Annotated in this window: 53 protein-coding genes and 1 pseudogene (2 of these 54 cut by a window edge); 24 read left to right on the top strand and 30 right to left on the bottom strand. The window is 62.0% G+C overall.

Annotated elements, in window-relative coordinates:
- On the bottom strand, positions 1-3,076 hold the 5' portion of the coding sequence (locus G7009_RS00805; RefSeq protein WP_181128076.1) for a DEAD/DEAH box helicase. Its footprint begins 200 nt before the window's first position; only the first 3,076 of its 3,276 coding nucleotides appear in the window; its start codon is at positions 3,074-3,076; its stop codon lies off the left edge, out of view.
- A 303-nt stretch (positions 3,077-3,379) separates the two neighbouring features.
- Here G7009_RS00805 and G7009_RS00800 point away from each other — a divergent pair, with 303 nt between their 5' ends.
- On the top strand, positions 3,380-4,267 hold the full coding sequence (locus G7009_RS00800) for an AEC family transporter (RefSeq protein WP_181128075.1): 888 nt from the start codon (positions 3,380-3,382) through the stop codon (positions 4,265-4,267).
- Positions 4,268-4,388: 121 nt separating this feature from the next.
- Here the strand turns inward: G7009_RS00800 and G7009_RS00795 are convergent, their stop codons facing one another.
- Positions 4,389-4,952 carry an ankyrin repeat domain-containing protein gene (locus G7009_RS00795; protein ID WP_181128370.1) on the bottom strand — a complete coding sequence of 188 codons (564 nt, stop codon included), beginning with the start codon at positions 4,950-4,952 and terminating at the stop codon, positions 4,389-4,391.
- Positions 4,953-5,029: 77 nt separating this feature from the next.
- Positions 5,030-6,508: a catalase KatB gene (gene katB, locus G7009_RS00790; RefSeq protein WP_375139523.1), complete on the bottom strand. Its 1,479-nt coding sequence runs from the start codon at positions 6,506-6,508 to the stop codon at positions 5,030-5,032.
- Positions 6,509-6,961: 453 nt separating this feature from the next.
- Here katB and G7009_RS00785 point away from each other — a divergent pair, with 453 nt between their 5' ends.
- Positions 6,962-7,708 (top strand): sulfite exporter TauE/SafE family protein, encoded by a 747-nt coding sequence (locus G7009_RS00785; RefSeq protein ID WP_181128073.1) that lies wholly within the window; start codon positions 6,962-6,964, stop codon positions 7,706-7,708.
- Positions 7,709-7,736: 28 nt separating this feature from the next.
- On the opposite strand, the gene G7009_RS27975 is transcribed toward G7009_RS00785, so the two are convergent.
- Positions 7,737-8,441 carry a CPBP family intramembrane glutamic endopeptidase gene (locus G7009_RS27975; RefSeq protein WP_181128072.1) on the bottom strand — a complete coding sequence of 235 codons (705 nt, stop codon included), beginning with the start codon at positions 8,439-8,441 and terminating at the stop codon, positions 7,737-7,739.
- A gap of 512 nt (positions 8,442-8,953) precedes the next feature.
- Between G7009_RS27975 and G7009_RS00775 the strand changes: the two genes are divergently transcribed.
- On the top strand, positions 8,954-9,793 hold the full coding sequence (locus G7009_RS00775) for a sugar phosphate isomerase/epimerase family protein (protein ID WP_181128071.1): 840 nt from the start codon (positions 8,954-8,956) through the stop codon (positions 9,791-9,793).
- Positions 9,794-9,865: 72 nt separating this feature from the next.
- On the opposite strand, the gene G7009_RS00770 is transcribed toward G7009_RS00775, so the two are convergent.
- From G7009_RS00770 to G7009_RS00750, 5 genes are all read right to left on the bottom strand, one after another.
- The gene (locus G7009_RS00770) at positions 9,866-11,110 is read right to left on the bottom strand and encodes a DUF3618 domain-containing protein (RefSeq protein ID WP_181128070.1); all 1,245 of its coding nucleotides are present in this window, start codon (positions 11,108-11,110) and stop codon (positions 9,866-9,868) included.
- Positions 11,107-11,541 (bottom strand): phage holin family protein, encoded by a 435-nt coding sequence (locus tag G7009_RS00765; protein WP_181128069.1) that lies wholly within the window; start codon positions 11,539-11,541, stop codon positions 11,107-11,109. Before G7009_RS00765 ends, G7009_RS00770 begins: the two co-directional genes overlap by 4 nt.
- Positions 11,541-12,191 carry a hypothetical protein gene (locus tag G7009_RS00760; protein WP_181128068.1) on the bottom strand — a complete coding sequence of 217 codons (651 nt, stop codon included), beginning with the start codon at positions 12,189-12,191 and terminating at the stop codon, positions 11,541-11,543. Before G7009_RS00760 ends, G7009_RS00765 begins: the two co-directional genes overlap by 1 nt.
- Before the next feature lie 269 nt (positions 12,192-12,460).
- On the bottom strand, positions 12,461-12,622 hold the full coding sequence (locus G7009_RS00755; protein ID WP_181128067.1) for a hypothetical protein: 162 nt from the start codon (positions 12,620-12,622) through the stop codon (positions 12,461-12,463).
- Positions 12,623-13,017: 395 nt separating this feature from the next.
- Positions 13,018-14,442 (bottom strand): aminotransferase-like domain-containing protein, encoded by a 1,425-nt coding sequence (locus G7009_RS00750; protein ID WP_181128066.1) that lies wholly within the window; start codon positions 14,440-14,442, stop codon positions 13,018-13,020.
- A gap of 457 nt (positions 14,443-14,899) precedes the next feature.
- On the opposite strand from G7009_RS00750, the gene G7009_RS00745 reads away from it, so the two are divergent.
- Complete coding sequence (locus G7009_RS00745; RefSeq protein WP_181128065.1) at positions 14,900-16,312, top strand: amino acid permease; 1,413 nt, start codon at positions 14,900-14,902, stop codon at positions 16,310-16,312.
- Positions 16,313-16,401: 89 nt separating this feature from the next.
- Here G7009_RS00745 and G7009_RS00740 read toward each other — a convergent pair.
- Positions 16,402-16,602, bottom strand: a pseudogene (locus G7009_RS00740) (nicotinate phosphoribosyltransferase); the annotation flags it as partial.
- Positions 16,603-16,667: 65 nt separating this feature from the next.
- Between G7009_RS00740 and G7009_RS00735 the strand changes: the two are divergent.
- From G7009_RS00735 to mqo, 7 genes are all read left to right on the top strand, one after another.
- Complete coding sequence (locus G7009_RS00735; protein WP_181128064.1) at positions 16,668-17,069, top strand: hypothetical protein; 402 nt, start codon at positions 16,668-16,670, stop codon at positions 17,067-17,069.
- A gap of 96 nt (positions 17,070-17,165) precedes the next feature.
- Positions 17,166-17,390: an MbtH family protein gene (locus tag G7009_RS00730; protein WP_181128063.1), complete on the top strand. Its 225-nt coding sequence runs from the start codon at positions 17,166-17,168 to the stop codon at positions 17,388-17,390.
- Positions 17,391-17,400: 10 nt separating this feature from the next.
- A complete protein-coding gene (locus G7009_RS00725; RefSeq protein WP_181128062.1) occupies positions 17,401-18,141 on the top strand; it encodes a thioesterase II family protein in 741 nt (246 codons plus the stop codon).
- A gap of 177 nt (positions 18,142-18,318) precedes the next feature.
- Positions 18,319-18,870 carry a hydrolase gene (locus G7009_RS00720; protein WP_181128061.1) on the top strand — a complete coding sequence of 184 codons (552 nt, stop codon included), beginning with the start codon at positions 18,319-18,321 and terminating at the stop codon, positions 18,868-18,870.
- Positions 18,871-18,880: 10 nt separating this feature from the next.
- Complete coding sequence (locus tag G7009_RS00715; protein WP_181128060.1) at positions 18,881-19,375, top strand: DUF1543 domain-containing protein; 495 nt, start codon at positions 18,881-18,883, stop codon at positions 19,373-19,375.
- 51 nt (positions 19,376-19,426) lie between these two features.
- Positions 19,427-20,506 (top strand): DUF1615 domain-containing protein, encoded by a 1,080-nt coding sequence (locus G7009_RS00710; RefSeq protein WP_308813293.1) that lies wholly within the window; start codon positions 19,427-19,429, stop codon positions 20,504-20,506.
- Positions 20,507-20,823: 317 nt separating this feature from the next.
- Positions 20,824-22,476: a malate dehydrogenase (quinone) gene (gene mqo, locus G7009_RS00705; protein ID WP_181128059.1), complete on the top strand. Its 1,653-nt coding sequence runs from the start codon at positions 20,824-20,826 to the stop codon at positions 22,474-22,476.
- Between the two features lie 39 nt (positions 22,477-22,515).
- Here the strand turns inward: mqo and G7009_RS00700 are convergent, their stop codons facing one another.
- Genes G7009_RS00700 through G7009_RS00665 form a run of 8 tightly spaced genes read right to left on the bottom strand, consistent with a single transcriptional unit; the run spans position 22,516 to position 28,614 of the window.
- Positions 22,516-23,424: a metal ABC transporter solute-binding protein, Zn/Mn family gene (locus G7009_RS00700; protein ID WP_181128058.1), complete on the bottom strand. Its 909-nt coding sequence runs from the start codon at positions 23,422-23,424 to the stop codon at positions 22,516-22,518.
- Entirely contained in the window at positions 23,421-24,320 is a 900-nt protein-coding gene (locus G7009_RS00695; RefSeq protein ID WP_181128057.1) for a metal ABC transporter permease, read from the bottom strand. Before G7009_RS00695 ends, G7009_RS00700 begins: the two co-directional genes overlap by 4 nt.
- A complete protein-coding gene (locus G7009_RS00690; protein WP_181128056.1) occupies positions 24,320-25,066 on the bottom strand; it encodes a metal ABC transporter ATP-binding protein in 747 nt (248 codons plus the stop codon). Before G7009_RS00690 ends, G7009_RS00695 begins: the two co-directional genes overlap by 1 nt.
- Positions 25,063-25,980 (bottom strand): metal ABC transporter substrate-binding protein, encoded by a 918-nt coding sequence (locus G7009_RS00685; protein ID WP_181128055.1) that lies wholly within the window; start codon positions 25,978-25,980, stop codon positions 25,063-25,065. Before G7009_RS00685 ends, G7009_RS00690 begins: the two co-directional genes overlap by 4 nt.
- A 15-nt stretch (positions 25,981-25,995) precedes the next feature.
- Positions 25,996-26,565, bottom strand: coding sequence for a DUF6162 family protein (locus G7009_RS00680; RefSeq protein ID WP_181128054.1), 570 nt, complete (start codon positions 26,563-26,565; stop codon positions 25,996-25,998).
- A complete protein-coding gene (locus G7009_RS00675) occupies positions 26,562-26,882 on the bottom strand; it encodes a hypothetical protein (RefSeq protein ID WP_181128053.1) in 321 nt (106 codons plus the stop codon). Before G7009_RS00675 ends, G7009_RS00680 begins: the two co-directional genes overlap by 4 nt.
- The gene (locus G7009_RS00670; protein ID WP_181128052.1) at positions 26,879-27,418 is read right to left on the bottom strand and encodes a thiamine pyrophosphate-binding protein; all 540 of its coding nucleotides are present in this window, start codon (positions 27,416-27,418) and stop codon (positions 26,879-26,881) included. The genes G7009_RS00675 and G7009_RS00670 overlap by 4 nt, the downstream gene beginning before the upstream one ends.
- Positions 27,415-28,614: a PepSY-associated TM helix domain-containing protein gene (locus G7009_RS00665; RefSeq protein ID WP_181128051.1), complete on the bottom strand. Its 1,200-nt coding sequence runs from the start codon at positions 28,612-28,614 to the stop codon at positions 27,415-27,417. Before G7009_RS00665 ends, G7009_RS00670 begins: the two co-directional genes overlap by 4 nt.
- Before the next feature lie 265 nt (positions 28,615-28,879).
- Here G7009_RS00665 and G7009_RS00660 point away from each other — a divergent pair, with 265 nt between their 5' ends.
- Positions 28,880-29,326, top strand: coding sequence for a hypothetical protein (locus G7009_RS00660; protein WP_258197816.1), 447 nt, complete (start codon positions 28,880-28,882; stop codon positions 29,324-29,326).
- Between the two features lie 43 nt (positions 29,327-29,369).
- Here G7009_RS00660 and pbpG read toward each other — a convergent pair whose 3' ends face one another.
- Positions 29,370-30,296, bottom strand: a complete 927-nt coding sequence (gene pbpG, locus G7009_RS00655) for a D-alanyl-D-alanine endopeptidase (protein ID WP_181128050.1) — start codon at positions 30,294-30,296, stop codon at positions 29,370-29,372.
- 357 nt (positions 30,297-30,653) lie between these two features.
- On the bottom strand, positions 30,654-31,022 hold the full coding sequence (locus tag G7009_RS00650) for a hypothetical protein (RefSeq protein ID WP_181128049.1): 369 nt from the start codon (positions 31,020-31,022) through the stop codon (positions 30,654-30,656).
- A 159-nt stretch (positions 31,023-31,181) separates the two neighbouring features.
- Here G7009_RS00650 and G7009_RS00645 point away from each other — a divergent pair, with 159 nt between their 5' ends.
- Positions 31,182-32,003, top strand: coding sequence for a shikimate 5-dehydrogenase (locus G7009_RS00645; protein WP_181128048.1), 822 nt, complete (start codon positions 31,182-31,184; stop codon positions 32,001-32,003).
- A gap of 67 nt (positions 32,004-32,070) precedes the next feature.
- Here the strand turns inward: G7009_RS00645 and G7009_RS00640 are convergent, their stop codons facing one another.
- From G7009_RS00640 to G7009_RS00630, 3 genes are all read right to left on the bottom strand, one after another.
- Positions 32,071-32,319 (bottom strand): hypothetical protein, encoded by a 249-nt coding sequence (locus G7009_RS00640; protein ID WP_181128367.1) that lies wholly within the window; start codon positions 32,317-32,319, stop codon positions 32,071-32,073.
- 99 nt (positions 32,320-32,418) lie between these two features.
- Positions 32,419-32,940, bottom strand: a complete 522-nt coding sequence (gene gloA, locus G7009_RS00635) for a lactoylglutathione lyase (protein WP_181128047.1) — start codon at positions 32,938-32,940, stop codon at positions 32,419-32,421.
- Positions 32,941-33,161: 221 nt separating this feature from the next.
- Entirely contained in the window at positions 33,162-33,521 is a 360-nt protein-coding gene (locus G7009_RS00630; RefSeq protein WP_181128046.1) for a histone-like nucleoid-structuring protein, MvaT/MvaU family, read from the bottom strand.
- A gap of 341 nt (positions 33,522-33,862) precedes the next feature.
- Between G7009_RS00630 and G7009_RS00625 the strand changes: the two genes are divergently transcribed.
- Together G7009_RS00625 and cobF are read left to right on the top strand one after the other, a co-directional pair.
- Positions 33,863-35,152, top strand: a complete 1,290-nt coding sequence (locus G7009_RS00625) for an OprD family porin (RefSeq protein ID WP_181128366.1) — start codon at positions 33,863-33,865, stop codon at positions 35,150-35,152.
- A gap of 61 nt (positions 35,153-35,213) precedes the next feature.
- Entirely contained in the window at positions 35,214-35,963 is a 750-nt protein-coding gene (gene cobF / locus G7009_RS00620; RefSeq protein ID WP_181128045.1) for a precorrin-6A synthase (deacetylating), read from the top strand.
- Between the two features lie 41 nt (positions 35,964-36,004).
- Here the strand turns inward: cobF and G7009_RS00615 are convergent, their stop codons facing one another.
- Positions 36,005-36,352, bottom strand: coding sequence for a response regulator (locus G7009_RS00615; protein WP_181128044.1), 348 nt, complete (start codon positions 36,350-36,352; stop codon positions 36,005-36,007).
- 242 nt (positions 36,353-36,594) lie between these two features.
- Here G7009_RS00615 and G7009_RS00610 point away from each other — a divergent pair, with 242 nt between their 5' ends.
- From G7009_RS00610 to G7009_RS00590, 5 genes are read left to right on the top strand one after another with little or no spacing between them, the layout of a single operon-like run.
- Positions 36,595-40,062 carry a response regulator gene (locus G7009_RS00610; protein WP_181128043.1) on the top strand — a complete coding sequence of 1,156 codons (3,468 nt, stop codon included), beginning with the start codon at positions 36,595-36,597 and terminating at the stop codon, positions 40,060-40,062.
- A complete protein-coding gene (locus tag G7009_RS00605; protein ID WP_181128042.1) occupies positions 40,059-40,880 on the top strand; it encodes a CheR family methyltransferase in 822 nt (273 codons plus the stop codon). The genes G7009_RS00610 and G7009_RS00605 overlap by 4 nt, the downstream gene beginning before the upstream one ends.
- Entirely contained in the window at positions 40,877-41,452 is a 576-nt protein-coding gene (locus G7009_RS00600) for a chemotaxis protein CheB (protein ID WP_181128041.1), read from the top strand. The genes G7009_RS00605 and G7009_RS00600 overlap by 4 nt, the downstream gene beginning before the upstream one ends.
- Positions 41,446-42,672 (top strand): hybrid sensor histidine kinase/response regulator, encoded by a 1,227-nt coding sequence (locus G7009_RS00595; protein ID WP_181128040.1) that lies wholly within the window; start codon positions 41,446-41,448, stop codon positions 42,670-42,672. The genes G7009_RS00600 and G7009_RS00595 overlap by 7 nt, the downstream gene beginning before the upstream one ends.
- A 45-nt stretch (positions 42,673-42,717) precedes the next feature.
- Positions 42,718-43,095 carry a response regulator gene (locus G7009_RS00590; protein WP_181128039.1) on the top strand — a complete coding sequence of 126 codons (378 nt, stop codon included), beginning with the start codon at positions 42,718-42,720 and terminating at the stop codon, positions 43,093-43,095.
- Between the two features lie 24 nt (positions 43,096-43,119).
- Here G7009_RS00590 and G7009_RS00585 read toward each other — a convergent pair whose 3' ends face one another.
- Together G7009_RS00585 and G7009_RS00580 are read right to left on the bottom strand one after the other, a co-directional pair.
- Positions 43,120-43,968 (bottom strand): 3-hydroxybutyryl-CoA dehydrogenase, encoded by an 849-nt coding sequence (locus G7009_RS00585; RefSeq protein ID WP_181128038.1) that lies wholly within the window; start codon positions 43,966-43,968, stop codon positions 43,120-43,122.
- A 16-nt stretch (positions 43,969-43,984) separates the two neighbouring features.
- Positions 43,985-45,169, bottom strand: coding sequence for an acetyl-CoA C-acyltransferase family protein (locus G7009_RS00580; protein WP_181128037.1), 1,185 nt, complete (start codon positions 45,167-45,169; stop codon positions 43,985-43,987).
- A 162-nt stretch (positions 45,170-45,331) separates the two neighbouring features.
- Here G7009_RS00580 and G7009_RS00575 point away from each other — a divergent pair, with 162 nt between their 5' ends.
- The 3 genes from G7009_RS00575 to G7009_RS00565 all read left to right on the top strand — a co-directional run bounded on the left by G7009_RS00575 (position 45,332) and on the right by G7009_RS00565 (position 48,587).
- Complete coding sequence (locus G7009_RS00575) at positions 45,332-46,348, top strand: AraC family transcriptional regulator (RefSeq protein ID WP_181128036.1); 1,017 nt, start codon at positions 45,332-45,334, stop codon at positions 46,346-46,348.
- Between the two features lie 285 nt (positions 46,349-46,633).
- Positions 46,634-47,197, top strand: a complete 564-nt coding sequence (locus tag G7009_RS00570; RefSeq protein ID WP_181128035.1) for a (2Fe-2S)-binding protein — start codon at positions 46,634-46,636, stop codon at positions 47,195-47,197.
- A gap of 64 nt (positions 47,198-47,261) precedes the next feature.
- Entirely contained in the window at positions 47,262-48,587 is a 1,326-nt protein-coding gene (locus G7009_RS00565) for a xanthine dehydrogenase family protein molybdopterin-binding subunit (protein WP_219856384.1), read from the top strand.
- A gap of 548 nt (positions 48,588-49,135) precedes the next feature.
- On the opposite strand, the gene G7009_RS00560 is transcribed toward G7009_RS00565, so the two are convergent.
- On the bottom strand, positions 49,136-50,308 hold the full coding sequence (locus tag G7009_RS00560; protein WP_181128033.1) for a TDT family transporter: 1,173 nt from the start codon (positions 50,306-50,308) through the stop codon (positions 49,136-49,138).
- A gap of 109 nt (positions 50,309-50,417) precedes the next feature.
- On the opposite strand from G7009_RS00560, the gene G7009_RS00555 reads away from it, so the two are divergent.
- Positions 50,418-51,317, top strand: a complete 900-nt coding sequence (locus G7009_RS00555; protein WP_181128032.1) for a LysR family transcriptional regulator — start codon at positions 50,418-50,420, stop codon at positions 51,315-51,317.
- A 101-nt stretch (positions 51,318-51,418) separates the two neighbouring features.
- Here G7009_RS00555 and G7009_RS00550 read toward each other — a convergent pair whose 3' ends face one another.
- The 3 genes from G7009_RS00550 to G7009_RS00540 form a co-directional block, all read right to left on the bottom strand.
- Positions 51,419-52,189, bottom strand: coding sequence for an IclR family transcriptional regulator (locus G7009_RS00550; RefSeq protein WP_181128365.1), 771 nt, complete (start codon positions 52,187-52,189; stop codon positions 51,419-51,421).
- 119 nt (positions 52,190-52,308) lie between these two features.
- Positions 52,309-52,992 carry a sarcosine oxidase subunit gamma gene (locus G7009_RS00545; protein WP_181128031.1) on the bottom strand — a complete coding sequence of 228 codons (684 nt, stop codon included), beginning with the start codon at positions 52,990-52,992 and terminating at the stop codon, positions 52,309-52,311.
- Between the two features lie 3 nt (positions 52,993-52,995).
- Positions 52,996-55,631, bottom strand: the 3' portion of a protein-coding gene (locus tag G7009_RS00540) for a 2Fe-2S iron-sulfur cluster-binding protein (RefSeq protein ID WP_181128030.1). It continues 268 nt past the right edge of the window; the window shows 2,636 of its 2,904 coding nt (coding positions 269-2,904); its start codon lies beyond the right edge, outside the window; the stop codon is at positions 52,996-52,998.

Raw genomic sequence — 55,631 nt, 5'->3', positions numbered from 1 at the left:
GGTTCTCGGTGCTGCCGCCGAGTACGAGAACGATCACCGCCGCTTCCTTGCCCTGCATCGTATGAATGGTCCCAAAAACGATCTTTGGCGGCAGGAAGGCTGCAAGCTTCGCGCGCACGTCCTGGAAAGGGGTTATCACGGCGATGCCATCTTCGGGCACGCCGTCTGCCTTCAACCGCTCCAGCAAGCGCTTCAAGGCGATGCCTTCATCCCGCACCCAGTTGCCGGAGGAGGGGCCGGGCGCATGCAGCCAGCCGGTCGCGAGGCTGGCGCTGGTCTCCTTGTCCGCCGAAGGTGCGCGTGTCCCGTACGCCATGGCACCGTCATAAGCGATGAGGTTGGCCAGGTCGAACATGGGGCGGTCGCAGCGGCGATGAACCACCAGCGGCAGGCCGACCCAGTTTTTCTGCCCTCGCGGGCCGAGCAGCTTGCCCCATGGGGTCGCCTGGTCGGCAAGGGTCTGAGCGGATTGTCGGTTGCATAGCCAGTGAGGGTCGACCTGGTAGCGGGTACGCATTCGCTCCAGCACTGCGTCGGAAACCGAGACGATAGGTTTCAATTGCAGAGGGTCACCGACCAGCACCGCGCGCTTGGCGCGCCACAGTGCGCCGACGGCGGACTGCGGGGTGGCCTGGCCGGCTTCATCGACCAGTAGCCAGCCGATTTCGCCGCATTTCAGGCTGCCGAACGAGCGAGCGAAGGAGGCGAAGGTACTGCTCAGTACGGGCACCACCATGAACAGCGAAGCCCAGGCCGAGCGCACCAGCTCGCGGGACATGCCCTGATAGTGACCGTTGGTGAGCATGCTGTTGGCAAAGTAGAGGTTGCAGCGCAGACGTTTGGCCTCGAGCTGGAAGAAGGCGCGGTGCAGGTTGAGGGCTTCGATGAAGACCTTGGCTCGGGCTTGGCGCCAGCCCGGTATCACCCAAGGTTCCGATCGCTCGATGTCGCTGCCGTGGCCAACAACGCCACTGTCCAGCCAGTCCACCACGTGCTGGGCATCGTAGGTTCGAGCGAGTTCGCGCGCGCTGTCGATGCGCTGCAACGTCTGCTCACGCAGGGCTGCGCGCTCGAGATCATGGGCAGCCAATTGGCTGTCGAGCTCCTTGAGCTGATCGGCCAAACGCGCAGCCTGGCGTAGAGCGGTGTCATGCGCGCCTCGAGCCAGACCGTGGCTGCTGTCGAGCAGTTTCTGCTTGGCGGCCCAATCGCGGGAAGCGCTGCCCAGGCTCAGCAGGTTGGCGATCCAGCGGGGCTTGCGTTCCAGATGGGCATTCAGCGCTAGCACCTGGAGCTCAAGCGCATTGTGGGCAGTGGCCAGGGTTTGGATGTCGTGGGTGCTCTGCTGGCTTTCGAGCTCGCGACGGTTGTCCTGGAGCCTACAGGCTTGCGCTTCCACGTCGGCGATGCGGGTCTGGGTGTCGATGATGCCCCTGATCATCTCGCCGATCTGGCTGGCGTCCGCGCCGAGCGCTTCGGCAGCGTGCCTGGCCTCCTTGTAGCGCTGTACCGCGGTCTGCCAGGTGCGCAAGCGCTCATCGGAGGTCCACTCGATTTCGGCCTGCTGCGTAAGCCAGCCGAGAAAACCCTTGGGCGTGGTCGTCGAGTCGAGCGCGTCCTTCTCGCTGCTGTCTTCGAGCTGTTCAAGCTCAGCCACATAGAGGTCTTCGTTCTGGGCCAGAACCTCTGCTTCTTCAAGGTCAGCAAGGGGGTTCGGCTCGCGCTGGTTCTCCTTGGCATCTGGCTTGGACGGGGTTTCCCCATAGAAGAAGCGATTGACGAACTGCGTGCGTTTGGCCTTGCTGCCGAGCGCGGCGGAGATCATGCCCCAGGCGGGCTTACCCGTGGTCAGTTCGCCCAGCTCGCTGAAGTAGTCGATCTCGGCTATCCAGGATTCGTCGATCTTGTCTCGCTGCGGCAACTCCAGCGTGACGTTCTCCACCGCGCCGTTGTTGGAAGAGGCGACCACCATCTCGAAACCGAACAGCTCTGGCTTCAGGCGATAGGCGGTCTGTTCGCGCCCGCCGTCATTGGCCACCTCGCGGCCATCCTTCTCGAAAGCAAAAGCGGCGCGGTCGAATGATGCGAGCACATCTGCCCGTTGCGTGACCACCGCTGCCACCAGGTCGCGCAACAGGGTGGTCTTGCCGGTGCCGGGCGGACCGTTCACACCGAGGATACCGGGCGCGTCGGACAGCGTGTGGAGGATGCTGTTGACGGCCAATTGCTGCGAATGCACCAGTCCCAGGTGATCCTCGCTGGGCCAGCAGCCAAGGGCATGGCGCGCCGGAGACAGGCGATCGAGCAAGGCCAGGCTAGCCTTGCCGTCGTCGAGGTGCAGGCGCTGGTCAGGAGAGTGTTGCTGGAGGTAAAGGTCCAGCGCGGCGCTCGTTTCGCCTCGCTCCAGTGCACTGGCAACGTCCGCAAGGTCCGACAGCAGGAAGCTGTTGAGCGGGTCGTCTTCCTGAATCGGCTTGTCCGGGTTGATCGGGGCCGATCGGAAACGGTGTTGACGCGGCTGCTCGCCAAAGAAAGCGTCAAGGCCGAGGCTCTGGCGAATGTACTGCGTCAGCTGCTCGAGACCTTCCGTCGTCACGATATCGCCGAGCAATGCCTTGGCACAGTGGCGGGCGTCTTCCTGCGCGCCCTCGAAACCGTGGGTCCAGTCATTGCCTGCGAGGGCATGCCCGAGGAACCATGCTTCGCTCGATAGCACCAGGCTATCCGTGACCATCATGCCCTGATCGGTGAACTTCAGCGCATACAGCGCGGTTTCCCGGGACCGAGGCTCTGTATAGCCTTGATCCGCGCCATACAAGGTTTCCAGCGCCTTGGCCACAGTCAGGTTGTCGTAGAGATGCGCATAGAGCGTATGACTCCAGACACGTTTTTCCGGCAGCTTCTGCTTGCTCGGCAAGCTCTCTGGCTGCCAAGGCATCGGGCCTTCGGCGGCAGGGATGTCGTGATAGAAAGGTTGGTAGTGATCCTCTTCGTCACGGCTCTTGAGCTTGGGTACCGACTGCGGTTGCAGCAGTTCCACCGCATGCCAATACCGCACGATGCTTGGCTGGTCCATCGACGTCCTTGTGAGCGGATGCTCGATTGGTGCAACGGGGCTTGCCCGAAGTCAGGTAAAGACAGGTTTTCCTGGCGGCAGGCAGCCCGACAGAAGTGCCCTGCAGAAAATTCTTACGGCCATCGTACTGAAGCCTGATACCCCATTACCAGCCTGAAACGTATTCACGGCTTGATCCGCTGCATCGCTGGGGCAACCGGAATCTGCCACGCCCGCGACGGATAGGGCGTACCGAGGGCCACCGGCCTTGCATCCGGACAAAATTACCCTCTAGGATGCCCGTTTCCCCGGAGAACCCTGGCCATGATGGCTGAACTGTTCGCGGTCTTGGCACCCGTCTTCATCGTTGCCGGTATCGGTTACGGCTGGGCGCGCAGTGGGCATGCCTATCCCACTGACTTCATCGCTCGCCTGGTCATGACCATCGGCACGCCGAGCCTTGTACTGTCGACACTGAGCCGGACTCACCTGGATCCCGCTGCCTTTACCAGCATGGCGCTGGCTTGCGTCCTGGCGATGGTGGTCATGGCCGTGCTCGGCAGGCTTCTGAGCAAGGTGTTCGATCACGACTGGCGAGTGCTCGTGCCTGCCTTCATGTTTCCCAACACCGGCAACATGGGGCTGCCCATCAGTCTTTACGCCTTCGGTGAGCACGGTCTGGCGCTGGCCGTGGCGTTTTTCCTGACGTTGTCGATCTTCCAGTTCACCCTGGGGATTGCCCTATCAGGCGGGGCGGCTTCATTACGTAGCCTGCTGCGCAATCCGATTGTGATCAGCCTGGCGCTTTCGTTGCCGATCATCTTTTTCGATCTGCACTTGCCTCGCTGGCTCGCCAATACCGCCGACCTCTTGGGAGGCATGACCATCCCGCTGATGCTGCTGACACTGGGGGTCTCGTTGGCCAGCATCCGGCTGAGCCACCTTGGCAGTGGAATGCTGCTGGGTGGGTTGCGAATTCTGCTGGGAGCGGGTGTGGGCTGGGGGGTAGGGTATGTGCTGGCGATGGAGCCCCTGGCGCATGCTGTCCTGGTCGTCCAATCCTCCATGCCGGTGGCGGTGTTCAACTACCTGCTGGCGGTACGGGCAAATCGATCTCCCGAGCAGGTGGCCAACCTGGTGATGTGCTCCACGGTCCTGTCGTTCGTGGTGTTGCCGGTGATCCTGGCAGGGTGGCTGGCCGTTCTGAACTAGGGGGCGACCGCTGAAAATGGTCTGAAAGACTGATCGAGGCTGCAGATGGCGCTCTTCCTTTGAGTCCACTTCCCATCCATGGCGCCTTGGGTTTCAGGCGTCGTGCCGATATTCCCTGATCTTATTCGCTCCTGGGAGATGTACTCGTGGCCTTTGCCTCCAGCACCTTTGGATCACTGCCGAACCGGCCTTGACTCAACTGCCCCACATCATTGCCTGCCGCATCCTTGAGCGTCAGGTCCGCGCCTTTGCTGGCCAAAGCATCAAGGATGTCCTGACGCTGGAAAAGGGCAGCGTACATGGCTGCTGTCTGGCCGGAATGATTGCGCTGGTCGGGGGAGCAGTCAGCCTCGAGCAGGCGTTTGGCGATGGCCAGGTTGCCCTTGAAGATGGCGCCCATCATCGCCGTGTTGCCGCGATTATCCTGGCCGCAGGGGTCGGCGCCTGCCGCGATCAATTGCGTTACCGCATCTTCCTGGTCGTGGTAGGCCGCAAGAATCAGGGCACTGTAGCCGCGTGAGTCTCGGGTTTCCAGGTCGTAACCGGCCTCTATGAAGGTGGACAGCACATCGGTTCGACCTTCGCGAGCAGCATCGAGAAGCAGCGCCTGCAGTCGTTGCTTGAGCAGAGCCGGGTCTTGGTCGGCGGTCGGTTCGACTGCCTGGCAAGTACCGGCCAAGAGCATCAGGGTGACTAGCCAGATTTTCACGGGTATCTCCTTATCGAGATCGGGCCGCCCGTGGGCAGGCCCGTATGACTGGATCAGTCCTGAAGCTGGCTGGCCAGTTGCTTGACACGTGCGATGTCACCCCCAGCGACGCGGGTCACGCCAGTGCCGTATTCGGGGTCGGCCTTGTAGAGGAACGAGAGCATGGTGTGCTTGCTTTCGGTGTCAGTGGTGGCGAGCGATTGACCGAAGCTGTCGATCAGGTCCTTGCGCTCCTTCTTGCTGTAGGACCGGTACAACTCGCCCGTCTGCTTGAAGTTCTGCTCGCGTTGGATCTTCCTCTGCTGGGTAGTCCCTATCAGAGGCATTTCGCTGTAGCGCGCCGACTCGGTGGCCGGGCGCGGGCTCAACCTGCTGGGTTCGTAGTTGACGCCGCTGGTGGTGTGGCCACTGTTCATGGCCCCATCCTGGTTGCCATTGTTAACCGCAACGACTGGACGGTTGACCGGAAGGCTCATGCCGTTGGCGCCAAGACGGTACAGCTGGGTATCGGCATAGGAGAAGACTCGACCTTGCAGCAAGCGGTCCTCCGAAGGCTCGATACCGGGCACGACGTTGGCCGGTGCCATGGCAACCTGTTCCGTTTCCTGGAAATAGTTGTCGACGTTGCGGTTCAGGACCATCTGGCCGATCTTGCGCTCGGGTACGTCAGGCCAGATCTTGGTCGCATCCAGCGGGTCGAAATCGAAATTGGCCAGCTCTTGCGGCTTGAGGGTCTGGATGTACAGGTCCCACTTGGGGAAATCGCCCTTGTTGATGGCCGTGACCAGATCGTTGGTCATGTGCGCGTAATCCTTGCCCTGGACCTGCTCGACCTGCTTCGGATCGAGATTCTTCACGCCCTGCAAGCTCTTCCAGTGGAATTTGACGTAGGTGACTTCGCCTTTGGCGTTGACGAATTTGTAGGCGTGAACGCTGTTGCCATCCATGAAGCGGTAACCGGCGGGAGTCCCTTCATTGGAGTAGAGCAGGGTCAAGGTGCGAGTGGCTTCAGGTACATGGCTGAAGAAGTCGAAACGGCGCGAGTCATCATCCAGGTTCGTGCGCGGGTCCGGTTTGAAGGCATGCACCATGTCCGGGAACTTGATCGCATCGCGAATGAAGAAGGTCGGGAAGTTATTGCCAACCAGATCCCAGTTGCCATCGGCGGTATAGAATTTGGTAGCGAAGCCGCGCGGGTCGCGCAGGGTTTCAGGTGAGTGATTACCGTGTACCACGGCACTGAAGCGGACGAATACCGGCGTATGCTGTCCGGGTGTGAAAACCTTGGCCTTGGTCAGTTCGGAGAGGTCGGTGCTGGCGACGAATTCGCCATGGACACCCGTCCCCCGTGCGTGCACGACACGCTCCGGAATTCGTTCCCGGTCAAAGCGCTGCAGCTTCTGGATCAGCTGTACGTCCTGGAGTAGTGCTGGACCACTGGCACCGGCCGTCTGGGTGTTCTGGTTGTCTCCGACACGCGCGCCGTTATCGCGAGTCAGTGGGTCGGCTTGAGCGGTCGACAAGGCAACCATACTGGCCGTCAACAGACCCAGGGCATAGCCCGAAAGAGTTCTGACCTTCATTTACGATCTTCCCCAACTTATTGATAATTATTGATAAATCGAAGGGAAGGCTAGAGTGGTTATTACGCTCGGCCCAATTGAATTCCTCCACGTAGGCCATGCAATGTTTTAATTGTTCTAAAGGTGAGGCGCCATGGTGTTCGGCATCTCGAGGGCGATGAAGACGCAAAATAGGCTGATCAGGACGTCAGTTGAAGCAGTGCGAATGGGCACTAAGGCGCGTCAGACTCGTACGTTCCTGAAGAACCAGGACCCGACCCCGTGGTGCATCCAACAAGCTGAAAGACCTGGAGCCTACCGCGTGCCGACTCCAGGCGGGCGCCCTCGCAGAGCAGCACACGCTTGCCTTGCGCCCGCTGACTCGCTTTAGAATGCCGATCCTGCTCACGCACACGGCCTCCCATGGATCCTCTCTACCTCATCGCACTGGGCGCCATCGTCGCCGGCTTCGTCCAAGGGCTTTCCGGCTTCGCCTTCGGCATGGTCGCCATGTCGTTCTGGGCCTGGAGCCTGGAACCCCGTGTCGCCGCCACGCTGGCCGTCTTCGGAGGGCTGACCGGTCAGCTCATCGCCGCATTCACCGTACGCCGTGGCTTCAGTTGGCCACTGCTCTGGCCCTTCGTGCTGGGTGGACTGGCCGGCATACCCATGGGCGTGTGGGTGCTGCCCTACCTGGACATGCTCTGGTTCAAGGCGGCGTTCGGGACCTTGCTCGTGCTTTGGTGCCCAGTCATGCTCCTGGCGCCACGCCTGCCGCGGTTGCGGGGCGGACGGTTGGCCGATGGGGTAGTGGGGATGGCCGGTGGCGTACTGGGCGGGCTCGGAGGTTTCACCGGCGCGGTGCCGACGCTGTGGTGCACCTTGCGCGGCTTCGACAGGGATACACAACGGGCAGTGGTCCAGAATTTCAACCTCTCCATGCTGATGGTCACCATGCTGACCTACGTGGGCACAGGCATGGTGACCCGGGAGATGCTGCCGATGTTCGCGGTAATGGTGCCTGCCATGCTGCTGCCGACCTTGCTGGGCACCCGAGTCTACGTAGGGATCAGCGAGCTGGCGTTTCGGCGGATCGTGCTGGGCCTGCTGACCTTGTCCGGGATAGCCATGCTTGGGGCGTCGGTGCCGCAGCTGGCCGGGCGAATGTAACCAGGGATTTCTGCCTCACGGCTGTCCCTCAGAGAACCTGCGCCAATATCTGATTCGTAGCCAGGCCGGCCACCTCGGCGGCGGCGTGCAGCAGCACCGGCACCAGCAGACCTCCGCTGCGCACCCGTGCGACCGCCAGTACCGCGCCCACGATGAAGATCGTCGCCAGGGTGACAAAGTTCTCGTACTGATAGTGGCTGAGCGTAAAGATCACCGTGGTCGCCAGTACCGCCGTCCACGCCCAGAACTCGCTTCGTTGGTAAGGAAACAGGCGCAGGAGAAAATGGCGATACAACAATTCTTCGGTGATCGGCGGAAACAGGATGAGGAAAGCGATCAGCAACGCGATCTGCCCGCGATCCAGGTCGTCGTAGAAGGTGACCATGAAAGGTTCACGCGGCAGATCCAACAGCACCATCGACACAGAGCCACAGACGTACGTGGCAATGATGCAGCCGAGCCCCAAGAGAAAAGGGCGGCGAAAACGGGTACCCAGGATGGCTCGCGTGACACCGGTCTTGCGGTACTGCACGCAGAGCAACACGCAGAGCGCGAGCGCCCAGTACCCCATCAAGCCGATGCTGTACAGACTGGTGAGCTGTGACGGCGGGGCCAACAGGAACAAGCCTAGGGTAATACCCAGACATGACCCGATGGCAAGCGCGAGCATGCCGAAACGTTTATGGAAACGGTAGCCAGGCTCTGCGGCTGAGTCGCAATGGAGCGGATGCACGAGATGTTCCTTGTAGGGGGCAATCGCCGCGCATCATGCCGTCAATGGTCCTTCGGGATCAATGGCTGTCGCCGGGACATCCGCTCAGGGCCGATGCCCTGGTCAAGTACCTCATTTACCCGCCACCGCCGATACGTAGGTCAGGCGCCGTGGCTCATACCTCGTGGGCTTGGGCTCAACCTGCGGTTGATGTCTGCGCAAGATGCGCAATACACCCCATAACATTGCCAGGGCTATCGCCATCCAAGCCGAGATCAAGCTAAAGAGGGTCATTGCAAGGCTCATAAATACTCTCCTGTGCGTTGGCGTCTTCTTGCTCTCCTAATAGATGACAGGCTGCCATCACTGGGATTCACTTCGATCGCCCTTGGGCACGGACGAATGGTCGAATTCAGGTGCCGAAGGCAGGCGGGAGGAACCCTGGTCAATGCAGCCTTTCATATCCGCCAGTGCCTCTATCAAGGGCCTCCAGCCGTATCACGAGGCGAGTGAGCCTCGTCAAGGAGCAAAGCATGACTTTCAGTGTGGTTTCCTGGACCCTGGGTATCACCGAGGTGGATCCTCTCGTCGACAAGCTCAAGGCGCTGGGCCTTAATGGTGTGCAATACGCCGGTGATCATCGCGACGTGCACCCCGGCGAGCTGCGCCGCAAGACGCATGAGGCGGGCATCAGGATCATCGCCATCGATCCGTTCAATGCAGCGCCGGCCCACCCCGACCAAGCGAGCTCGGCCACGGCCATCGAGTACTACAAGCGGGTCGTCGACTTTGCGGTGATGGCCGGGGCGGTACCCGTTACCCTCCATGGCTTGTCGTTATGGACGCGTAATTGCCCCGATGCCGCCAGCGCGCGGCAGCGCTTGGTCGAATGCTGCAAGTCGGTCGATACGTACGCCCGCGAGCGCGGCATTCGTACGCTATACGAGGTGTGCAACCACTACGAAGTCCCTCTGATCCATACGGCGGCGCAGTGCCATGCGCTGATGGAGGAGGTCGGGGGTGGCAATATGGGCATGATCCTCGACAGCTTTCATATGAACATCAATGAGCCCGATCCTCTACGCACGCTGCGCGAGAACGCCCGGCAACTCGCGATCTACCATATTTCCGATTCCGGTCGCGGCGGCATCGGCACCGGGCATATCGACTTCGCCGCCCAGCACGCGGTGCTGAAGGAAGGGGGCTTTACCGGGGAGGTCGCGGTGGAGCCGGTGCTGGAGCATCTGACACCCAGTAACGCGCCATCGAGCGATGCCGACAGGCAACGGCTGGACCGGCAAGTGGTGAACAGTGCGCAGACTTGGCGTGGCTACGAGGCAGGACAGCAACAATGCCGACAGGGAGGGAGTTGATAAAGCGAAGGCCACGGTAGCATGGCTTTGAAACAGCCAGCGTGCAGTCGACCTGCACGCTGGCCCTGCATCTCAGGATGGGAAGCCCAGGCCCGAAGACAGGTCACTCTTGCCTGACGCCGAACCACCTGGCGTGGTGCCGCCCGACGCCGAGCCGCCCGGCGTGTTGCCGCCCGAGGTCGAGCTACCTGGCGTGTTGCCGCCCGAGGTCGAGCTACCTGGCGTGCTGCCGCCCGAGGTCGAACTACCTGGCGTGTTGCCGCCCGAGGTCGAGCTACCTGGCATGTTGCCGCTCGAGGTCGAGCTACCTGGCGTGTTGCCGCCCGAGGTCGAGCTACCTGGCATGTTGCCGCTCGAAGTCGAGCTACCTGGCGTGTTGCTACCCGAAGTAGATCCACTTGGGGTGTTGCCACCTGGTGTGGAGCTCCCCGGCGTATTGCCGCCCGATGGCTTGTCGTTGTCGGATGCGCCTTGCTTCATGGTGTCCTTCGCATCTTCCAGGACTTCCTGACCCTTGGCTTTCACCTCCTCCAGCGCTTCCTGGCCCTTGGCCTTGGCTTGTTCCAGCACGTCCTGACCTTTGGCCTTCACCGCACCGGTCAGACGGTCGCTGGTATCGCCCATCAGTTCGTCTTCCTTGCGGGTCGATGGCAGCGCTGCACCGATGGCCGCGCCCAGTGCGATACCGATAGCGGCGATGACCAGCGGCTGCTCCTTGAGCAGGTGATCGAACTGGCCCTTGAGGGCGCTGGCCTGATAGTTCACCTGATCGCGAGCATCATGGGCGGAGCGGCGCAGGGAGTCCGCGGAAGCACCGATCGACTGGCTGGTGTCGTGGCCGTAGTCGCTGGCCTTGCCCTTGAAATCGGATGCCTTGTCCTTGAGATCGTAGGCCTTGTCCTTCAGGTCGTGGGCCTTTTCCTTGGCCGCGTCGGTCGCGCTGTGCAATTTGTCGCCGGCGGTGGCGAAAGCGCCCTTGACGCTGTCGACGGCACTGCCCAATTTATCGCCCAGGCCCGGGCCTTGATGCGCCGGCCCCGGATTGAACGGACGGTTCTGGTTCAGCGCCAGCCAAGCCACGCCTACCGCGGTCAGTGCAGTGGGAACAGGATTGTTCTTCAGCGTGGTGCACAGATTGCTGTAGAACTCGCCACCATTACCTTTGGTGAAGCTCAGCGCCTGGTCGAACAGCTGGCCTGGCGACATGCGGCTTTCGAGGGAATCGACAAGGTTGCTGATGCTTGCGCGCTTGGCATTGATTTCCTGCTCGAGTTCTTCTGGGCTTTTTTCCGCTTCATGGTCGAAAGAATTGCTCATGGCAGTTTCCTCTTCAGCGCTTCCTTGTCTTGCTGCATGGCGTTCAAGGTGCGGTCTGGGGTGAGATGGGCGGGGTCGAACTGCTTCTTGCCCGATTGCAGCATGACGTAGCCGACGATCAGGGTCACGACACCAACGATCAGCGCAGCCAGCCATGGCGCCATCATCGTCGCCAGGCCATAGACGATAGCCAGCAGCAGGATGATGAATCCGGCCAGCAGGACCACACCGCCCGCCGCGACCGCGGCAGTGCCGGCCTTGAGCGTATTGAGGTTGTGCTGCAGCTCGGCCTTGGCCAGCGCCAGTTCCTTGGTGAACAGCTCGGGGACTTCTCGCATCAGCTGGCGCAGCAGGCCGCCGATCGATCCATCATCGTTCGGCGCATGAGGCTCCAGCGGCGTACCGGGATTGTTGAGTGGGTCGCGATTCATCACACACCTCCTTTCAGGGGATCCTGGCCAAGGGGACGGTCACCGGTCGATCCGACACCGGTACCCAGCGGATCGGTCGGCTTGAACGGTTCATGGGTCGAGACATCGCTCGACCGACCGGGAGCGGCATCCGATTGCGAGCTCAGGTAAGGGTCGCTGGCACCATAGGCGGGTGGAGGCGTGGACGAAAGATCGGCATCGGAGCTGTAGTTGCGCGACGGTGTCGAGCCATGCGAATGGCTGGCGCTGGCGCCCAGGAAGCGCGACAGACCGAAGCCGATGGCCACGCTGCCGGCCAGGAACAGTCCTGGGTTGTCGCGCGCCAGGCGGGCGCCTTTCTGCAGCAGCTCTTCGGCACTCTGGTGACGCACCTCATCGGCGAAGGTCCCTAGGTACCCGGCCAGCTGGCCAAGGTATTGGGACAGGCCCAGGGTATCTTTACCCTCAAGCGCCGAAGCGGCCGACTGCGCGCCTTCCTTGAGTGATTCCAGTTGATCTGCGGCCGTGTCGCGGTACTGCTCGAGCTGCTCGGTGCCTTGCGTTTTCGCTTCGCTCAGCAACGAACCGGCTTCACCGGCGATGGTGTGCAGATGGTCTTGGGTGCTCCCGGCCGGAGGCGAGGACTCGGGCGTACGATCGGTCTTGTCCATGGCGGTTTCCCTGCAGTTTTAGTGAGTGGCCGGCGGTGCCGGTCTGTAATGCTCATAGAAGGGGACGTGTCGAGGTTGCAAGGAGTTCAAGGAATTTGATGAGCGACAATTAACAGCTGGGCTAACTTCTTGCGCTCCATGTTTTCATGGCAGTCGAGTGTGGTATGGCGTAGCTATCGAGCGCCTGACTCCGGATAACCCTCAGCTCGAGAGGAGTCAGGTCGCACCGCTGCTCATGTGGGCCAGTAGCGCTTGCGCCTGCGCGGACGTCAGGTTATGGGCGGCATGAATGCGGTGCTCAGCCGCTCCAGGCTGGCATTGCGCGACAGCGGATGCAGCAAGCTGCCATGCCGATGCAGCAGGAGGATGCCGATCAGGTGTTCTGGCATGTAGAAAGGGTGGCGCAGGATATTGCTACGAGTGGTTGTCATTTGTACCTTTTTGATGGCCAGGCGGTATCAGGGCCCGGTAGGAGCCTGGCGGCACCTTGGGTCGCGCTGTTGCGCAATGAGCATTTCCGAAGCCGTCGCGATACCAGTGGGAGCCACTGTCCTTGCTGGGTCAGTGTTGTCTTTTTCGCGGGTAAACCCGCTCCCACAGGGTACGAGGACAGCCGCCGAACGTGTCCGAGGCAGGCCAGCGGGTTGCTCGTCAGCAAGCGACATGCATGGACCTACATTCGCCAGGCTACCCCCGGCCTCCAGTGGGAGCGGGTTTACCCGCGAATGCGATGTTGGTTTCACTGCCGCATTTGCGGGTAAACCCGCTCCCACTGGGCCCCCCGCATATCGCAGATGGTGTGTTCGACACTACGCCCGGCTCTGTCCTAGATCCCACCTCGGCGCGCATGCTTCGCCAGCAGCCGCTCCAGCAACTCCCACATCGCCGGATCGGTACTGAAGGCCACATTGAAGCGCATCCACCCGGTTGCCTGGGCATCGACCATGAACAACTGCCCCGGGCCGAGCATGATGCCCTGCTCCAGCGCGTCATCGAGCAGCGCGGCGCTGTCGGGGATGGCCGGATGGCGGGTCCAGATGTACATGCCTTCGTCCGACTCGATGAACAGCTCGAAGCCCAGTCGATGCAAGTGCCGGGCGACCTCCTGGTGAGCCTCGCCCAGGCGCTGGCGCAGGCGCTTGAGGTGCTTGCGCCAGCGGCCATCGATGATCGCGGCGTAGACCACTCGCTCCATGACCTGGGAGGTCGTCAGCCCGGAGCGCATTTTCAGGCGCAGCAGCTGCTGCATCAGGTCAGGGTTGGCCAGCAGATAGCCCACGCGCACGTTGGGCGAGATGCTCTTGGAGTAACTGCCGACGTAGACCACCTGCTGCAGATGATCGAGGCTGGTCAGGCAAGGTTGAGGCTCGGCGATCATGTCGGCGTAGAGGTTGTTTTCCACCAGGCGGAAGCCATGGCGGGAAGCCAGTTGCAACAGGCGATGCAATTGCGCGAGCGGGGTGCGCGAGCAGGTCGGGCTGTGCAGATGCGGCTGGGTGAAGAACACCGTCGGACGCTGGTGCTCCAACAACCGTTCCAGATGATCGAGGTCATACCCGGCCGGCGTGCGCGGCACGCCGATCAGGGTGGCGCCCTGGAACCGCAGGATACTCATCAGGTTGGGGTAGCCGGGGTCGTCCACCAGCACCACGTCGCCTGGCCGGACCAAGGTGCGCACGGCCAGGTCCAAGGCCTGACTCGCGCCATGGGTCAACATCAGCTGGGCCGGGTTGGCGACGATACTCAGGTCCTGTTGCAGGTTCTGCGCCGTCAGCGTACGCAGCTCGGCCAGGCCCATGGGGTCGCCATAGCCGCTGAGTTCCAGCGGGCTGCCGGCGACCTGACGCATGCCGCGGCGCAGGCCGTCCTCGAACATCCAGTCATTGGGCAGCCATCCGCAGCCAGGCTTGAAGGGCAGCTGTCGGGTCTCGAAGATCTGTTGCAGGTACCACTCCGAATTGAACGCCGGGCGTGCGGGGTCGACGTCTCGTTGCTGGCTCTCGCGCCGCTCGCTTGCCGCACGATTGACGAAGAAGCCGGCGTTTCCTCGGCTTACCAGCAGACCTTGGGCCACCAGTCGATCATAGGCCTCGACGACCGTGAAGGTGCTCACCGAGTACGTGGCGGCGAAGGCACGAATCGAGGGCACCTTGGCGCCGGGTTTGAGGGTCTGGTTATCGATCAGCTCGCGCAACCCTTCGATGATCTGGTTGACCAGCGGGGTCGAGGAATCTGGGCGCAGTACAAGCATTCAGCGGTGCCTTCAGGTGTGCAAAGCGTCAGGCGTTTGCAGGGGTATCGCGGGTGTATTGCATGAGTGACCTGTACAGTGCAGTGCATATTTCAGTGCGCTGTGCATGGCTCTCTGGGTCAGACATTTTTACATTAGGTGTCAGATATCGCCAGATAAAGCATGTTCCCGCGTCATGAATCATCACAATGTCTTCGTTGTCGCACTGTCGAGCCTTGCCTCGAACACCTCTATTGCCGGGTTGAACGCGCTGGAGTCCAGACGCCGTTCGGCCCGTGCTCGGTTCAGTTTGCCCAAGGGTCAGCCCTTGGCCGCGTAGGCAGGCCGCCATGGAAGGCCTGCGTGTGCGGTCGTGCACGCCATCCTGCTCGCATTAGCACTGATGTATGGGTGAGACCGATAGCCATCGCGGTTTCACAGGTTTCCTTGGATAAAAAGAACACGGGGTACACAACAGATGGACGCAACACCTGCAACCACTACCAGCGCGAAAGGGGAGCACGAAAGCAAGCTGAGTGCTTCGCTCAAATCGCGCCACCTGACGATGATGTCGATCGCCGGTGTCATCGGCGGCGCCTTGTTCGTCGGCTCCGGCAGTGTGATCCACAGCGCGGGCCCTGCCGCGGTGCTGGCCTACCTGGCCGGTGGCATCCTCGTGGTGCTGATCATGCGCATGCTCGGCGAGATGGCGACTTCCTCGCCGGACACCGGCTCCTTCTCGACCTACGCCGAACGCGCCATCGGCCGTTGGGCCGGTTTCACCATCGGCTGGCTGTACTGGTGGTTCTGGGTCATTCTCATGGCGTGGGAAGCCTACGTGGCGGGCAAGATCCTGCATGGCTGGTTCCCTGAAGTCAGCGTCAATGTCTTCGTGTTGGCCACGACCCTGGTGCTGATCAGCATCAACTTCTTCAACGTCAAGCACTACGGCGAGTTCGAATTCTGGTTCGCGCTGATAAAAGTGGTGGCGATCATCTGTTTCCTCGCGGTCTGCGGGCTGGCCGTGATGAACCTGTGGCATATGGGAGAGGTCGGCGGGATCGGCAACCTGACCGCTCAAGGCTTCATGCCCAACGGCATGGAATCGGTGGTAGTGGCCATGCTCGGGGTGATGTTCGCCTTCCTGGGCGCGGAAATCGTCACCATCGCGGCTTCCGAAGCCAAGGATCCGGCCAATCAGATCGTCAAGGCGACCAACTCGGTGGTCTGGCGCGTGTGCCTGTTCTATGTCGGCTCGATCTTCCTGATCGTCTGCCTGGTGCCTTGGAACGACCCGCTACTGGGTCAGTCCGGCTATGGTTCGTACCGTCGCACCCTGGAATTGCTGGGCGTTCCGGGCGCGGAGCTGCTGATGAACTTCGTGGTACTCACCTCGGTAAGCAGCTGCCTGATCTCCGCGCACTACACGGCTTCGCGCATGCTGTTCTCCCTGGCCAGCCGCGGCGATGCGCCTTCGTTCTTCAAGATCACCCGCCCCGGTACCGGCGTCCCGGTATTCGCCATCATCGGCTCGTGCGCGGTCGCGGTCTTCTGCGCGCTGATCAATTTCAGCGAAACCCTGCGTCCGCAAGACGTGCTCGATACCCTGATGAACACCACCGGCATGATCGCCTTGCTGGTGTACCTGGTCATCGCCTTCTCGCAGCTCAAGATGCGCCGCAAGCTGGAAGCCGAGGGCAAGCCTATCCGCCTGAAGATGTGGCTGTTCCCCTGGCTGACCTACCTGGTGATCGCGTTCATCGTGATCTGCCTGGTGGTCATGGCCTTCGTGCCGGATTACCAGGTCCTGGTGATCTCCACCGGCGCGGCCGCTGTCGTGGTGGCGCTGATGGGCGTGGTGCAGCAGATCCGTACTTCGAAAAAGCGCTGACGCCGATCGAAGGCAAATGACCGAGCTTCAGTCCCGGTCAATGCGACAAGGCCGCTCTAGGGAGGGGCCTTGTCGTATCTGTCATCCGCTCATGCGGGGCCGACGGCGAATACATGCTTGAGGTAATTGACGAAGTTCTCGTCCCGGCACTGGGTCTTGCCAGGGCTGTCGGAAATCTTCGCCACCGGTGCGCCGTTGCAGGCCGTCATCTTGATCACCATGTTCATCGGCTGCACACCTGGGATGTCGCAGGTCAGGTTGGTACCGATACCGAAGCTCACATTGATCCGCTCATGCTGCCCGAGGGCGCGGGTGGCTGAAGGAAGGACGGCCGCGATCAGGCTATGCTTGCGTCATGAACAGCCTGCCACCCCTGCGCCAACCTTGCCCTCCAGGCGCCTGCGACTGCGGGCGCGAGCGCCTTGACCAGTGCCCGGTGGCGGCTCGACGCATCCTGCTGCTCACCCGCCAAGAGGAAAAGCGCCTGCTCGAACGCCTGGAAAACCTCCAGGACCTGGACGATCTGAAGCGCTTGCAGCTCAAGTTGTACGAGCAGTTGGGCATCCGCGTGCATATCCTCCCCAGCTTCAACGAAGTGCGCACCATGCGCGGTATCCATATCGAGCTGGAGCACCAGGCCGGGTTGTGCCGCAAGACCCGCCAGGCCATCCCGGCCGCGATCCGCCGTGGCTTGGAACGCAACCCGGATGTGGCCTATCGCCTGCTCGACGCCCATGACTTGCTGGGTGGCAGTTGACGCCTCTAAACTTCTCGTCCGGCCCTTCGTCTCTCTTAGTAGTCACCGAACCGCCCCGCGGATCCCCGGCATACCTATCATTCAAGGAGACAGGCAATGACTTCCGTTTTCGATCGCGATGACATCGTGTTCCAGGTAGTGGTCAACCACGAAGAGCAATATTCGATCTGGCCCGACTACAAGGCGATCCCCAATGGCTGGCGCACCGTGGGCAAGAGCGGACTGAAGAAAGACTGCCTGGCCTATATCGATGAGGTCTGGACCGACATGCGCCCCTTGAGCCTGCGCCTGAAGATGGCCGAAACCGCGGCGGCGCAGTAAGGGGCTGGCGGTGTCTTCATTGAAACTGCTGTGCCTGCCTTACTCCGGCGCCAGCGCCATGGTCTACAGTCGCTGGCGGCGCAAGTTGCCCACCTGGCTGCAGGTGCAGCCGGTCGAACTGCCTGGCCGTGGCGCCCGGATGGGCGAGCCTTTGCAGACCGACCTGCGCGCGCTGGCTCGGCAGCTGGCCCAGGAACAGCGTCTGACCGCCAGTGAACCGTATGCCTTGTTCGGGCACAGCCTGGGCGCCTTGCTCGCCTTCGAACTGGTCCATGAGCTGCAAGCGTTGGGCTGCCCGGCACCGGTCGCGCTGTTTGCCAGCGGCACCGCCGCGCCGAGGCGCCGCGAAGACTATGACGGTCGGAACTGGCGTGAGCCCAAGAGCGACAGCGAGTTGATCGCGCAGTTGCGCGAACTGCAGGGCACGCCGGAAGAGGTCCTGGCCAACGAGGAACTGATGAGCCTCACCTTGCCCGTGCTGCGCGCCGACTTCCTGCTATGCGGGCGCTACGAGTATGTACGGCGCCCACTGTTGCGTTGCCCATTGCATGTCTTGGCAGGCGCGGCGGATCGGGCGAGCGATGAGCAACTGCGCGCCTGGGGCGAGGAAACGGAGGGCGAGCAGACCTTGGCCATGTTTCCCGGAGGCCATTTCTTCATTCACGAGCAGGAAGAACAGGTGTTCGAGGTCATTGCCCAAGCCTTGGAAGAACGTCGCCAAACTTCGCGACCACTGTCGCTGGCCCGCTAGGGAACAGGTGTTCGGCGTGCTCATCAGATCACGCCTGACCCGAAAAAGCTCGATGCATCACCGTTCCCTGTCCGGTGATTGACGTCGCCTTGCGCCTGGAGGACGCTAGCGACCTGTTCGATCGGGCCACTCAAGCAGGGCACCGCGAACCTCCATCCTTCCAGGCAAGGGGCAGACATGCTGATCGACCCGCGACAGGCCACGCTTTTGGTCATCGACATTCAGGAAAAACTCATCGGCGCGGTCAGCGACCCGACCGGTACCTTGTCACGCGCGAGATGGCTGCTCGCCGCCTGCACCGACCTCAAGCTGCCCATCGTCATCTCCGAGCAATACCCCAAGGGCCTCGGGCCGACAGTGGAGGCGTTGAAAGCTGCCGCGCCCCTGGCGAACGTGGTGGAAAAGCTGCATTTTTCCTGCGTGGCCGGAAACTGCCTGCCCGGCGCCATGCTGGCGCGCGAGCAAGTGGTGGTGTGTGGCATGGAGACCCATGTCTGCGTGCTACAGACCGTGCTCGACCTGCTCGAGCTGGGCAAGCAGGTCTTCGTGGTCGAAGACGCCTGCGACAGCCGGACTACCGCCAGCAAGGCCGCAGGCATCGCGCGCATGCGTGATGCCGGGGCGCAGATCGTCAGCCGCGAGATGGTGTTGTTCGAGCTGATGGGCAGTGCCCGCCATCCGCAATTCCGTCATATCAGCAAGACCTACCTGGTCGGCGAGCAACCTTGAGGTCTCGGGCATGTTGTTCGTGGTGATGCTCGGGGGCAAGCACCCGCGAGCTCGGATCGAGGTCCATGACGTGGTCTTCACCGTCGCGCCAGACCTGCAGGCAGCTTATCCGCAGCTGCGCCAGCAGTGGTTCGGCAGCCCCAAGGGCCTGCACATCGACTCCTGGTTGGAGGTGGAGGGGGTCGATGGCTACCGCCTGACATGGAGCGACCAGCAGCCTGCCGCGGGGGAGCCTCGGTTGTACTTCATCAACCTGGGCGGTTACGAGCCGGGCGCGTTCGGTGAAGCTCATCATTACCTCCTGCTGGTGGCCGACAGCCCGCGTCAGGCGCGGGCCAAGGGCAGGCGGCACATGCTCGGGCACTGGTCGCAGGGGCATACCGATGCGGTGATGGACATCGACGACTGCATCGCCATCGATCAGGTCGAAGGCCGTTATGTGCGCCTCGTGCCCGGCGAGCACGCGCCGATCGTGCAGCGCAGCGACTATCTGGTCCTGTCCTGATGCGTTCATCGGCTGATAAGGTGCAGCCATCGATCGCACAAGGAGATAAGCATGGTATGGCGTACGGCGCTGGCGGGCATGGTGATACTTGCGCTGTTGCAAGGCTGTGCCGGGCAACGCGGCGAGCCGGTAGCCGATCCGGCAACGGTACAGGCTCAGGTCAAGCGTCTGCTGCCGACCACCACCCGAGACCGGGATGGCTGGGCGAAGGATATCCAGACGGCATTCAGTGCCCAGCGCCTCGAGCCGAGCAAGAGCAACCTGTGCGCCGTGCTTGCGGTGACCGAGCAGGAGTCGACCTTCCAGGCCGACCCCCAGGTGCCGGGGCTGGGCCGTATCGCCCGGCAGGAGATAGACCGCCGCGCCGCGCGCCTGCACATCCCCCGCATGCTCGTCGACCGCGCCTTGCAGACCCGCTCCGGTAACGGCAAGACCTACCAGCAACGCTTGCAGGCGGTGCGCAGCGAGAAAGAACTCAGTGCCTTGTTCGATGACCTCATCGGTACCCTGCCGCTGGGGCGCACGTTGCTCGGCGGCCTCAACCCCGTGCACACGGGCGGGCCGATGCAGGTCAGCATCGATTTTGCCGAGCGCCATGCCAGGGACTATCCCTACACCTATGCCGGTACGATCCGCCAGGAGGTTTTCAGCCGACGTGGCGGAATGTATTTCGGCGTCGCTCACTTGTTGGGTTACCCCGCCCATTATCAGCGTCCGCTGTACCGCTTCGCCGATTTCAACGCGGGATGGTACGCAAGCCGAAACGCGGCGTTCCAGGCGGCTTTGAGTCGCGCAACAGGGATCGACCTGGCGCTCGATGGCGATCTCATCGCCCCTGGCGCCATCATGCCCGGCAAGACCGAACTGGCGGCGCGCAAGCTTGGGCCGAAGCTGGGTTGGCGCAACCCGGGGATACGCAACGCGCTGGAGCAGGGCGACAGCCTGGCTTTCGAGGAGACCGACGTGTACGAGGGTGTCTTCAAGCTGGCTGAAAAGGCGGCGGGCAAACCACTGCCGCGCGCGATCCTGCCCGGGATCGAGCTGAAAAGCCCGAAGATAACCCGTAAGTTGACCACGGCCTGGTTCGCGGGGCGGGTGGAAGAGCGCTATCAGCGCTGCATGAAACGCTGAAAGAAAAAGCCCTTGCCACGTGATGGCAGGGGCCCCGATCAAAGCGTCAGCGGTTCGATCCGCGCGTCACCGGGATCACTGCCGAGGCAGCTTGTCGATCGGCCCGCGCTGCGTGAAGAGCCCCTTCGAGGTAGACCTTGGCCGGAGTAATACGCAGCGCGGTAAACGCCCTGGCGCTGAGTTGAACTGTTCCGCCGCCCTGCACCTCGAACCTGACAAGGACCTGACTGGAAACCGTCGCCACTCTGCGCCGATCAGTCGCTCAGCCAGGACATCACGGAGTTCACTCAAGGCCTCGCCGTCTCATGGGAGAAAGCATGAAGAACATGATCAAGTCGAAATTGGCACTGGCGGGCTTTACCCTGACCTGTGGCCTGATGACGGCGCAAGCCGCCGAGACCAAGCGGGTCGACGTATTGCTGGTGGGCGGCGGGGTCATGAGTTCGACCCTGGCCATCTGGCTCAACGAACTGGAGCCAGGCTGGTCGGTGGAAATGGTCGAGCGTCTGGACAAAGTGGCGGAGGAAAGCTCGAACGGTTGGAACAATGCCGGTACCGGGCACTCGGCGCTGGCCGAACTCAACTACACCCCGGAGAAGGACGGCAAGGTGGATATCACCAAGGCCGTCGAGATCAACGAGTCGTTCCAGATCACCCGCCAGTTTCTCGCCTGGCAGGTCAAGAGCGGTGTCCTGAAAAACCCTCGTTCCTTCATCAACTCCACGCCACACATGAGTTTCGTCTGGGGCGATGACAATATTCGCTTCCTGAAAAAGCGCTACGACGCGCTGCAGGCAAGCCCGCTGTTCCGCCCCATGCAGTATTCCGAGGATCCCGAACAGATTCGTAAGTGGGTGCCGCTGATGATGGAAGGGCGCGACCCGAACCAGAAGCTCGCCGCGACCTGGACGCCTATCGGTACCGACGTCAACTTTGGCGAGATCACCCGCCAGTATGTGGGCTTCCTGCAAACCAGGCCCAACTTCACCCTCAAGCTGTCGAGCGAAGTGCAGGACATCACCCGCAATGACGATGGCTCCTGGCATGTCGAGTACAAGAATCTCAAGGACGGGACCGAATCGGCGACGGACGCCAAGTTCCTGTTCATCGGCGCGGGCGGCGCCGCGCTGCCGCTGCTGCAGAAAGCCGGCATCGAGGAAGCCAAGGATTACGCAGGCTTCCCGGTAGGCGGCTCGTTCCTGGTGACCGAGAACCCGACCATTGCCGAACGGCACATGGCCAAGGCCTACGGCATCGCGTCCACCGGAGCGCCGCCGATGTCGGTGCCGCACCTCGATACCCGTGTGCTCGATGGCAAGCAGGTCATCCTGTTCGGCCCGTTCGCCACGTTCTCCACCAAGTTCCTCAAGGAAGGTTCGTACCTTGACCTGTTCGCCAGCATGTCGGCCCATAACCTCTGGCCGATGACGCGCGTGGGTGTGCGCGAGTTCGATCTGGTCAAGTACCTGGTCGGTCAGGTCATGCAATCCGACGATGATCGTTTCGAGGCCCTCAAGACCTACTTCCCCAATGCCAAGCAGGAAGACTGGCGCCTGTGGCAGGCTGGTCAGCGTGTGCAGATCATCAAGAAGGATGACCAACAGGGTGGGGTCCTCAAGCTCGGGACCGAAGTGGTCACTTCCAAGGATGGCAGTATTGCCGGCCTGCTGGGCGCCTCGCCAGGCGCTTCCACGGCACCGCCCATCATGCTCGATCTGATGACCAAGGTGTTCAAGGACAAGATAGCGTCCGCTCCTTGGCAGACCAAGATCCGCGAGATCGTCCCGTCCTACGGGACCCACCTCAACGACGACCCGGAGAAAGTCGCTCAAGAGTGGGCCTACACCAGCGAGGTGCTGCAGCTTGCCCCGCCTCCCGCCATCGACAAGCGAGAGAACGAGCGTAATCCGGAACACATCGACCCGGTTGGCCAGAAGCATCTGGATTCCGACCCAGACCTGGCGCCTTGACGGTCCAGGGGCCACCTAGGTGGTCCCTGTTCATCTCTGTCATCCCTTGCTCAAGGCACCCACGATCTGTTCGATATTGGCCTTGAGGCCAGCGACGCTGTCTTCCGAGTCGCTGTCCAATACCAGCAGTTGCGCACCGCAAGCCTTGATCACCTCGGCCACCGCAGGATCCGGCTGACGGTGATGCAACACCAGGGCGACATCCTGCTCCCTGAGGTTTTCACCCAGCGTCTTGAGTGCCGCCTGGTCCCACTTGTCCTCGGCGGGAAGTGGCTGGTCCACCACGTCCAGGTTGAGCCCGCTGGCCAGGTAGCCCAGGCGCTCCGACAGGCTCACCACGCTGAGGTTGTCAGCCTTCACCAGACGCGTTTCGCTGCTTGAAGTCAGTTCGAGCAACTGACGCTTGAGGCCGGCGAGATTGGTCTGGATCCTGGGTTTGTCCGCGGGGGAAAGACGCTCCAGATCGCTGGCCATGATATCGGCCATGCGCCCCAGGTTGGTCGCGTTGAGCCAGGGATAGCCGGAGAAGGCATCGTCGCCCTGCACGGCAATACCGGGCAAGGCACCGTCCACGGGCCGCGCGGCGTCGATTTCGACAATGCGGATATTGCTGCGTCGAGCCATGGGGTAAAGCGGGTCGTCGCGCCAGATCGAGCGCAGGTCGATTACCGCGTCGGCCTGCTGCGCGGCCTTGTGCAGGCTGGCGCTACCTCGGCCGCCGAAGTAGGACGGCTGGCGGGTGGCGGGCAGGCTGGCCGGCGCCGCGCGCTTGAGGTTTACCGAGGTGCCATCGAGCAGGATGCCGGCCAGGGTATGGGTAACCGGCAAGGTGGTCAGTACTTGGACGGCGGCCTGCTCGGCGCCCGTGGTGGCTTGAGCGGCAAGGCTCAGGGCAGGTGACCCGGCCAGCGCAAGAGCCAGGATCAGGTGCTTGAGGGTAGGGATCATGCCGGGTTTCCTTGCAGGCGGGGGACCAGTGCGCGGGCCAGGGCGGCGAGGGCGAAGCAAGCGCCTGCGACCAGGATGATCGCGGCTCCCGACGGCACGGGCAGGTCGAGGACGATGGGCAGAAGAATGCCGAGGAGGGTGCTCAGGGTGGCGATCAGCACCGACACCCAGAAAAAGCCCTTGAGCGATTGGCTGACCAGGCGCGCGGCCGCCGCCGGGATCACCAGCAGCGCACCGACCAGAATGGCGCCGATCACCTTCACGGCCGCCACGGTCACCAGGGTCACCAGGATGACGAACAGGTAGTCCAGGGTCTTCACCGCCACGCCCCGAACGGCGGCGAGTTGCGGATTGAAGCTGGCCAGCATGATGCGGTTGTAGAGCGGAAGCGCCAGGCCCAGTACCAGCAAGGCGACGATGCCCAGGACCAGCAGGTCTTGCGCGCTGACGGTGAGGACGGAGCCGAACAGCACATTCTCCAGGATATGCACGTTGATCTTGCCGGCGAGCATCAGCAGCAGGCTGGCCCCCAGTGCCAGGGACACCGAGAGGAAGACGCCGATCAAGGTGTCCGGCGAGAGTCCGGTGCGATTGCGCAGGAAGTTGAGCAAGATGCCGAACAACAGGCAATAGCCGAACAGGCTGCCATAAGGACCGGTGTAGGGTTCGCCCAGCAGAATGCCGATGGCCACGCCCGTCAGCGCGGCATGACCGACCGCCTCGGAAAAGAACGCGAAGCGCTTGACTACCACCAGGGTGCCCAGACCGCCCAGGACAGGGCCGATCATCAGCCCGGCGAGCAGGGCATTGACCACGAATCCGTAGGCCAGGGCCTCGGGCAGGTAGCCCGCGTTGGCCCAGTCCTGGATCAGTTGGCGAAAGGCATCGTAGTTCATCAGGCCAAAGTCTCGCTGCGAGGGTGAACGGAGAACAGGCCGAGCAGCCGCTCGGGTGTCAGGGCCTGGGCGGGCGGGGCGTCGAACAGCACTTGGCGACTCAGCCCCGTGACCCGGTCGGCCAGGCGCAGCACCGCTTCCAGGTCGTGCTCGATCCATAGCACGGTAGTGCCGGACTGGCGCCAGCCCTGCAGCAATTGTTCGAACACCCGGATGCCAGCCTCGTCGAGGGCCGACATCGGCTCATCCAGAACCAGCAATTGCGGGGTCGGGATCAAACCCTGGGCCAGCAGCACGCGCTGGCGTTCTCCACCGGAGAGCGCGCCCATGCGGCGCTTGCGCTTGTCGAGCATGCCTACGCGCTCCAGGGCCGCGTCGATGGCTGGGCTCACCCGTCGCGACAGTCCGAGGAATGCCGGTCGCCGCTGGCACATGGCTGCCATGAAGTCATCCACGGTCATCGGCAGCCCGCGATCGAACTCCAGAGCCTGCGGCACGTAGCCGATGATCTCGCCATCGCCAGGCCACTGCAGGGTCAACTGGCCCTGGTGCGGCATTTGCCCCAGCAGGGTCTTGATCAGCGAGCTCTTGCCGCCGCCGTTGGGGCCCACGATCGCGTGCACGCTACCGGCGGCCACGGTGAAACTGACCTGCTCGAGGATACGTGTGCGCCCCAGGGTCAGGTCGATGCCGGCAAACTCGATGCGCGGACCATGGGGGGTAACGAGATTGGCCGCGGCAGTCATGCGCGCGACTCCTGGATGGCGCGGACCACGGTGTCCAGGTTGCGTTTCATCTCCACTTCGTACTTCTCTTTGCTGTATTCGCCGTAGGAGATATGCGTCAGCGGGTAAATCTTCACGCCGGACTCTCGCTGGATGGTGTCGACATAGGCGGAAGGGAAGTCCATTTCCGAGAAGATCACCTTCACGTCCAGCGCCTTGAGCTGGTCGATGGTCTTCTTCAGCTGGGCGGGGCTGGGTTCGATCCCATGGGCGGGTTCGACCACGGCAGTCACCTCCAGGCCGAATTCGCGCACCAGGTAGTCGTAGGCGGCATGGATGGTCGCCACGCGGAAACTGGCGTCCGGCGCTTCGGTGACCTTGGCCAGGGCTTCGGCACGCAAGGCCCGCAGGCGTTTGGCATAGGCTCGGGCGTTCTTGGTGTAGTACTTGGCATTGTCCGGGTCCAGCTTGCCCAGTTCGCGAGCGATGTTGTTGACCTGGGCGATGCTCGCACTGATGGACAGGAAGGTGTGCGGGTTGACCACCTTGCCGGCGCCGCGGGCGGCGATGCCGGTGGCGGCCAGCAGCGGTACGTTGGCGTTGGCCTCGATGGTCTTGATGTCTGGCGTCTCGCTCGCCGCGATCATGCGATCGGCAAAGTCGTCGTGGCCCACGCCGTTGAGCACTATCATATCCAGCGTGCCGATGCGTTTGATGTCTTCGGCGCGTGGCTCGTAGGCATGCGGGTTGAAGCCCGCCGGGATCAGCGGCACGACCTCGGCCTTGTCGCCGACGATGTTGCTGACGTAGCTGTAGTAAGGGTGCAGGGTGATGCCGATGCGCAGGGGCTTGCCGGAGTCGGCCAGGGCCAGGGCAGGCAAGGCGCACGCTAGCAGCAGGCTGAATACGCGGCGTGCGAGGGCAGAGCGGAGCATGGGAAGTCCTTGGGTTCAGTGACGATGTTCGCGGGTAACCCCGGCGTCGTAGTGAGTGGCGATCTGCTTCCAGCCCGCGCCGATCAGCGCCTCGCTGCCCAGGTCGGCGGGCGCGAGCGTGGCACTGTCATGGCGCAACCAGACGTCGGCGGGCGTAGCGAGGGTCTGTGGGAGGATCAGCAGGAAACTGCCGGCGACCGTGCTGTCCTGGCTCCGACCGAGGTAGGCTCCGCTCTCCATCCATAGCCACTGGTGACGCCCGCGGCTCTCGCTGCTCGCATCGGTGACGAAGGGCGGCAGGCCCTCGTCGACCAGGGTATCGATGCTAGGGGCGCCGGCGTTTTCCTCGCGCAGGGCCTGGATTTCATCGAAGGCCACCAGCAGGTCGGTATACAGGCCTTGTTCGGCGGCGGTGAGATCGCGGCGCGCGTCGATCTGGTGGCTGGCCAGCGCTACCTCGTCCACTCGCTCGCCGCGCATCGTCACTATCGTGGCGGCAAGGATGATGATCAGCAAGCTGGCCAGCAGCACGTACAGCGTTTCATGTCCGGCACCAGCCGGGCGCACGACCTGAATACGGCTCATGGTTGGCCGATATCGGCGTAATCGACTTCCACGACGTGGCCCGGACCTGCGTCGAACAGCACGTAGTACTCACCCTCGGGGCGATTGAAGGTCAGCGATGAGTCCTCGTTCAGCTTGCCGCCGACCAGCACCTGCTCGTCGTAGCCGATCACGTCGAGGGTTACGCCCGGAGCGCCACTGCCGTCAGAGAAGCCACCGGTGCATTTGACCTGATCACCGGCGACCGGCTCGCATTCGCACATGGGGTTGTGCGCCAGCGCGGGGCTCGCGGCCAGCATCAGGAAGGGCAAGGCGAGTGTGCGTATCAGGGTGTTCATTTGGTGCCTCCTTGTTTCTTCAGCCAGGCGACCGTGGACGGCGAAGCCTGGGCCAACGGGATCGATGCCTGGTGCATGCTGCCGTCCCAACCTTCGATGGTGATCCACAGATCGGCATCGGGTTTGGTGCGCGGCGGAATGGGTAATGAGGTGATCATGCGATAGGGCGCGCCGAAGAAGATCGTACCTGCGGCGCGCAGACTGCGCGGCTTGCCAATGCGCAGGTAGATGGCTTTCGCGCCTTCGGTGCAGGTCTTGCACAAGGCGGCGTTGAACAGCTTGAAATGACCCGCCGGACCGTCGGCGCGTGGTGCCTCGTCTCGCAGCTCGGCCAGGTCCAGGCTCCACTGGCCGACCTTGATGTCGCTCACCACATTGGCCCCCAGGCCACCCTCGCCACGGAACAGCTTGGCGTCGGCGAAGTACTTGGGCATGAAACCCAGGGGGATAAGAATCAGCAGGATGTTCAGATGGAAGCGCCACTTGAGCCAGAACTGCTTCAAGGGGCTTGTCGGCAATGCCTGGGCCTGGCTCATGACTGTACCTCGGTGATGGGCTCGCCGCGAGCCAGCCGCTGGCGGGGCTGACGCTCGCTACGCTTGAGTGCGGCGGCAGTGGCCTGGGCGGTGCGCTTGGTCCAGATCAGCAAGCCGCTGAAGACCATCAGCGTCAGGATCAGGCCAAAGAAGGCCCAGATCAGCTTGATCGCCAGCCCGCCGAAGTCACCGGTATGCAAGGGGCGCATCGACTCGGTGACGAACTCGAGCGTGGAGCGGTCGCCGAGCAGGAACTGGCTATCGACCTTGCGGGTGTAGGGGTTGACCGAAGCGGTCTGGAACATCAGCGGATACCAGCCCCGACCGCCCATTTCGATGTGGCTGTAGGCGGTCAACGGCAACTGGATGAAGCTGATATCGAGCCCCGGGATCGATGTGGTGGCGATGCGCGCCGCTTCGTCCAGGTCGATGCGCGGAGCCGGGCTGCCATCCTGGGACAGCGGGACTTCCTGGCGCGCGATCACCGGAACCACCGGCTCGCTGGAAATGGTGATGTGGTTGTCACCCAGGATGGCCTGGATCAGGAACCAAGTACCTGTGATCGAGATCACCGCGATGAACCAGATCGACCAGACGCCTGCCAGGCGATGAACGTCGCCCCAGAAGATCCGCGGTCCGTGGCCAAGACGCAGAGGCTTGAAGAACCCCCTCCAGAACTTCTTGTAGACCACCAGGCCCGTGACCAGCGACGCCAGCATCGGCAGGCCGAGGATGGACACCAGGTACCAGCCCCAGCTGTAGCCATTGGTGAAGGGTACCAACCACCAGCCATGCAAGGCGCGAGTGAATGCCTCGAAGTTGAAGTCCGGGCTCTTGCCTTGTATCGCCCCTGTGTAGGGATTGACGTACAGCGTAGGCGCGGTGCCGTCGGCCAGCGTCACCCCGGCGGTGAGGGCAAAGTGCGAGCCATCGGGTTGGCTCAGCGAGCGCACCGCCATGTCGGGCTCGGCCTTGCGCAACGCGTCGAGCACCTGCTGGAAACTCAGGCGTTCGGCATCGTCGCTGGGCTTGGTGGCGCGCACGTCAGGATTGGCCAGCCAGATGATTTCCTGGCTGACCACGGCCAGCATGCCCGTGAAACAGACGATGAGGACGAAGAACCAGATTGGCAGGGCGAGCCAGCTATGGACCAAGAACCATAACCGGGATTTGGACTTTTTCGTTTGTTGGGCCATCGGTCGATCTTCTGTATAGATGCGGGCGAGTTTCCACTCAACCCGAGGAGGCTGCAAATATAAAGACGAATGAGAATACAAATCGGACGGAATGTTATGAAACTAAATGTTTCAGGAGCTACCGTCCAAGGGGCTCACGCAGTCGTTCCCAGTCCTCACGATGGCCTCGACAGAGCCGAACATGACTCATTGGGCAGTCGCTCAAGAAGCGCGAAAACTGGCCGATAGGCTGTCAACGCAAGGAGCTATCGAGGCAAGCCGAAAAATGACAACGATCTCAATGGCGGGCATTGCCGCCGTGACGCCTGGTGCAATCGCCCCGGCTGCCGAAGCTACACAGAATCCTCGAACCGGCAAGGCTGGGGAGGGCGCATCGACCGCCGCGGTCGATCTGTCCCAGGTACGTGGTAGGGGTGCCGGAAAGTCGCAGCCCGCCGAGGACCAAAGTGGCGAACCTGCCCATATCAAGCAGCTGCGCGAGCAGATCAAGCAACTGCAGAAACAGCTGGCCGAAGAGCAGAAGCAACTGGCCGCCCTGATGAAGATGAACAAGGGCACGGATGACAGCGGCAAGCTGGCGGCCGTTTCCGCCAAGCAAGCCAGCATCGCTACGTTGAATGGGGAAATCCTCTCAGCCACCGCGGCACTACTAGAGGCATTGAACGCAAGCGGCACAAGCAGCGCGGGTGGCATGCTCAGCACTCAGGCGTGAATGGACATGGGCCGTCCCGCTCGCGGCGAGGCGGCCCGCAGGATCAGTCCGCGGCCAGGCGCGCGCGGTTCTGCCGTTCGGCCTTGTATTGCATGGCAACGGCTGGCGCCGGCTTGGCGCTGCCGGTCTCCAGCCACTGGCGCATGCGACTGGCGTCGGCGAAGTGGGTGTACTTGCCAAAGGCGTCCAGGATCACCATGGCCACGGGGCGGTTGTTCATCCGCGTCAGCAATACCAGGCAATGGCCTGCTTCATTGGTGAAGCCGGTCTTGGTCAGCTTGATGTCCCAGTTGCTCTTGTTCACCAGATGGTCGGTATTGCGAAAGCCCAGGGTGTAGTTGGGCTTGCGGAACGCCACGGTCTTCTCGCGCGTGGTCGAGAGCTCGCCCAGCAGTGGGTATTTGCGCGATGCCAGGAGCAGCTTGGCCAGGTCGCGGGCGGTAGAGACGTTCTGGGTGGACAGGCCGGTGGGCTCCACATAGCGCGTATGCGTCATGCCCAGGCTGCGGGCTTTTGCGTTCATGGCCCTGATAAACGCGCCGTAACCGCCCGGATAATGGTGCGCAAGGCTCGAGGCCGCACGGTTTTCCGACGACATGAGGGTGATCAGCAGGGTCTCGCGGCGATTTAACTGGCTGCCCAGGCGCACGCGAGAATACACGCCCTTCATCTCCTTGTTCTGAGCGATGGTCATGGTGAGCATCTCGTCCATCGGCTGCTTGGCGTCCAGCACGACCATGGCGGTCATGAGCTTGGTGACCGAGGCGATAGCCAGCACTTTGTCGGCATGGCTGGAGTAAAGTTCCTGGTTGGTGTTCAGGTCGATCAGCAACGCACTGCCCGAGGCCAGATGCAATTTGGCCGGGTCGCGTTGAACCAGGGCAGGGGGTTGTGCAGCAGCGGTCGACGGAAGGGTCGCGGTTCCTGTGAGCAACAGCAGCAGGCTGAGTATGGACAGGGAGGTTTTCACGTTGAGGCTCACTAAAAGTTGGTATGTCATTGGCTGTGCAAGGGTTTCCCCCATGAAACCGCTGCATGATGGAGTATGGTCGAGTGTCTGTCGATTGGCCTGTGAGCAAAGGCGCGATAGTAAAATAAATTTAATCAGGGGCTAGCCATGAGTTCCCTGCCAAGCGTTTCGAATACACCCACCGGGACAATTTCAACGTTGAGCCACGCCTCATGACAGCACGTCGACAGCCTGGTCGCCGCTGGGAAGCAGGCACGGCGTTGCCATGGTAGGGAGGGTGGCCACGTGAACCTCTACACATGGCCTCATCCTGCCCAGGCATTGAAATCGACTTCCAATGGTAGTCATCGGTGCTCGTTACCAGCGAGGCGGGCCGTAGTACACCGGCGGTGGTCCGTAGTCGCCACGATACCCTGGCGGCGGTCCGTAACGGTGGTAGACAGGCGGCGGTGCCGGAATGTAGCGCTCGACCACATACGGTTGGTAATAGCCAGGCGGTGGCGGCGGCTGGACATAAACCGGCGGTGGCCCGTAGTACGTGGGTTGGCGTTCTACATAGATCGTGCGGTCATGTCCTCCCGACGCCACCGCGCCGACTACCGCACCGATCACGGCCGCGCCGACTATCGGCCCGGCGCCATGCCAGCCGCCGCCATGCGCGGCTGCCTGCCCGCTGATGGCGAGAGCGCCGACCATCATGGCGATCGCGGGAATGAAACGGTTCATACAAGGGTCCTCGCAAGACAACCCCACAGACGGGGATATGACTATGACGCTTGCGATGGCCTGTTGAATACTGGGCTTGGGTAAAGGTTATGTAAGAGACGATCAGCGGTCATGCGCCTGAGCTGGCATAATCGTCGAGTCCAGCAAAAGGAGCGGCAAATGGCGCAATTACCCAGCAAAGACACTGTCCTGTGTGTTTCCTTGGCCGGGCGCCCCGGCACCTTCGGCGTACGCTTTCACAACCACCTGTACGAGCAACTCGGGCTCGATTATTACTACAAGGCGATGACCACCCAGGACCTGCCTGCGGCCGTGGCGGGAATCCGCGCCCTCGGTATCCGCGGTTGTGGCGTGTCCATGCCGTTCAAGGAGGCATGCCTGGCACTGGTCGACGAGATCGATCCTTCGGCAGCCGCCATCGATTCGATCAACACCCTGGTCAATACCCAAGGCATCATCAAGGCCTACAACACCGATTATCTGGCAGTGCGCCAGTTGCTCGAACAGCATCGGGTCGACCCTGATACCGCCTTCGCATTGCGTGGCAGCGGCGGCATGGCGAAGGCGGTCGCCAGTGCCTTTCGCGACGCGGGTTTCGAGCAAGGCATCATTGTCGCTCGTAACGAGCAGGCGGGAAGGCAGTTGGCGGACGTCTGCGGTTATCGCTGGCAAGCCGAGCTTGGCGACCTATGTCCGCCGATGCTGGTCAACGTTACGCCCATCGGGATGGCGGGAGGTCCCGAGGCGGATCATTTGGCATTTCCCACCATGGCCATAGAAGCGGCGGAGCGGGTCTTCGATGTCGTTGCCATGCCGGAGCGAACGCCCTTGATCGAACTGGCGCGGTCCTTGGGCAAGCCGGTCATCACCGGTCTCGAAGTCATCGCCCTGCAGGCACTGGAACAATTTGTTCTGTACACCGGCATCAGACCGACCCGGGAACAGGTCGATCTGGCCGTTGCCTATGCGCGGCAAGGCTGAAGTGCCTGCAGCGGCAGGTTTGCCCTCAAGCCTTGGGTGGACTGAGGGCAGATCGTCGTTTCAGGGCCTACGCCTTTTCACGGGCATCATCCAGCTTTCGGTCGACCAACCAACGTCCGTGCGCCAACGAGGCATGCTGGGCGTTGTCGAGGTCAGAGAGAAATGCCATCTTCATTGGCAGCGACAGGCGTCGCGTGGTGTGGCCTTGCGGATCGGTGATCAGGCACCCACCGGCAAACGGCGTGGGCAAGCCAGGGTGGGTTTCGACGCTTGCGGTGATGGTGTGGTCGCGGTGTACACAGTGTAGGGTCTGCATCATCTTTACCTCGCGCTGTGGTCTGGAACCTTGCCTCTTCGATATACCACAGCAAGAAGCCGGGCGCGCTCGAGCCGACGAGCGTGCCCGGATCGAGCGTCAGAACTCGGTTGGCTGAATGATTTCGACCCAATAGCCGTCCGGATCCTTGATGAAGGCCAGGTGCTTCATGCGGCCATCGCTCAGGCGCTTCTGGAACGGCACGTCCAGGGTTTCGAAACGCTCGCACGCGGCGCGGATATCCGGTACCGAGATACAGATGTGGCCGAAGCCGCGCGGATCGGTGTTGCCGTCATGGTAGGCAAAGTCCGCGTCATTCTCGGTGCCGTGGTTATGAGTCAGCTCGAGCACACCGGGGATCGACTTCATCCATTCGGTACGCTTGGCGTCATCGCTCGGAATCTGCGACTTGTCGACCAGGGCGAGGAAGTAGAGGCTGAACTGGGCCTCGGCGAAGTCACGCTTTTCCACCAGGCTGAAGCCCAGCACGCGGGTGTAGAAGTCCAGGGACTTGGTGATGTCCTTGACGCGCAGCATGGTGTGGTTGAAGACGAAATGTGCGGTTGCGGCTTCCGGTTGCGCGGTCACACCGGGCAGTTTTGCGAGATCGAGCAGGCTCATGGGCACTCCACAGGCTAGGGCCGGGCCAAAGGCGCCGGCGAAACAGACGGGGAGTCATGATACGGGACTGAAGCGATTGCGCAAATGAAACGCCCTGCGCGAGGGCAGGGCGTTTGGAATAGAGGCCCGCGTGTGCGGGCGCAGATGGGGTCGCTAATCCTTTAGCTGGTGCAATGATGTAAGAATCGATGTGAAAAATGTGTGAAGTTGGTGTTCATGTTTCATGAGCGTACCCAGCTTTCCACGGTCTTTGCGCCAAACTCCGCTTTCCATGCCTTGAGGCCGCGGTGATTGCCGCCCTTGGTTTCTATCAATTCACCGGTATGAGGATTTTCATAAACTTTGACGACCCGTGCGCGACGCTGTTTTGGCGCGGGCTGCGTGCCCTTGGATGCTATCTTCGGATCAAGGATGGCCATAATATCGCGAAGACCCTTGTCATGGGTTTTCATCAAATTGAGTAGTTTCTGCTCGAATTCGATTTCACGTTTGAGGGAGGCATCGTTTTTCATGACCTCCAGTTGCGCCATCTGCTCCTGGAGGGCTTTTTCGGCAGCACGAAACTCTGCAAGTCTGGACACTGTTCTACTCCTTCAGGTCTGCCGTGGCAGGCGACGCTAGACAATGAGGACAGGTTGTCGGCCACGGGGTGGTGTATGTTAACGAGTACTGAAATTAAGTGTAGTAGTGCTGGGTTATCAGGTAAACAACAAACTTTTTTAAAATCAGACGGACACTTCGACTGCCAAGGCCAGCTATTAATCGGCTCTTGTCATGCAGGTGTATGACCATGGTCTAGTGGCCAGGCATCGCGCTGCCCTGCGATCATGCAAAACAAGGTTGCTGCTTGATCAAGACCTTCAAGGTACGGGCCCAGACCGGTGCCGGTTCTACTTCGACCCTCTCCTGGACGTCACCCCGCATGTTTGCCGTTTTACCCTTGTTTACTTCCCGCCGCACGGTTGGCCTGTATCTGCTGTCCGCCAGCTCCCTTACTCAGGCCGCGGGCTTCATGGAAGACAGCCATGCGCGACTCGAAGCGCGGACTGTCTATTTCAATCGCGATTTTCGCGACGGTCAGGCCAGTTCCAGGCAAGGCGCGTCAAAGCGCGAAGAATGGGCACAGGGCCTTATCGTCGATATTCAATCGGGTTATACCCCAGGCATCATCGGCCTCGGTGTGGATGTGATAGGCATGGCCGGTTTCAAACTCGATTCCAGCGCGGACGACAGTAATAGCGGGCTGTTGCCGTCCAGCGGGAACAACCCTCGAGGCTCCGCCGATCGATATGGCAAGTTGGGTATCACCGGCAAGGTGCGTATTTCCGAGACGTTACTCAAGTATGGGTCGATGATGCCAGATGAGCCCTTGTTGAAATACAACGACGGCCGCTTGCTGCCCACGCTTTTTCATGGCGCCCTGCTGACTTCCGAGCAAGTAAATGATCTGAAGTTCACCCTGGCGCGGCTCACCCAGTACACCGCGCGCGACTCCACCGATCGACAGGACATCCGCGTACATTGCAAGAACAAGCGCTACGCCTGTGACATCGATGCCGACCATTTCGATCTGGCCGGAGTGGCCTATCGCTTCAACGAGCATGTCAGCGGCCAGTACCAGGTCGCCAGGCTCGATGATGTCTACCGCCAGCAGTTCCTCGGCCTGGCGGCCCGCCAGCCCTTGCGGCACGGCAGCCTGATAGCCGACCTGCGAGCGATCAGGAGCGATGACATTGGCAATGCCCGAGCGGGGGATATCGATCATCGTGCCCTGAGCGGCATGCTCGGCTACAACCTCTCGGGCCACACCTTGAGCGTCGGTTGGCAGCGCATGTACGGTCAGAACGCCATGCCCTACCTCGATGGCAGCAACCCCTACCTGGTCAATTACCTCCAGGTCAACGATTTCGCCGCTGCCCAGGAGCGGTCCTGGCAAGTGCGCTACGACTACGATTTCAAGGCCCTTGGCGTGCCGGGGCTGAGCTTCCTGGCCCGCTACGTCAATGGTGACCACATCCGGGTGCCCGGCAGCGCTGCCGAAGGCAAGGAATGGGAGCGCGATACAGAGCTCAAGTATCAGGTGCAGACCGGTACCTTCAAGGACGTCAGCCTGCGGTTGCGCAATGCCACTTTCCGCAGCAATTATCAACGCTGGGCGCGAGACGTGGATGAGACGCGACTGATCGTCAGCTATACCTTCGATGCCTGGTGAGCGACGCAAGCGAACAGATCCGCGCGCTCGGCATCAGGCGCGACCTCAGGGAGGATCATCGATGAAGCAGGTGCTGTTGATCGGTATCGGGCCGGGCGATCCGCGCCAGGTCACCTACGAGGCGGTCGAGGCGATGCGCCGCGTCAGCGTGTTCTTCCTCCTCGACAAGGGGCAGGCCAAGGACGAACTGGTGCAGCTGCGCAAGGCCATGCTCGAGCGCTATCTGGAGGCCGGCAGTTACCGTCTGGTCCAGGTCGAGGACCCGTATCGGGACGGCCAGGCCGCGGACTATGTGGATGCTGTCCGGGACTGGCACGAGCGGCGTGCCACGCTTTACGCGCGACTGCTGCGAGACGAACTCGGTCCGGCGCAGGTGGGCGCCTTCCTGCTGTGGGGAGAGCCTGGCCTCTATGACAGCACGCTGCGAATCCTCGAACGGGTGCGCCAACAGGGGGTGTCGTTGCAGCTGGAAGTCATTCCCGGTATCAGCAGCGTACAGGCGCTAGCCGCGCGGCATCGGATACCGCTCAATCGCGTTGGCGAGCCACTGACGGTATTGCCTGGACGACGTCTGGCCGAGCAGGGGCGAATCGACAATCTCGTGGTCATGCTCGACGGGCAGTGCGCTTTCACCGAACTGACCGATCCCGACCTGTTGATCTACTGGGGGGCTTACCTCGGTACCGTCGACGAAATACTCATCGCTGGCCCCTTGCATGCAGTGAGGGAGCAGATCCTGCAGGCCAGGGAGGAGGGACGGCGGCGCAAGGGATGGATCATGGACACTTACCTGCTGCGTCGGCCGCGATAACGGGGCCGGTGACGTCCATGTCTATCACTGGAGGAGGCGCCTCAGCTCGGAGCAAGAATGCTCGTGAGCTTGTCACGCAGTTGGTCCATGGTGAACGGCTTGCCGATCAGATGCATGCCGTCTGGCACCTGGAAGCTATCGGCATAGCCGCTGGCGAACAGGATTGGCAGCTCATGCCGGATGTCTCGTGCCTTGGCAGCCAGTTCCTTGCCTGATATGTCCGGCAATCCGACATCGGTCATCATCAGGTCCAGCGGCTTGTCGCTCGCCAGAATCTCCAATGCCGTTCGGGCATCCTCCGCCTCGATGATCTTGTAGCCCAGTTCTTCGAGTACCTCGACCATCAGCATGCGCACGATGTCGTCGTCTTCCACTACCAGAAGGTGCATTTTTCGGATCCTGTACAGATATTCATCCCTACTCAGTCGGCAGGGCAAGGGCAGAAGTTCCATCAGCATAGCCGTACACGCGATCATAGGGAACGATTCACACACAGGGCTCTCAAATACTGGCTAAATGCTCTGCCGACATCGACAAAGGTGGGTAGACTCGCTGTGCGTTATCAGAAAAAACAACAGGATGTGCAATCCGCAACACTGTTTCGATGGATCTTTTGCTCGGGCGTTTTCACATGATTCAAGCAGCCTCGATGGACCAGCAGAGCTTTCGCAAGCTGTTGAGCCGCAACATCGGCCTGCCCCTTGGGGTCGGTCTGCTCGGAGCCGTGGCCTTTGTCGCGGTGATCAATTACCTCCTTACGGCCATGCAATGGGTGGAGCACACCGATCGAGTGATCGGCAATGCCAACGAGACGATCAAGTTGTCGATCGATATGGAAACCGGCATGCGCGGCTTCCTCATCACCGGTGACGAGCGTTTTCTCGACCCCTACGAAGTCGCCAAGTCCCGGGTCATCAGTGGACTCGAAGGGTTGCGTGGACTGGTCGAGGACAATCCGCAGCAGGTCGAGCGGATCGACCGCCTGTTGGGCCTGCAGCGCGACTGGAACAGCTTCGGCAGCGAGATGATCACCCTGCGCCGCAACGAAGGCAATTATCGGGAGATGATCGGCAGCGGTCGCGGCAAGCGCCTGACCGATGAAATCCGCAAGGAATTCGAAGGGATCATCGCCACCGAACAGCAGCTGCGCCAGGCGCGCAACGAGAAGGTCAGCAGCATCACGATGCTGGTCATCAGTGCCTTCGTGATCCTTATCGTCGGCCTCAGCGGGTTGCTGGCCTACCTGGGGCGGCGCGACCTGCTCGCGCTGTCGGACAGCTATGGCGAGAACCTGCAGGCCCAGCAGCGCGCGGCCGAGCGTCTGGAGCACCAGTCCTGGTTGCGCAATGGCCAGACCCAACTGGCGGAGCAGGTACTGGGCCAGACGACCCTGACGATGCTGGGTGAAAGCATCTTGCGTTTCTTCGCGGCCTACCTCGGCAGCGTGGTGGGCGCGCTCTACGTACGCGACGAGCACGGCGGCCTGCAACGCGTGGCCACCTATGGCGTGGATGCCCGGACCCAGGCGCGCGACCCCATGCACAACGCTCAGCATGGGCTGCTCGGCGAAGCGGTGAAACAGAGCCGCCTGCTGCAACTCGACCACTTGCCGGAAGACTACTTCAAGCTCAGCTCGGGCCTGGGCTCGGGGCTGCCCCACAGTGCCTTGCTGATTCCTACTCGCGACGACGGCCAGATCAACGGCGTCCTGGAGCTGGGCTTCCTGCGTCCGCTCAGCGAACGCGACAGCGAGTTGCTGGAACGCGTCGCCGAAAACCTCGGCATGTCCATCGAGAGCGCTCGCTATCGTCAACGTCTGCAGGAAGTACTGGCCGAAACCCAGCAGCTCAACGAGGAGTTGCAGGTACAGCAGGAAGAGCTCAAGACCGCCAACGAGGAGCTCGAGGAGCAGTCCCGGGTACTGCGCGAGTCCCAGGCTTATCTCGAGACCCAGCAGGCGGAACTCGAACAGACCAACGAACAGCTCGCCGAGCGTACCGAAGCGCTGGATCGCAAGAACAGCGAGCTCAATCATGCCCAGGTGGAGTTGCAGGCGCGTGCCGAGGATCTGCAGCGCTCGAGCAAGTACAAGTCCGAATTTCTCGCCAACATGTCCCACGAGCTGCGCACGCCGTTGAACAGCTCGTTGATCCTCGCCAAGCTGCTGGCCGAGAACGGACAGGGCAATCTCACCGAGGAACAGATCAAGTTCGCCGACTCGATCTATTCGGCGGGCAATGACCTGCTGAACCTGATCAACGACATCCTTGATATCGCCAAGGTCGAAGCCGGCAAGCTCGAAATGCGCCCGGAAAACACCCAACTGCTGCGCCTGGTCGAAGGCCTGCGTGGCATGTTCGAGCCGCTGGCCGCGGACAAGGGCCTGGTCTTCAGCGTCGAGGTCGAGCCTCAGGTGCCGGCCTCGGTGTTCACCGACCGCCAGCGCCTCGAGCAGATACTCAAGAACCTGCTCTCCAATGCGATCAAGTTCACCGAGCACGGTCAGGTCAGTCTGCGCATCAGCCATGAGCCTGGCACCGGCGTCATCTTCGCCGTCCGCGATACCGGCATCGGCATAGCCACGGACCAGCTGCAAGCCGTCTTCGGGGCCTTCCATCAGGTCGACGGCACCAGCAACCGTCGCTATGGCGGTACCGGCCTGGGGCTGTCGATCTCCCGCGATCTTGCGACCTTGCTTGGCGGCAGCATCAGCATCGACAGTACTCCGGGTCATGGCAGCGTGTTCAGCCTGAGCCTGCCGGAGCGTTACGAGGCCCTGGAGACGGACGAGCCGCGTCCGGTCCGGACCCTCATCGGCGAGCTGCCACCGCCGCCGAAGCTGCCTGCCGCCGTGGCGGCAGTGCAGAGTCAACCGCTGGCCTTCGCCGATGACCGCAATCGCGCGCCATTCAGCAATCGCTGCATCCTGGTCATCGAGGACGAACCCAACTTCGCTCGCATCCTCTTCGACCTGGCCCATGAGCTGGGTTACAGCTGCCTGGTGGCACACGGCGCCGACGACGGCTACGAACTGGCGGCCACCTATGTGCCCGACGCCATCCTGCTGGACATGCGCCTGCCCGACCATTCCGGTCTGACCGTGCTGCAGCGCCTCAAGGAGCAAGCCAGCACCCGGCACATCCCGGTACACATCATCTCGGTCGAAGACCGCGTCGAAGCGGCCATGCACATGGGCGCGGTCGGTTATGCGGTCAAGCCGACCAGTCGCGAAGAGCTCAAGGAAGTGTTCGCTCGGCTCGAGGCCAAGCTGACGCAGAAGCTCAAGCATGTGCTGCTGGTCGAGGACGATGACCTGCAGCGCGAGAGCATCGCCCTGCTGATCGACGACGACGACGTGCAGATCACCGCCGTGGCCATGGCCCAGGAGGCGCTGGACCTGCTGCGCGAAAACATCTACGACTGCATGATCATCGACCTGAAGCTGCCGGACATGCTCGGCAACGAGCTGCTCAAGCGCATGACCGCCGAGGACATCCGTTCCTTCCCGCCGGTCATCGTCTATACCGGTCGCAACCTCACCCGCGATGAGGAAACCGACCTGCTCAAGTACTCGCGCTCCATCATCATCAAGGGCGCGCGCTCGCCGGAGCGGCTGCTCGACGAAGTGACCCTGTTCCTGCACAAAGTCGAATCCCAGCTGTCTCATGAACGCCAGCGCATGCTCAAGACCGCGCGCAGTCGCGACAAGGTCTTCGAAGGGCGCAAGATCCTCCTGGTGGATGACGATGTGCGCAACATCTTCGCCCTGACCAGTGCATTGGAACACAAGGGGGCATTGGTCGAGATCGGCCGTAATGGTCGTGAAGCGATAGAGCGTCTGGAGCAGCACGAGGACATCGACCTGGTGCTGATGGACGTGATGATGCCGGAGATGGATGGCTACGAAGCGACTCGGCGGATTCGCCAGCAACCGCGCTGGCGCAAGCTACCGATCATCGCCGTGACCGCCAAGGCCATGAAAGATGACCAGCAGCGTTGCCTGCAGGCAGGTGCCAACGACTACCTGGCCAAGCCCATCGACCTGGATCGCCTGTTCTCGCTGATCCGTGTCTGGCTGCCACAACTGGAGCGAATTTGATTAGCGAACGCAACATCGACATCGAGATCCGCTTGCTGATCGAGGCGATCTACCTCAAGTACAGCTACGATTTTCGCGACTACTCCGGCGCTTCCATGAAGCGCCGGGTCCAGCACGCCGTGCGCCAGCTCGAATGCCGCACCGTGTCGGCGCTGCAGGAGCGAGTACTGCATGACCCCGGCATGTTCATGCAGCTGTTGCAGTACCTGACGATCCCGGTCAGCGAGATGTTCCGCGATCCCGACCATTTCCTGGCCCTGCGCCGGGAAGTGGTGCCGCTGCTGCGTACCTGGCCGTCGATCAAGATCTGGATCGCTGGCTGCAGCACGGGGGAGGAGGTCTACTCCATGGCCATTCTGCTGCGCGAGGAAGGCTTGCTGGACCGCACCATCATCTATGCCACCGATATCAATCCGAACTCGCTGGACAAGGCCAAGCAGGGGATCTACTCGCTGCAGAGCATCCACGATTATGCCGAGAACTATCGCAAGGCCGGTGGCCGCCGCGATTTCACCGAGTACTACACCTCGGCCTACGGCAATGCGATCATGGACAGCACCCTGCGCGAGAACGTGACTTTCGCCGACCATAGCCTGGCGACCGACAGCGTGTTCTCGGAGACTCAGTTGGTGTCGTGTCGCAATGTGCTGATCTATTTCAACAAGGAATTGCAAGATCGCGCCTTCGGACTGTTCCACGAATCGCTCTGCCATCGGGGCTTCCTGGTCCTGGGCAGCAAGGAGTCGGTGGATTTTTCCGCCTATGGCGAGCGCTTCGAGCCGTTGGTTCGACCTGAACGGATCTACCGCAAATCATGATCGGCGTACGGGCAATCGTCATCGGTGGCTCGGCGGGTGGAGTCGCGGCATTGTTCAAAGTGCTCGGCGGCCTGCCTGCCGACTTCGCCATACCGATCCTGTGCGTCCTGCATCTGCCCGAGCATCGCGACAGCCATCTGGCCGAGGTGCTTGAGCGCAAGCTGTTGCGCCCCGTGCGCGAGGCGCGTGACAAGGAGCGGATCGCGCCGGGCATGATCTATGTCGCGGGCCCCGGTTATCATCTGTCGGTCGAGGGGGATTACAGCCTGTCGCTCAGCCAGGAAGAGCCGCTGCATTTTTCCCGGCCTGCGATCGACTACCTGTTTCAATCGGCGGCCGATGCCTATGGCCCCGACCTGCTTGGCGTGCTACTGACCGGTGCCAACGAGGACGGCGCCAAAGGCCTTGCCTATATACAACAATGTGGTGGCCGGACCGTGGTTCAGGACCCCCGCGATGCACAGGTCGCGCTGATGCCCGAGGCTGCACTGGCCTTGCACCAGCCCGACCACTTACTTTCTCTGAGCGGTATCGGGCAATTGCTCGCTACCCTGGAAACCAGCGCATGCTAAGCCCAATCATCGCCAAACTGTTGATCGTCGACGACCTGCCTGAGAACCTGCTGGCGCTCGCGGCCCTGATCCAGGGTGAGCACCGCGAGGTCCATCAGGCCCAGTCCGCCGAACAGGCCTTGTCGCTGTTGCTCGAGCATGAATTCGCCCTGGCTATTCTCGATGTGCAGATGCCGGGCATGAACGGCTTCGAGCTGGCCGAGTTGATGCGCGGCATGGAAAAGACCAAGAACATCCCTATCGTCTTCGTCAGTGCCGCGGGCCGGGAAATGAACTATGCCTTCAAGGGTTACGAGAGCGGCGCGGTGGACTTCCTGCACAAGCCTCTCGACACCCAGGCCGTCAAGAGCAAGGTCTCGGTCTTCGTCGACCTCTACCGCCAGCGCAAGACCCTTGCCGGCCAGCTCGAGGCCCTCGAACGCAGCCGCCTGGAACAGGAGCTGCTGTTGGGCCAGCTGCAGGTTGCCCGCACTGAGCTGGAACATGCGGTCAGGATGCGCGACGACTTCATGTCGATCGTTTCCCACGAACTGCGCACGCCACTCAACGGCCTGATTCTCGAAGCCCAGCTGCGCAAGATGCACCTCGCGCGTAACAACGCCGAAGCCTTCACCTTGGACAAGCTGCAGGCCATGACCGAACGCGACGAGCGTCAGCTGAACAGCCTGATTCGCTTGATCGAAGACATGCTCGATGTCTCGCGCATTCGCACCGGCAAGCTGTCGATCCGACCCAAACGGGTGGATTTGTGCCAACTGGTCAGCGGCCTGGTGGAAAATTTCAGCGCTCAGGCTGCCGCCCTGGAATCTTCCATCGACTTGGAAGTGGGCCAAGCACTGGAAGGGCAGTGGGACGAGTTCCGTATCGAACAGGTGGTCGCCAACCTGCTCAGCAATGCGCTGCGCTACGGTGAGCGCAAACCGGTGCTGGTGCGGGTGTACGAAGGCAGCGGCATGGCCTGTGTCGAGGTCAGGGATCAGGGTATCGGCATCAGCGCGCAGAACCAGCAACGCATCTTCCAGCAGTTCGAGCGGGTCGCGGCCAATCAGGTGGCGGGCGGGTTGGGCCTGGGACTTTATATTTCGGAGCAGATCGTCCTGGCCCACGGAGGGCGAATCTGCGTTACCAGCGAAGAGGGCAAAGGGGCGACGTTCCGGGTATCGCTGCCCCTTTGCGCTGTGCTGCATGAAAGTGGTCGGACGCAGGCAACCTCTGCGTGAGCCAGGGGTCGTATGGCCAAATCGAATCAAATTCAAGGCGTTAACATGAGTGAAGATGCACAAGATGTCGTTCTGATCGTCGAGGACGAACCGGCGATTCGCATGATCCTGCGGGATTATCTGGCCGGCGAGGGATACCACGTACTGGTGGCCGAAAATGGCCAGGAGGCCTTTGACATTCTCGCCAGCAAGCCGCACCTGGACCTGATCGTCACCGACTATCGCCTGCCGGGCGGCGTCTCTGGCGTACAGATCGCCGAGCCAGCCGTGAAGCTGCGCCCGGATTTAAAGGTGATCTTCATCAGCGGCTACCCGGCCGAGATCCTCGAGTCAGGTAGCCCGATCGCGCGCAAGGCGCCGATCCTTGCCAAGCCATTCGACCTCGATACCCTGCGCGACAAGATCCAGACACTGTTGCAGTGACCGGCTGGCGGCGCGGCGTGGGTCTCAGTAGACGAAGAAGCCGCGCCCGCTCTTGCGTCCCAGGTAACCGGCGGCAACCATTTCCTTGAGCAGCGGGGCAGGGCGGTATTTGCTGTCGTTGAAGCCCTCATGGAACGCCTCCATGATCGCCAGCAAGGTATCCAGGCCGATCAAGTCGGCCAGGGCCAGCGGTCCGATGGGCTGATTGCAGCCCAATCGCATGCCGGTGTCGATGTCCTCGGCGCTGGCCAGGCCTTCCTGACGCACGAAGATCGCCTCGTTGATCATCGGTACCAGAATCCGGTTGACCACGAAGCCCGGACGATTGCCCGCGCTGATCGGCGTCTTGCCCAGCTTCTCGGTCACCAGCAGCGCCTGCGCATAGGTGCTGTCGTCGGTCTGCAGCCCGCGAATGATCTCGACCAGCGCCATCATCGGCACCGGATTGAAGAAGTGCACACCGATGAAACGCTCTGGGTGTTCGATGGCCGCCGCCAGTTCGGTCACCGACAGTGACGACGTGTTGGTGGCGATCAGGCACTGGGGGGAAACGTTGGCCGCGACCTGTTGCAGGATGCGCTGCTTGAGGGGCAGGTTCTCGGTAGCCGCTTCGATCACCAGGTGAGCGCTGGCCAGCATGGCATAGTCCGTGCTGCTGGCGATGCGCGCCAAGGCGGCCTCGGCCTGGGCGCCAGTCAGCGTCTCCTTCTTGACCTGTCGCTCGAGGTTCTTGCCCAGGGTCGCCAGGCCGCGTGCCAGCGCCGCATCGGATACGTCGATCAGGGTGACCTGGAAACCGGCCACGGCGCATGCCTGGGCGATGCCGTTGCCCATGGTGCCCGCGCCGATCACGGCAATGTGTTGGATGTTCATGGCAATAGGCTCCGGATCAGACGCGTTCGAAGACGACAGCGATACCCTGGCCGCCACCGATGCACATGGTAGCCAGCGCATAGCGGCCCTGGATGCGCTGCAGTTCGTGGATGGCCTTGGTGGCGATGATCGCGCCGGTGGCGCCGACCGGGTGACCCAGGGAAATACCCGAGCCGTTGGGGTTGACCTTCTCGGGGTCGAAGTCCAGCGCGCGAGCCACGGCACAGGCCTGGGCGGCGAAGGCTTCGTTGGATTCGATCACGTCCAGGTCGCTGACGCGCAGTCCGGCCTTCTCCAGCACCTTGCGGCTCGCCGGGATCGGGCCCAGGCCCATCAGGTGCGGTTCGACGCCGGCATGGGCATAGGCCACCAGGCGCGCCAGCGGCTTGAGGCCAAGGCGGCGGACCGCGTCGCCAGTGGCCAGGATCAGGCCGGCGGCGCCGTCGTTGATGCCGCTGGCATTGCCGGCGGTGACCGTTCCGTCCTTCTTGAACACCGATTTCATACCCGCCAGCTGTTCGGCGCTGACGTCGCCTCGCACATGCTCGTCCACGGCGAACTGCACACTGCCTTTGCGGGTCTTGAGTTCGAGGGCAACGATCTGGCTGTCGAAGCGGCCTTCGGCAATGGCGCGGGCGGCACGGCGCTGACTGGTCAGGGCCAGTTCATCCTGCATTTCACGGCTGATGCCATTGGCGGCCGCGACATTCTCGGCAGTGATGCCCATGTGGAAGTGTTCGAAAGGGTCCTGCAGGATGCCGACGGTATAGTCGATGCCTTGCAGATCACCCATGCGCGCGCCCCAGCGAGCCTGCGGCAGCAGGTACGGGCCACGGCTCATGGATTCGGCGCCAGCGGCCAGCGCCACCTCGGTATCACCCAACAGCAGGCACTGGGCGGCCGAGACGATCGCTTGCAGGCCCGAACCGCACAGGCGATTGACGTTGAAGGCCGGGGTTTCCTTGGGAATGCCTGCGTTCATGGCGGCGACCCTGCCCAGGTAGGCGTCGCGCGGTTCGGTAGGGATGACGTTGCCCATGACCACATGGCCGATCTGTTCGGCGGCGACACCGGAACGCTCGATGGCGGCGCGGCTGATCGCGGTGGCCAGGTCGGCCAGGGGGAGGTCTTTGAGCGAACCGCCAAAACCACCGATGGCGGAACGCACGGCACTGACGATGTAGATTTCTGGATGGTTCATGCAAGGCTCCAAGTGTGAAGGCATGGCAGGAGGGGCAGGGCTCTGCGAGAATGGCCACCGTCTCCGAGGTGGGTTGAGTCTAGGCAAAGGCCAGGATGCGGCCTATGCCGGATGTGTTCAGTCAACCTGGCATTTTTTGCCACTTGCAGTGAAGCCCAAGTCATGCGCGATAGCGATTCGGTCGCGGTCTATTTCCTCAATGCGATGCTGCATGCCCATCGCGATCGACCGCTCTTGCGCGAAGCGCACCTGCGCGCCGCCGGCATCGACCCCGCGCTGCTCGACAAGGCCCAGGCCCGGGTGTCGGCCAAGGCCTTTGCGCGACTGTGGCTCGACATGATCCACGCCTTGGACGACGAGTTCTTCCAGCTCGATAGCCACGGCATGCCGCTGGGCAGTTTCGCCCTGATCTGCCGTGGCCTCATCCAGGAGCCCAACCTGGAAAAAGCCTTGCGCCAATGCCTGAACAATTTCGCCCTGTTCCTGCATGATGTGCGTGGACGGTTCACGGTTCGTGGCGCACGCGTGGTGGTCAGCGTGGACTCGCGGATCGACGATCCGCTGACCCGTGTCTACGCCGAGGAAACCTTCCTCGTGCTGGTAATCAGCCTGTTGTGTTGGCTGGCCGGCCGACGCATCGTCATCAACCGCACCGAGCTGGCCATCGCCCGCCCGCCCCAGGAGGACGATGCGCTGTTGTGGGGGCCGGACCTGCGCTTGGGCACCGGCCATAGCGAAGTGGAATTCGACAGCCACTACCTGCGCTTGCCGGTGGTGCAGGACCTGGCCGCGCTCAAGACCTTCTTGCGCAGCGCGCCGCAATGGCTGGTGATCCGCTTTCGCAATAACGATGGTCTGGTGGCCGAGGTCTATCGACACCTGCGTGAGCGTGACTACGGCCAGTGGCCGACGCTGACCACGCTGGCCAGGCTACAGGGCCTGAGCGCCAGTACCTTGCGGCGCCACCTGGAGCGTGAAGGGCGCTCGTACCAGCAGATCAAGGACGAAGTACGCCGCGCCATGGCGTTCGAGTGCCTGCGGGAGGGGCGCATCAGCATCGCCGAGATCGCCGCGCGGACAGGCTTCCAGGAACCCAGCGCCTTTCACAGGGCGTTCAAGAAGTGGACGGGGGAGAGTCCTGGCAGTTACCGCGCTCGATTAGGACAGCGCAGCGGCTGAACGGGTAGCGCAGCCCTCGTTGTCAAGCATGTGTCCGCCCAGAGATCTGCGCAATGGCAGCCTTCGGCTCGGAGTCTCGAGATGACCAGCCGTCCAGCTTTCCGTACTGCCAAAGGCCATTGCTTGTCACCAGGTCGGATGCCGACTTTAATCAACTGAATGTGCCAAGCCCTACTGGCGATCGCTGTGCAGGGTTCGTTTCATGCGTACTTCCGAGCGGGGAAGAGGAGATAGGCACGCCTGGTTCTGAACGTCATTCGAACAACCGGCTTTCGAGGATGATTCATGAGTACCCAAGCTCACCCCGTGGCGCCTGGCGCACCCGATTCGACCCTTCGCTACCCGATCACGCTACGCCTCAATGGCCAAGAAACGCACATGCAGATCGAGGCATGGGTGACCTTGCTGGATCTGCTGCGAGAGCAGTTGCATTTGACCGGCACCAAGAAAGGCTGCGACCAGGGCCAGTGCGGGGCTTGCACAGTCCTGGTCGATGGCAGGCGCATCAACGCCTGCCTGACATTGGCCCTCATGCACAATGGCCGGGATATCGTCACGGTCGAGGGGCTGGCGGACGGCGACACGCTGCATCCGCTGCAGCAGGCTTTCATCGATCACGACGCTTTCCAATGCGGCTATTGCACACCGGGTCAATTGTGTTCGGCAGTCGGGCTTATCCAGGAAGGTGAGGCCAGTAACGCCGCCGAGGTCCGCGAACTCATGAGCGGCAATGTCTGTCGTTGCGGTGCCTACCCGCAGATCGTGCAGGCCGTGACCCAGGTCATGGGCATCGCGGAGCCTATCGAGGGCAATGATCGCGGCGTCGTCGTCGGGACGGTACCGGCATGAATCCCTTCTCCTACGTAGCGCCTGCCAGTGCTGCCGAAGCGATGACGGTACGCTACGCGCCATCGTGCACGAGGCCATTGCCGAGACCTCGCGTATCGAGGATTACGTAGAGGTGGTCGTGAACTGGTCGGGCCAGCTTTACGCCTGCGACAATATCCGGCTGGGGTATCAGTTGGTCGATCTTGATCAATACACGCCTATCGACATGCGTGCGCCAGGCGCCGCGCATGGCGTGCATGCGCTCGAAGTCGCGATGGATGAATTGGCCTACGCGCTTGACATGGATCCCCTCGCGCTACGTTTGAAGAACTACGCCGACCGCGACCCGATGAAGGATCTGCCTTATTCCACCAAGGAACTGCGGGCTTGCTACGAGCAGGCCGCCGAGCGCTTCGGTTGGTCGCATCGCCCAATGGCGCCACGCTCGATGCGTGAAGGTACCGAACTGGTAGGGTGGGGCCTCGCGACGGATCAGTGGGATGCGATGCAGATGTTCGCGCGCGCCAGCGCCGTGTTGCATGCCGATGGGCGACTTGTGGTCAGCAGCGCGGCCACCGACATCGGTACCGGCACCTACACGGTGATGTCCATGATCGCTGCCGCGGCGATGGGCCTCGAACTGGAGAAGGTCATCTTTCAGCTCGGCGACTCCACCCTGCCAGTTGCCCCTATCGAAGGCGGATCATCGCATGTCACGACCGTCGGTTCGGCCGTGGAAGGCGCCTGCCAAAAGCTGCAAAAACAGCTGTACAAGATGGCCAGGATGCTTCCTGGAAAGCCGTTCGAGCATTCACGCTTCGCGGATGTGGAGTTCTTCCAAGGGCATATGCGCCTGCGGCGCACCACTGCGGTTTCGGTTGCGCTGCCTATGATCCTGGCCGCAGCTGGCGCGAGTCGCGTAGAGGAAAAGTACCTGCTGCTGCCTAACATGCTCAAGCAGAAGAACTACATTCGAGCGACTCATTCTGCCGTGTTTGCCGAAGTGAAGGTCGACGAGGCGTTCGGTACCGTACGCGTGACGCGAGTGGTAAGCGCGATTGCCGCCGGCCGGATCATGAGCATGAAGACCGCGCATAGCCAAGTGACCGGCGCGGTAGTATGGGGGATCAGCGAAGCCTTGCACGAGGTGACTTGGTCCGACCATAGACTGGGCCGCTTCATGAACCATAACCTTTCCGAATATCACGTTGCGGTCAATGCGGACATCCATGACATCGAGGTGATCTTCATCGACGAGGATGATCGCATCGTCAGCCGCCTGGGCGCCAAGGGCGTGGGAGAGATCGGTATCGTCGGGGTATCGGCGGCGATCTGCAACGCGATTTATCACGCGACCGGAAAACGTGTGCGCAGCACGCCGATGACGCCCGATCGCGTCATGAGCAGCTGATAAGCCAGTCTAAGGGGTAATGCCAGTCAGTTAAGGGAGTCGTCGATCAAATACTGGAGTTCTGGCTCCTGGAGTCTCAGTGATGCTACCGGCCTATCGCGGGACAAGCCCGCTCGCCACTGATGCGCGCATGTCCCGGTGGCGAGCGGGCTTATCCCGCGATAGGCCGGTAGCATCAATGAAGATTTGGTAATTAAACAAGAACGCCAGCCAATAAAATTTGATGACTTTTCCTTAACTGGCCGGCATCAGGCTAAGGGGGCTTGCGCTGGGAAACCACAAACCGCGTAAGAATCTCGATGCGAGTGCTCGCTTGCCAAACGCTTTGGCGAGGTACCTCATGGCAAAGGGCAACCTTGGCTGCCGATAGATAGGTCGCAGCCTTTGTATAATACCACCCCTTCAAATACGATCGTTTGGTTATCCATTTCCGCGCCAGGTTCTGTCAACAGGACGCAGGGTAGGATCCACCCTGACAAATATGCTCTCTGTAGGGCATAGGCGCCGCTACAGCGAGGAAAGCCTTGTGAGAACCGTACCGCGCGATTTCATCGACTGGCCTGTTTCGCATCCAGAAAAGCAATGCAAGGCGATACGAACAGGTTGCCTCGATAAGCACCCGCTGCTGTCCTGGCCGCGACCACCAGCCACATGACCACCAACATCATCACGAAGAGAATTCCAAGCGCGTCGAAGAAGACCAGGTCCAGCATGGTACCCAGTTTGAGCGTCGTCACTGCATATACACCCAATGGAAAGGTAAAACCCCACCAGCCTAGATTGAACGGAATGCCTGTCTTGACGTATCGCACGGTAATCAGCACGGCCAATGACAGCCACCACAGGCCAAGACCCCAGAACAGAATGCCGGCGAGCATTCCTATGCCAGCCGCTACCGTGCCGATGTCGCCCATGCCATGCGCCGCGAAAATCCCGGGTGCGTCGCTACCTATCACCAGCATCCCCAGGGCGCCCGTGCCGATGGGCCCTAACGACAACCAGGTCGACGCGGCCATGTTTTCGTGGGGCAGTTTATGAAGCGCCAGGCGTAACATCAGGATCACCAGAATGCTGAGGGCGACCGGAACCGAATACGCCCACAACACGTAGCTGGTGATCAGCATGGTGAATTGCGCGCTGGTATCAACCAAGTGTGGTGCGATGACGCCACCACTTGCGGCGGCGACTTCGGCGGCTACCACGGGTAGCAGCCACACGGCAGTCATCTGGTCAATGCTGTGCTGCTGGCGGGTGAACATCATGAATGGAATCAGCACGCCGCATGCCAGCGCCATTACCACGTCCGCCCACCAAAGGACATGCGCCCAAGCGATGACCGAATCTCCCCACGAGGGCAGGCCGTACTGCACCAGCCCGTTGATGAGAGTGGCCAGCCCCATCGGAATCGTGCCGAAAAACATGGAAACAGTGGAGTGACCGAAGATCTGCTTGGCCTCATCGAAGAACAGAATCCAACGGGCGGCGTATATCGCGGTAAAGACTACGAACAGCACGATGTTGAACAACCAGAGTGCTTTACCAAGTTGCGACAGGACCAGGATATTTCCAGGTAGCTGACCCAACGCCAGCGCCAGGATGCCGGTGCCCATCGTGGCGGCGAACCAGTTAGGCGTGAACTGCCTGATTGCCTCTTTCGGATTCGCTAGCGCTGCAAGCGGTTGACCCCCTTGCAGGATCTTGGCCAGGGGTAGGTCGCGCATAGTGCCTCCTGAATGTATTCCACCTTTTAGTCGGTGCACGATAGCGGGATGCACGTAATAGATAAAACGGGTAGTTTAGCTATTGCTTACCCGTTTAACAGGTAGAACCATGGGGCTCACACTTCGCCAACTTGACATCTTCCGAGCCATTGCCCAACACGGCTCGACAACCAGTGCGAGCGTCGCGCTCGCATTATCCCAGTCAGCCACGAGCGCGGCGCTTCATGAATTGGAGGGTGCTCTGGACGTCAGGCTGTTCGACCGCGTTGGCAAACGCTTGGTGCTGAACGATAACGGCCAGACCCTTCTACCTCAGGCCATTCGGCTGCTGGAAGCCGCCGCGCAGATAGAAGATGGATTCCAGCGCAGCGATATCGTCGCGCGCTTGAGGGTGGGGTGCAGTACTACGATTGGAAACTACATCATGCCGGTGCTGGTAGAAATGCTGAGCAAGCGAGCGGCGGGCTTGCAGGTCGACGTTTTCATGGGTAACAGTGCGGATATCGCCAGGCAGGCCGCCCAGCTTTCCATCGATATCGGGCTGATCGAAGGGCCCTGCCATTTGCCTGAGCTGACCGCCCGCCCATGGTTCGAAGACGAGTTGGTGATTGTCGCGGCTGCGACCGATCCGCTGGCGCGCAAGGCTGCGGTCACACTCGATGACCTGCGAGACGCTCCTTGGCTTGTTCGCGAGTGTGGTTCAGGTACCGCCGAGCAAGTCCTCCACCTTCTGCTGCCATACCTCGGCCGGTGGCGTAATACCCGACAGATCGGCAGCTCCGAAGCCATAAAACGCATGGTCGCTGCGGGGATTGGTATCAGTTGCCTATCGTACTGGGTCGTTGACGATCTGATTGCAGCGGGGCAATTGGTCGTCTTGAACCACGACATCCCACCTCTTAAACGGCAGCTGTATGCCGTGCATCATCGCGATAAATTCATTTCACGAGCGCTGGGTGAGTTCCAAGGGACGCTTGAAGCTTTCGTGGCGACCAAATCTCATTGTTGAAACATCCCAACAGGTGCCCCGCCCACACTGTTCGAGCAGGCGCGTCAGCGGCTGGTTAGCGAGCTGATGGTGGCGCAGCGTACTATCACTTACCCAGGCCCTTACCCCGCGAGCAACTCTTGCGCAATCGCCTCGGCCGTTTCCCGCAGCAGTTGCACATAGCGCTGCTCCGTAGCCGCGCTGGCTAGAACCGCTTCCGGCCCGGACAGGTTGATCGCCGCCACGACCTGCCCGGTACGGTCGCTGATACTCGTGGCAATGGCCGTGGAATAATCGGAGCGGTGCAGCACCCAGCCGCGCTGGCGGTCATCGACGATGGTCTGCTGCAGTTCCAGCAGGGTCCGCGGCGCCGGCGACGGGTAATCATCCAGGCGTACCTGCTGATACAACTGGGCCAGGGCTTCCTCGTCCAGGCCGGTGAGGAGCATCCTGCCGAGGGCGGTGACGTGACAGGGCAGGCGGGTACCCACTGGAATGTTGACCGTCAGCCGTTGCGGCGCGAAAGCCCGATAGATGTACAGCACATCGGTGTGCTCGCGAATGCTCAGGTGGCACGACAGCGATGTGCTGTCGCGCAAGGCGTTGAGATGTGGCAGGGCGATTTCGACGATGTCGCGGCTGCTCAGGTAGGCGAAGCCGTCGGAGATCACTCGCGCGCCGAGTTCGTACAGGTTGCGTTCGCGCTTGTTCAGGTAACCCATGTCCTGCAGGGTCTGGACGATGCGGTAGAGCGCCGAGGGGCTGACCCCGAGGCGTTCGGCCATGTCGTTGATGCCCAGGCTACGGGTGCGCGCGTTGAACAGGCCGAGCAGTTTGAGTCCGCGCTCCAGGGCGGGTACACGGTATTCGCTGTCTTGCAGGGTCTCCGCCATGGTGCCTCCAGGAGGATTGGATGACAGCCGGCCCGACGTCGCGGCGATCGAGGCGGTGGCCGCGCCGTTGTGCTGCACGGCCATCGTTTTCTCAGCGACTTTGTCGGTCCTGCCTGTGGTCAGTCGAGCAGGGCATCGATCCCCACCGGACCGCCGCCGAATTCGTCCATGGCATCGAGCAAGGCACCCCAGAAATACTGCACCGATGCGCGATCGCAAAGGATCTGCAAGGCCGGCAAGGCCTGGCTGCCGGCATTGATCACGATCACGTTGATCCGTGCCGCCGAGGTCTGCGCCACGGCGCCGGAAGCAAAGGCCCTGGCGCGCAGATCGACGCCGCACAGCTTGGCCATCACCTCGGCGCTGCGGTTGCCGGTCAGTTGCAGCCAGGCATGGCTGTCCTGGCGCGGCAGCAGGTAGTTGCGTTGATCATCCTGTTCCCAACGGCTTTCCTCGACGGCAATGCGCGCGCCCAGGTCGTGCAGACTGCCGAGCAGCAGGTATTCGCTCTGCGACAGGCGCGCCACCAGGCAGCCGTCCTGCTGGCGCACGGCCTGGTTGGGCTGCTCGGGCAGGCAGTAACCACGCGCCTGCAGGTAGGCGGCACTGTCGCTTCCTCGGAAACCCACCCGTGGCAGGTTGCTCAGGTCGATCAGCGCGCAGCGCTGCAACAGCGCATGCTCCTCCTTCTCGCCATAGCGGGCAACGATGCTGCTGTGCGCCAGGGTGGCCAAACGCGCGCCTTGCTGCAGTGGGTACAGCGGGCTGCGTTCGATGAAGTCTTCGGCTTTCAGGCTGGACATGTTTCAGAGCTCCTGGCGCTGGTTTTCAGGGTCGTGGAACGGCAGTTGGACCACCGTGGCCTGGACGATCTCGCCGCCTTCCACGCGAATCGGGATGTGCATGCCGGGCGTGGCCTGGTGCGTGGCAGCGTAGGCCAGCCCGATGATCTGGCCGACCGTCCGCGAATACTCGCAGGACGTGACGTTGCCGCTGATGTCGGCGCCGTCCAGGACCAGATGACCTTCCAAAGGTTGCGCGCTGGTAGGTGGCAGGGTGAAGCCGACCAGCTTGCGCTTGAGTGGCTGGGCTTCGAGGATCTCGATGGAGCGCTTGCCGACGAAGAACGGCTTCTTGCGGCCGATCGCCCACTGCATGTCGATCTCCGCGGGGTGCGTCATGCCATCGGTGTCCTGACTGATGATCACATGGCCTTTTTCCAAGCGCAGCAGGCGCTGGGTCTCGACCCCGAACGGACGGATGCCCAGCGCGGCACCGGCCTCCATCAGCACATCCCAGAGACGCTCGGCATAGCGCGCCGGTACATGGATCTCGTAGCCAAGCTCGCCGACGAATCCGACCCGCAACACGCGCGCCGCGATCCCGGCCACCTTGCCCAGGCGCACGCCCAGGTAGGGAAACGCCTCGGCGGACAGGTCGATGCCTTCGCAGACCTTGGCCAGCACCTGGCGCGACAGCGGTCCGGCCAGATTGACCGCCGCCAGCGCGGCGGTCACGTTGGTAATGTCGACGTCCAGGCGCCACTGGGCATTCCATTTGAGCATCTGCTGATAGAGGCGATCGACGCCGCTGGTGGTCGCGCTCACATAGAAATGCCGCTCGCCCAGACGGGCACAAACGCCATCGTCGATCACCACGCCGTGCTCATTGGTCATCAACGCATACCGCGTGCGACCTACCGCAAGCTTGGCGAAGCCGAAGGTATACAGGCGCTCCAGCAGCTCGGCGGCATCGGGGCCGCGCACGTCCAGGCCACCCAGCGTCGAGACATCGATCAGGCCGACCTTCTCGCGCACGTGCCGGGCTTCCTCCTGCATGCAGCGATCGCGGTCCTCGGCTTTGCCATAGAAGGCCGGGCGCTGCCAGAGACCGGCCGGCATCATCTTGGCTCCCGCTTCCAAGTGGCGACGGTGCATCGGCGTCTGCCGGTAGGGGTCGAAAGCACGACCGGCTACATGGGCGAGCTTCTCGGCTTCGAACGGTGGGCGCGCGGTGGTCACGCCGGTCTCGCCGATGCTGCGTCCCGTGGCATGCGCGACCAGGCGCGCGGTCGGCAATGCCGAATGGCGGCCTTGAGAAGGGCCCATGCCGACCGTGGAGAAACGCTTGACCAGCTGGATATCCCGATAGCCACTGCGAGTCGCGTTGACGATATCGCGCACCTGCAGGTCTTCGTCGAAGTCGACGAAATCCTTGCCCTTGGGATGGGGGAAGATCGGCCAAGGGAAATTGACCGGGCGCTCGGCGGCGAAGGCCGCCGGCGTCGGGACGTCCAGGCCCAGCGCCGCAAGCGCTTCGGCGGCGCCACGGGCGGCATCGGCGAGGACGTTGTCGAGCAGGTGCCGGCCGTTGACGGAGCCGGCGATATCGAGGTGAGTCGGCAGGTTGCTTATCGCGAATTCGGCCCGCGTCTCCTCGTAGGCAAGCTTGCCGCCGGCCTGGCAGAGCAACTGATAGACCGGCATGTAGCCGGCGGACATGCACAGCAGATCGCATGCCAGTTGCAGACCTTGGGTGGCCACCTTGCCCTGACCCGTGATCGGGCGGATATCGACGCCACTGACATGACGCATGCCGGCTTCATGCAGCGCCTCATAGACGGTGCTGCCCAGGTGCAAAGGGATCTGCCGACGCTTGAGCTCGGTGGCCAGTTCGCTGTCGACGGGCGTCGTGCGCATGTCCACCAGGGCAGCGACCGTCACGCCCTGCTCCTGCAGGTCGAGGGCGGCCAGATAGCCGTCATCGTTGCCGGTCAGGACCACGGCGCGCTGGCCCGGCTTGACCGCATAGAACTTCATCAGGCGCTGGGCGGCGCTGGTCAGCATCACGCCGGGCAGATCGTTGTTGCGGAATACCACCGGCTGATCGAAGGACCCGGCTGCCACCAGGCAGCGTGTCGCGCGAACCTTGTACATGCGCTTGTGCTGGATCACGGGCAGGTAGTTGTCGGTGAACCAGGCATTGCAGGTCGCCCGCAGCAGCACCTGGATATTCGGATGACCTTCGACGGCCGCCAGCAGCTCGGCACGCAGGCTGGTGGCGCGAGTGCCGGCAATGTCGAAGCGAGCGTAGTTGAGCGAGCCGCCGAGTACCGGTTGTTGCTCGATCAGCAGGACCTTGGCCCCGGAGTTGGCGGCATCCAGGGCGGCGCGCAGACCGGCGGGGCCCGCGCCGATCACCGCCAGGTCGACGAACAGATAGGCCTTGTCGTAGTACTGCGGCTTGAAGTCGAGATCGAGCACGCCCAGGCCGGCCTTCTTGCGGATCAGCGGCTCCCAGATCTTCCACATGCCTTTGGGCTTGTAGAAGGCGCGGTAATAGAAGCCTACCGGCATGAAACGCGAGAACTTGCCCAGATAGGCGTCGCGGTCGCTGTCCAGGCTGCCGGAGAAGTTCTGCCCCGCAACCTTCAGGCCTTCGC

The sequence above is a fragment of the Pseudomonas capeferrum genome, assembly GCF_013523055.1.
Classification (GTDB): Bacteria; Pseudomonadota; Gammaproteobacteria; order Pseudomonadales; family Pseudomonadaceae; genus Aquipseudomonas; species Aquipseudomonas capeferrum_A.
Note: the sequence above shows the minus strand (reverse complement) of the source record. Positions and strands in the feature narration are given on the sequence as shown.

What these genes read in the sequence shown, in the direction of transcription:
- G7009_RS00800 (WP_181128075.1), top strand. Translation starts at nt 3,380, where the DNA reads ATGATGGCTGAACTGTTCGCGGTCTTGGCACCCGTCTTCATCGTTGCC.
- G7009_RS00795 (WP_181128370.1), bottom strand. Translation starts at nt 4,952, where the DNA reads ATGCTCTTGGCCGGTACTTGCCAGGCAGTCGAACCGACCGCCGACCAA.
- katB (WP_375139523.1), bottom strand. Translation starts at nt 6,508, where the DNA reads ATGGTTGCCTTGTCGACCGCTCAAGCCGACCCACTGACTCGCGATAAC.
- G7009_RS00785 (WP_181128073.1), top strand. Translation starts at nt 6,962, where the DNA reads ATGGATCCTCTCTACCTCATCGCACTGGGCGCCATCGTCGCCGGCTTC.
- G7009_RS00775 (WP_181128071.1), top strand. Translation starts at nt 8,954, where the DNA reads ATGACTTTCAGTGTGGTTTCCTGGACCCTGGGTATCACCGAGGTGGAT.
- G7009_RS00770 (WP_181128070.1), bottom strand. Translation starts at nt 11,110, where the DNA reads ATGAGCAATTCTTTCGACCATGAAGCGGAAAAAAGCCCAGAAGAACTC.
- G7009_RS00765 (WP_181128069.1), bottom strand. Translation starts at nt 11,541, where the DNA reads ATGAATCGCGACCCACTCAACAATCCCGGTACGCCGCTGGAGCCTCAT.
- G7009_RS00760 (WP_181128068.1), bottom strand. Translation starts at nt 12,191, where the DNA reads ATGGACAAGACCGATCGTACGCCCGAGTCCTCGCCTCCGGCCGGGAGC.
- G7009_RS00755 (WP_181128067.1), bottom strand. Translation starts at nt 12,622, where the DNA reads ATGACAACCACTCGTAGCAATATCCTGCGCCACCCTTTCTACATGCCA.
- G7009_RS00750 (WP_181128066.1), bottom strand. Translation starts at nt 14,442, where the DNA reads ATGCTTGTACTGCGCCCAGATTCCTCGACCCCGCTGGTCAACCAGATC.
- G7009_RS00745 (WP_181128065.1), top strand. Translation starts at nt 14,900, where the DNA reads ATGGACGCAACACCTGCAACCACTACCAGCGCGAAAGGGGAGCACGAA.
- G7009_RS00735 (WP_181128064.1), top strand. Translation starts at nt 16,668, where the DNA reads ATGAACAGCCTGCCACCCCTGCGCCAACCTTGCCCTCCAGGCGCCTGC.
- G7009_RS00730 (WP_181128063.1), top strand. Translation starts at nt 17,166, where the DNA reads ATGACTTCCGTTTTCGATCGCGATGACATCGTGTTCCAGGTAGTGGTC.
- G7009_RS00720 (WP_181128061.1), top strand. Translation starts at nt 18,319, where the DNA reads ATGCTGATCGACCCGCGACAGGCCACGCTTTTGGTCATCGACATTCAG.
- G7009_RS00715 (WP_181128060.1), top strand. Translation starts at nt 18,881, where the DNA reads ATGTTGTTCGTGGTGATGCTCGGGGGCAAGCACCCGCGAGCTCGGATC.
- G7009_RS00710 (WP_308813293.1), top strand. Translation starts at nt 19,427, where the DNA reads ATGGTATGGCGTACGGCGCTGGCGGGCATGGTGATACTTGCGCTGTTG.
- mqo (WP_181128059.1), top strand. Translation starts at nt 20,824, where the DNA reads ATGAAGAACATGATCAAGTCGAAATTGGCACTGGCGGGCTTTACCCTG.
- G7009_RS00700 (WP_181128058.1), bottom strand. Translation starts at nt 23,424, where the DNA reads ATGATCCCTACCCTCAAGCACCTGATCCTGGCTCTTGCGCTGGCCGGG.
- G7009_RS00695 (WP_181128057.1), bottom strand. Translation starts at nt 24,320, where the DNA reads ATGAACTACGATGCCTTTCGCCAACTGATCCAGGACTGGGCCAACGCG.
- G7009_RS00690 (WP_181128056.1), bottom strand. Translation starts at nt 25,066, where the DNA reads ATGACTGCCGCGGCCAATCTCGTTACCCCCCATGGTCCGCGCATCGAG.
- G7009_RS00685 (WP_181128055.1), bottom strand. Translation starts at nt 25,980, where the DNA reads ATGCTCCGCTCTGCCCTCGCACGCCGCGTATTCAGCCTGCTGCTAGCG.
- G7009_RS00680 (WP_181128054.1), bottom strand. Translation starts at nt 26,565, where the DNA reads ATGAGCCGTATTCAGGTCGTGCGCCCGGCTGGTGCCGGACATGAAACG.
- G7009_RS00675 (WP_181128053.1), bottom strand. Translation starts at nt 26,882, where the DNA reads ATGAACACCCTGATACGCACACTCGCCTTGCCCTTCCTGATGCTGGCC.
- G7009_RS00670 (WP_181128052.1), bottom strand. Translation starts at nt 27,418, where the DNA reads ATGAGCCAGGCCCAGGCATTGCCGACAAGCCCCTTGAAGCAGTTCTGG.
- G7009_RS00665 (WP_181128051.1), bottom strand. Translation starts at nt 28,614, where the DNA reads ATGGCCCAACAAACGAAAAAGTCCAAATCCCGGTTATGGTTCTTGGTC.
- G7009_RS00660 (WP_258197816.1), top strand. Translation starts at nt 28,880, where the DNA reads ATGACAACGATCTCAATGGCGGGCATTGCCGCCGTGACGCCTGGTGCA.
- G7009_RS00650 (WP_181128049.1), bottom strand. Translation starts at nt 31,022, where the DNA reads ATGAACCGTTTCATTCCCGCGATCGCCATGATGGTCGGCGCTCTCGCC.
- G7009_RS00645 (WP_181128048.1), top strand. Translation starts at nt 31,182, where the DNA reads ATGGCGCAATTACCCAGCAAAGACACTGTCCTGTGTGTTTCCTTGGCC.
- G7009_RS00640 (WP_181128367.1), bottom strand. Translation starts at nt 32,319, where the DNA reads ATGCAGACCCTACACTGTGTACACCGCGACCACACCATCACCGCAAGC.
- gloA (WP_181128047.1), bottom strand. Translation starts at nt 32,940, where the DNA reads ATGAGCCTGCTCGATCTCGCAAAACTGCCCGGTGTGACCGCGCAACCG.
- G7009_RS00625 (WP_181128366.1), top strand. Translation starts at nt 33,863, where the DNA reads ATGTTTGCCGTTTTACCCTTGTTTACTTCCCGCCGCACGGTTGGCCTG.
- cobF (WP_181128045.1), top strand. Translation starts at nt 35,214, where the DNA reads ATGAAGCAGGTGCTGTTGATCGGTATCGGGCCGGGCGATCCGCGCCAG.
- G7009_RS00615 (WP_181128044.1), bottom strand. Translation starts at nt 36,352, where the DNA reads ATGCACCTTCTGGTAGTGGAAGACGACGACATCGTGCGCATGCTGATG.
- G7009_RS00610 (WP_181128043.1), top strand. Translation starts at nt 36,595, where the DNA reads ATGATTCAAGCAGCCTCGATGGACCAGCAGAGCTTTCGCAAGCTGTTG.
- G7009_RS00600 (WP_181128041.1), top strand. Translation starts at nt 40,877, where the DNA reads ATGATCGGCGTACGGGCAATCGTCATCGGTGGCTCGGCGGGTGGAGTC.
- G7009_RS00595 (WP_181128040.1), top strand. Translation starts at nt 41,446, where the DNA reads ATGCTAAGCCCAATCATCGCCAAACTGTTGATCGTCGACGACCTGCCT.
- G7009_RS00590 (WP_181128039.1), top strand. Translation starts at nt 42,718, where the DNA reads ATGAGTGAAGATGCACAAGATGTCGTTCTGATCGTCGAGGACGAACCG.
- G7009_RS00585 (WP_181128038.1), bottom strand. Translation starts at nt 43,968, where the DNA reads ATGAACATCCAACACATTGCCGTGATCGGCGCGGGCACCATGGGCAAC.
- G7009_RS00580 (WP_181128037.1), bottom strand. Translation starts at nt 45,169, where the DNA reads ATGAACCATCCAGAAATCTACATCGTCAGTGCCGTGCGTTCCGCCATC.
- G7009_RS00575 (WP_181128036.1), top strand. Translation starts at nt 45,332, where the DNA reads ATGCGCGATAGCGATTCGGTCGCGGTCTATTTCCTCAATGCGATGCTG.
- G7009_RS00570 (WP_181128035.1), top strand. Translation starts at nt 46,634, where the DNA reads ATGAGTACCCAAGCTCACCCCGTGGCGCCTGGCGCACCCGATTCGACC.
- G7009_RS00560 (WP_181128033.1), bottom strand. Translation starts at nt 50,308, where the DNA reads ATGCGCGACCTACCCCTGGCCAAGATCCTGCAAGGGGGTCAACCGCTT.
- G7009_RS00555 (WP_181128032.1), top strand. Translation starts at nt 50,418, where the DNA reads ATGGGGCTCACACTTCGCCAACTTGACATCTTCCGAGCCATTGCCCAA.
- G7009_RS00550 (WP_181128365.1), bottom strand. Translation starts at nt 52,189, where the DNA reads ATGGCGGAGACCCTGCAAGACAGCGAATACCGTGTACCCGCCCTGGAG.
- G7009_RS00545 (WP_181128031.1), bottom strand. Translation starts at nt 52,992, where the DNA reads ATGTCCAGCCTGAAAGCCGAAGACTTCATCGAACGCAGCCCGCTGTAC.